The 57671-nt window shown below is 38.2% G+C and carries 47 protein-coding genes, 1 pseudogene and 2 riboswitches (1 of these 50 running past the window's edge); of the genes and pseudogenes, 12 read left to right on the forward strand and 36 right to left on the reverse strand.

The window, feature by feature from the left end:
- A pseudogene (locus tag BN985_RS18015) lies at positions 1 to 1067 on the forward strand (collagen-like protein); the annotation flags it as partial.
- 135 nt (positions 1068 to 1202) lie between these two features.
- Positions 1203 to 2423, forward strand: a complete 1221-nt coding sequence (locus BN985_RS18020; RefSeq protein WP_332257517.1) for an EAL domain-containing protein — start codon at positions 1203 to 1205, stop codon at positions 2421 to 2423.
- A gap of 71 nt (positions 2424 to 2494) precedes the next feature.
- On the opposite strand, the gene BN985_RS18025 is transcribed toward BN985_RS18020, so the two are convergent.
- The 3 genes from BN985_RS18025 to BN985_RS18035 are packed head-to-tail and all read right to left on the reverse strand — an operon-like array spanning position 2495 to position 3964.
- Complete coding sequence (locus BN985_RS18025) at positions 2495 to 3166, reverse strand: uracil-DNA glycosylase (RefSeq protein WP_042225352.1); 672 nt, start codon at positions 3164 to 3166, stop codon at positions 2495 to 2497.
- 46 nt (positions 3167 to 3212) lie between these two features.
- Positions 3213 to 3563: a DMT family transporter gene (locus tag BN985_RS18030; protein ID WP_042225353.1), complete on the reverse strand. Its 351-nt coding sequence runs from the start codon at positions 3561 to 3563 to the stop codon at positions 3213 to 3215.
- Between the two features lie 17 nt (positions 3564 to 3580).
- Complete coding sequence (locus BN985_RS18035) at positions 3581 to 3964, reverse strand: DMT family transporter (protein WP_332257519.1); 384 nt, start codon at positions 3962 to 3964, stop codon at positions 3581 to 3583.
- A 156-nt stretch (positions 3965 to 4120) separates the two neighbouring features.
- Here BN985_RS18035 and BN985_RS18040 point away from each other — a divergent pair, with 156 nt between their 5' ends.
- Both BN985_RS18040 and BN985_RS18045 read left to right on the forward strand, forming a co-directional pair.
- The gene (locus BN985_RS18040) at positions 4121 to 4294 is read left to right on the forward strand and encodes a hypothetical protein (protein WP_036577212.1); all 174 of its coding nucleotides are present in this window, start codon (positions 4121 to 4123) and stop codon (positions 4292 to 4294) included.
- A gap of 173 nt (positions 4295 to 4467) precedes the next feature.
- Positions 4468 to 5295 (forward strand): methyl-accepting chemotaxis protein, encoded by an 828-nt coding sequence (locus BN985_RS18045; protein WP_042225356.1) that lies wholly within the window; start codon positions 4468 to 4470, stop codon positions 5293 to 5295.
- A 594-nt stretch (positions 5296 to 5889) separates the two neighbouring features.
- On the opposite strand, the gene hxlB is transcribed toward BN985_RS18045, so the two are convergent.
- Together hxlB and hxlA are read right to left on the reverse strand one after the other, a co-directional pair.
- Positions 5890 to 6447 (reverse strand): 6-phospho-3-hexuloisomerase, encoded by a 558-nt coding sequence (gene hxlB / locus BN985_RS18050; RefSeq protein WP_042225357.1) that lies wholly within the window; start codon positions 6445 to 6447, stop codon positions 5890 to 5892.
- A gap of 6 nt (positions 6448 to 6453) precedes the next feature.
- The gene (gene hxlA / locus BN985_RS18055; protein WP_042225359.1) at positions 6454 to 7086 is read right to left on the reverse strand and encodes a 3-hexulose-6-phosphate synthase; all 633 of its coding nucleotides are present in this window, start codon (positions 7084 to 7086) and stop codon (positions 6454 to 6456) included.
- 195 nt (positions 7087 to 7281) lie between these two features.
- Between hxlA and BN985_RS18060 the strand changes: the two genes are divergently transcribed.
- Positions 7282 to 7635 (forward strand): winged helix-turn-helix transcriptional regulator, encoded by a 354-nt coding sequence (locus BN985_RS18060; protein WP_042225361.1) that lies wholly within the window; start codon positions 7282 to 7284, stop codon positions 7633 to 7635.
- A 45-nt stretch (positions 7636 to 7680) separates the two neighbouring features.
- On the opposite strand, the gene BN985_RS18065 is transcribed toward BN985_RS18060, so the two are convergent.
- The 7 genes from BN985_RS18065 to BN985_RS18095 all read right to left on the reverse strand — a co-directional run bounded on the left by BN985_RS18065 (position 7681) and on the right by BN985_RS18095 (position 19045).
- Entirely contained in the window at positions 7681 to 8586 is a 906-nt protein-coding gene (locus BN985_RS18065) for a hypothetical protein (RefSeq protein ID WP_042225362.1), read from the reverse strand.
- Between the two features lie 173 nt (positions 8587 to 8759).
- Positions 8760 to 11819: an efflux RND transporter permease subunit gene (locus BN985_RS18070; RefSeq protein ID WP_042225363.1), complete on the reverse strand. Its 3060-nt coding sequence runs from the start codon at positions 11817 to 11819 to the stop codon at positions 8760 to 8762.
- 597 nt (positions 11820 to 12416) lie between these two features.
- Complete coding sequence (ltrA, locus tag BN985_RS18075) at positions 12417 to 13685, reverse strand: group II intron reverse transcriptase/maturase (protein WP_198029994.1); 1269 nt, start codon at positions 13683 to 13685, stop codon at positions 12417 to 12419.
- Positions 13686 to 14323: 638 nt separating this feature from the next.
- On the reverse strand, positions 14324 to 14605 hold the full coding sequence (locus tag BN985_RS18080; protein WP_042225364.1) for a hypothetical protein: 282 nt from the start codon (positions 14603 to 14605) through the stop codon (positions 14324 to 14326).
- Between the two features lie 260 nt (positions 14606 to 14865).
- Positions 14866 to 16155 carry a hypothetical protein gene (locus BN985_RS18085; protein WP_042225366.1) on the reverse strand — a complete coding sequence of 430 codons (1290 nt, stop codon included), beginning with the start codon at positions 16153 to 16155 and terminating at the stop codon, positions 14866 to 14868.
- A gap of 4 nt (positions 16156 to 16159) precedes the next feature.
- Positions 16160 to 17764, reverse strand: coding sequence for a hypothetical protein (locus tag BN985_RS18090; RefSeq protein ID WP_042225368.1), 1605 nt, complete (start codon positions 17762 to 17764; stop codon positions 16160 to 16162).
- Positions 17765 to 18187: 423 nt separating this feature from the next.
- Complete coding sequence (locus tag BN985_RS18095; RefSeq protein WP_042225370.1) at positions 18188 to 19045, reverse strand: formate/nitrite transporter family protein; 858 nt, start codon at positions 19043 to 19045, stop codon at positions 18188 to 18190.
- 193 nt (positions 19046 to 19238) lie between these two features.
- Positions 19239 to 19336: riboswitch (SAM riboswitch) on the forward strand.
- Positions 19337 to 19473: 137 nt separating this feature from the next.
- Here BN985_RS18095 and BN985_RS18100 point away from each other — a divergent pair.
- From BN985_RS18100 to BN985_RS18110, 3 genes are all read left to right on the forward strand, one after another.
- Positions 19474 to 20583 carry a 5-methyltetrahydropteroyltriglutamate--homocysteine S-methyltransferase gene (locus BN985_RS18100; protein ID WP_042225372.1) on the forward strand — a complete coding sequence of 370 codons (1110 nt, stop codon included), beginning with the start codon at positions 19474 to 19476 and terminating at the stop codon, positions 20581 to 20583.
- Positions 20584 to 20667: 84 nt separating this feature from the next.
- Positions 20668 to 21777 (forward strand): methionine biosynthesis PLP-dependent protein, encoded by a 1110-nt coding sequence (locus BN985_RS18105; protein ID WP_042225373.1) that lies wholly within the window; start codon positions 20668 to 20670, stop codon positions 21775 to 21777.
- Between the two features lie 329 nt (positions 21778 to 22106).
- A complete protein-coding gene (locus BN985_RS18110) occupies positions 22107 to 22943 on the forward strand; it encodes a sulfite exporter TauE/SafE family protein (protein WP_232225620.1) in 837 nt (278 codons plus the stop codon).
- A gap of 90 nt (positions 22944 to 23033) precedes the next feature.
- Here BN985_RS18110 and BN985_RS18115 read toward each other — a convergent pair whose 3' ends face one another.
- The 4 genes from BN985_RS18115 to BN985_RS18130 all read right to left on the reverse strand — a co-directional run bounded on the left by BN985_RS18115 (position 23034) and on the right by BN985_RS18130 (position 28874).
- Positions 23034 to 23921 carry a LysR family transcriptional regulator gene (locus BN985_RS18115; protein ID WP_042225375.1) on the reverse strand — a complete coding sequence of 296 codons (888 nt, stop codon included), beginning with the start codon at positions 23919 to 23921 and terminating at the stop codon, positions 23034 to 23036.
- A 378-nt stretch (positions 23922 to 24299) separates the two neighbouring features.
- A complete protein-coding gene (locus tag BN985_RS18120) occupies positions 24300 to 24746 on the reverse strand; it encodes a DUF4385 domain-containing protein (protein ID WP_042225376.1) in 447 nt (148 codons plus the stop codon).
- Between the two features lie 178 nt (positions 24747 to 24924).
- Positions 24925 to 28188 carry an ABC transporter permease gene (locus tag BN985_RS18125; protein WP_052360753.1) on the reverse strand — a complete coding sequence of 1088 codons (3264 nt, stop codon included), beginning with the start codon at positions 28186 to 28188 and terminating at the stop codon, positions 24925 to 24927.
- The gene (locus tag BN985_RS18130; RefSeq protein WP_042225377.1) at positions 28185 to 28874 is read right to left on the reverse strand and encodes an ABC transporter ATP-binding protein; all 690 of its coding nucleotides are present in this window, start codon (positions 28872 to 28874) and stop codon (positions 28185 to 28187) included. Before BN985_RS18130 ends, BN985_RS18125 begins: the two co-directional genes overlap by 4 nt.
- Before the next feature lie 471 nt (positions 28875 to 29345).
- Here BN985_RS18130 and BN985_RS18135 point away from each other — a divergent pair, with 471 nt between their 5' ends.
- On the forward strand, positions 29346 to 29714 hold the full coding sequence (locus BN985_RS18135; protein WP_042225378.1) for a thiol-disulfide oxidoreductase DCC family protein: 369 nt from the start codon (positions 29346 to 29348) through the stop codon (positions 29712 to 29714).
- A gap of 271 nt (positions 29715 to 29985) precedes the next feature.
- Here BN985_RS18135 and BN985_RS18140 read toward each other — a convergent pair whose 3' ends face one another.
- Positions 29986 to 31470: a methyl-accepting chemotaxis protein gene (locus BN985_RS18140; protein ID WP_042225379.1), complete on the reverse strand. Its 1485-nt coding sequence runs from the start codon at positions 31468 to 31470 to the stop codon at positions 29986 to 29988.
- 145 nt (positions 31471 to 31615) lie between these two features.
- On the opposite strand from BN985_RS18140, the gene BN985_RS18145 reads away from it, so the two are divergent.
- Positions 31616 to 32641, forward strand: coding sequence for a ketopantoate reductase family protein (locus BN985_RS18145; RefSeq protein WP_042225380.1), 1026 nt, complete (start codon positions 31616 to 31618; stop codon positions 32639 to 32641).
- Between the two features lie 140 nt (positions 32642 to 32781).
- Positions 32782 to 34254 (forward strand): methyl-accepting chemotaxis protein, encoded by a 1473-nt coding sequence (locus tag BN985_RS18150; RefSeq protein ID WP_042225382.1) that lies wholly within the window; start codon positions 32782 to 32784, stop codon positions 34252 to 34254.
- A 419-nt stretch (positions 34255 to 34673) separates the two neighbouring features.
- On the opposite strand, the gene BN985_RS18155 is transcribed toward BN985_RS18150, so the two are convergent.
- The 19 genes from BN985_RS18155 to BN985_RS18240 form a co-directional block, all read right to left on the reverse strand.
- Positions 34674 to 35102, reverse strand: a complete 429-nt coding sequence (locus BN985_RS18155; protein ID WP_042225383.1) for a hypothetical protein — start codon at positions 35100 to 35102, stop codon at positions 34674 to 34676.
- A gap of 173 nt (positions 35103 to 35275) precedes the next feature.
- Positions 35276 to 36280: an ABC transporter ATP-binding protein gene (locus tag BN985_RS18160; RefSeq protein WP_042225384.1), complete on the reverse strand. Its 1005-nt coding sequence runs from the start codon at positions 36278 to 36280 to the stop codon at positions 35276 to 35278.
- Position 36281: 1 nt separating this feature from the next.
- Positions 36282 to 37298, reverse strand: coding sequence for an ABC transporter ATP-binding protein (locus tag BN985_RS18165; protein ID WP_042225386.1), 1017 nt, complete (start codon positions 37296 to 37298; stop codon positions 36282 to 36284).
- A gap of 34 nt (positions 37299 to 37332) precedes the next feature.
- Positions 37333 to 38187: an ABC transporter permease gene (locus BN985_RS18170; RefSeq protein ID WP_052360754.1), complete on the reverse strand. Its 855-nt coding sequence runs from the start codon at positions 38185 to 38187 to the stop codon at positions 37333 to 37335.
- Positions 38188 to 38311: 124 nt separating this feature from the next.
- Positions 38312 to 39256, reverse strand: a complete 945-nt coding sequence (locus BN985_RS18175; RefSeq protein WP_042225389.1) for an ABC transporter permease — start codon at positions 39254 to 39256, stop codon at positions 38312 to 38314.
- A gap of 84 nt (positions 39257 to 39340) precedes the next feature.
- The gene (locus BN985_RS18180) at positions 39341 to 40939 is read right to left on the reverse strand and encodes an ABC transporter substrate-binding protein (protein ID WP_042225390.1); all 1599 of its coding nucleotides are present in this window, start codon (positions 40937 to 40939) and stop codon (positions 39341 to 39343) included.
- 34 nt (positions 40940 to 40973) lie between these two features.
- Complete coding sequence (locus BN985_RS18185; RefSeq protein WP_042225429.1) at positions 40974 to 42101, reverse strand: M20 metallopeptidase family protein; 1128 nt, start codon at positions 42099 to 42101, stop codon at positions 40974 to 40976.
- A 148-nt stretch (positions 42102 to 42249) separates the two neighbouring features.
- Positions 42250 to 42357: riboswitch (SAM riboswitch) on the reverse strand.
- 279 nt (positions 42358 to 42636) lie between these two features.
- A complete protein-coding gene (gene rhaS, locus BN985_RS18190) occupies positions 42637 to 43698 on the reverse strand; it encodes a rhamnose ABC transporter substrate-binding protein (protein ID WP_042225391.1) in 1062 nt (353 codons plus the stop codon).
- 92 nt (positions 43699 to 43790) lie between these two features.
- Positions 43791 to 44807 (reverse strand): ABC transporter permease, encoded by a 1017-nt coding sequence (locus tag BN985_RS18195; protein ID WP_042225392.1) that lies wholly within the window; start codon positions 44805 to 44807, stop codon positions 43791 to 43793.
- A gap of 3 nt (positions 44808 to 44810) precedes the next feature.
- Positions 44811 to 45818: an ABC transporter permease gene (locus tag BN985_RS18200; RefSeq protein ID WP_042225393.1), complete on the reverse strand. Its 1008-nt coding sequence runs from the start codon at positions 45816 to 45818 to the stop codon at positions 44811 to 44813.
- Positions 45819 to 45837: 19 nt separating this feature from the next.
- Positions 45838 to 47352: a sugar ABC transporter ATP-binding protein gene (locus tag BN985_RS18205; protein WP_042225394.1), complete on the reverse strand. Its 1515-nt coding sequence runs from the start codon at positions 47350 to 47352 to the stop codon at positions 45838 to 45840.
- 500 nt (positions 47353 to 47852) lie between these two features.
- Positions 47853 to 49484: a response regulator transcription factor gene (locus BN985_RS18210; protein WP_198030038.1), complete on the reverse strand. Its 1632-nt coding sequence runs from the start codon at positions 49482 to 49484 to the stop codon at positions 47853 to 47855.
- Positions 49477 to 51243: a cache domain-containing sensor histidine kinase gene (locus BN985_RS18215; RefSeq protein WP_176463606.1), complete on the reverse strand. Its 1767-nt coding sequence runs from the start codon at positions 51241 to 51243 to the stop codon at positions 49477 to 49479. Before BN985_RS18215 ends, BN985_RS18210 begins: the two co-directional genes overlap by 8 nt.
- Before the next feature lie 28 nt (positions 51244 to 51271).
- Complete coding sequence (locus tag BN985_RS18220; RefSeq protein WP_232225621.1) at positions 51272 to 52258, reverse strand: autoinducer 2 ABC transporter substrate-binding protein; 987 nt, start codon at positions 52256 to 52258, stop codon at positions 51272 to 51274.
- Between the two features lie 307 nt (positions 52259 to 52565).
- A complete protein-coding gene (gene rhaM / locus BN985_RS18225) occupies positions 52566 to 52880 on the reverse strand; it encodes an L-rhamnose mutarotase (protein ID WP_042225401.1) in 315 nt (104 codons plus the stop codon).
- 609 nt (positions 52881 to 53489) lie between these two features.
- The gene (locus BN985_RS18230) at positions 53490 to 53873 is read right to left on the reverse strand and encodes an alpha-L-rhamnosidase C-terminal domain-containing protein (protein ID WP_042225402.1); all 384 of its coding nucleotides are present in this window, start codon (positions 53871 to 53873) and stop codon (positions 53490 to 53492) included.
- Complete coding sequence (locus BN985_RS19630) at positions 53842 to 53931, reverse strand: alpha-L-rhamnosidase-related protein (protein WP_176463605.1); 90 nt, start codon at positions 53929 to 53931, stop codon at positions 53842 to 53844. Before BN985_RS19630 ends, BN985_RS18230 begins: the two co-directional genes overlap by 32 nt.
- Before the next feature lie 5 nt (positions 53932 to 53936).
- On the reverse strand, positions 53937 to 55421 hold the full coding sequence (locus tag BN985_RS18235) for a sulfatase (protein WP_042225404.1): 1485 nt from the start codon (positions 55419 to 55421) through the stop codon (positions 53937 to 53939).
- A gap of 60 nt (positions 55422 to 55481) precedes the next feature.
- On the reverse strand, positions 55482 to 56837 hold the full coding sequence (locus BN985_RS18240) for an MFS transporter (protein WP_042225405.1): 1356 nt from the start codon (positions 56835 to 56837) through the stop codon (positions 55482 to 55484).
- 463 nt (positions 56838 to 57300) lie between these two features.
- On the opposite strand from BN985_RS18240, the gene BN985_RS18245 reads away from it, so the two are divergent.
- A protein-coding gene (locus tag BN985_RS18245; RefSeq protein ID WP_052360755.1) for a sulfatase-like hydrolase/transferase crosses the window boundary here: on the forward strand, positions 57301 to 57671 show its start. Its footprint extends 1267 nt past the window's final position; the window shows 371 of its 1638 coding nt (coding positions 1-371); it begins with the start codon at positions 57301 to 57303; its stop codon lies off the right edge, out of view.

The following is a 57671-nucleotide window of genomic DNA, read 5'->3' on the forward strand; positions in this document are numbered from 1 at the left end:
CCGGCGTTACTGGACCTACCGGCATTACTGGGCCGACCGGCGTAACCGGGCCAACGGGTATTACTGGACCCACTGGCATCACTGGAACTACCGGCATTACTGGACCAACTGGTATTACTGGACCGACCGGCGTCACGGGGCCGACTGGTATTACTGGACCTACTGGCATCACGGGGCCTACTGGCGTCACTGGTGCTACCGGCGTTACAGGAGCTACGGGAATCACTGGGCCGACCGGCATCACTGGACCTACTGGTGTTACTGGAGCTACCGGCGTTACTGGAACTACCGGCATCACGGGGCCTACTGGCGTAACAGGGCCGACCGGAACCACAGGACCTACCGGCATTACTGGGCCGACGGGCATCATTGGACCTACCGGCATCACGGGGCCTACTGGCATTACTGGAGCTACGGGTGTCACAGGACCTACTGGCGTTACGGGGCCGACGGGCATCACTGGACCTACCGGGATTACTGGACCTACTGGCGTCACAGGGCCTACGGGGATTACTGGGACGACTGGCACAACAGGACCTACTGGTGTTATAGGACCAACAGGGGTAGCAGGACCTACCTTAGCTGCTACTGGTTTTTCCGCTAGGAGAGTAGCTCCAGCTGCAGTTACCGGTTCCACACAACTTGGTAACTGGATCGTAACTGCACCAAACTATACTGGGCCAGGCTTTAACGCTACTACAGGAAGCTACACAGTACCTGCCACAGGGAGATACTCCCTTAAGGCAACAGTCAGCTACCAAACTTTAGCAACTATTTCGGCACAAATAGGAGCAGGCGTCAATCCTGCCTTCTCCATTCGTCGTATTTCTCCAACCCCCACAGAATTAGTTTCAGGTTTGTTCCCTGTCCTAAACGTAAATATAGCTCTGCTACTAAATTTACGAGTAATACTAGGTAACGGCACCGTTACGTTAACAGGAGACGTGACACTAAATGCTGGCGATGTTATTGGCTTATTTTATGAAGCAAGCGGATTAACCATTGGTCTTAATATTGGCAGCTCTTCTCCATCAGGTACAGTATTCTCTGTTTTCAGAATCACGTAAAATATTTCATTATAACACAAACTGGCATTTACAAAATGTCAGTTTGTGTACATTGATTTCCTAAGCCGCACCAAGTGAAATTAAAGAAATCATCTTTCTCACATGCTATAATACATATAACAAGAGACGGAGGTGATGGATTTGGATCCTTTAGATATCATGATGAATCAAGATCAAGTAGTTCCTTATTTTTCTCCAATTATTAGTGCGGAAAATCAATTAATAATTGGCTATGAGTTGAAACCATATTACAAGGATTCCGACATGCTCAGCCTAGACTGGTTTTTTAAGGATGACTCCATTCCAAGTGAATTTCGCTTAGAGTTAAATACGATTATCCAGCAAAAAGCCTTAGATCTCTTCTTCAACACAGAGCAGTCAACGCTATTATTTATAAATTATAATGCCAAGTTATTACTAAATGACAACGGGGAAACATTGCTAAATTTATTGCAAAACTACGCCGATCGAGGTCTAAACTTAAACAGGCTTGTATTAGAGATTTCTGCTGACTATGTAATCCAACACATTGATTCTTACAAGCACCTACTAGCTTATATTCAAACACTTGGCATACGTCTCGCAATTGATGATGCAGGAAACCAAAATGGAAACTTGGAACGATTGGCGATGATTAAACCAAATATTTTAAAAGTAGATACCTCTTTTTTAGAAGAGGATGCATTACCACATCTCTATCAAGACGTGCATCATTTACTCTCTATGTTCTCAAGGAAAATTGGTGCTACACTGCTGTTTAAAGGCATAGCAACATTCCAACAGTTAAATTATGCTTGGCGAAATGGCGGGCGTTACTATCAAGGAAACTACTTCGCGAAAGAAGTACCTGAATTTGTTGCAACAGATTGTTATAAGAAGAAAATAAAAAAGGATTTTCACCATTTCATAACTTTTGAGCAGAAAAAAATGAAAGCGCAGCTTGATTTGACTGAATCAATAAACAACCAAATAAGTAAAAGCCTGAAAAAATTAAATACGGAAGACCATTATGATAAAACGATACTTACCATTGCAAATGATTGTGATCCTATTACATTCCGTGTTTACATATGTGATCAGGCAGGCTATCAACTTTCTTCTAACGCAGAGAAAAATAGTGGTGGCGAGTGGAAATTACACTATGAAGGAAGACAAAAGAACTGGAGCTGGCGTCCTTACTTTTTTGAAAATATTATGCGCATGAACATTGAAAAAAAAGGCATACTTTCCGACTTATATACAGATATAGAACGAGACGAACGTATAAGAACATACTCTTTCCCTATCTCAGATGATGTATTTATTTTTATCGATATCCCATATGACTTTTTATATGAACAGGAAGGTCTTCTATAAATATCTTTTCCAGTAGTAATATTAAAAAAAGGAGCTGTTTTAAACAGCCCTTTCCCGCTACATTATACTTTTTACAATGACCAATCAATCCCTTTTATTCCATGCTTCTCTAGTATTTCGCTTGTACGAGAGAATGGTTTACTTCCAAAGAAACCACGATAAGCAGATAACGGACTAGGGTGAGGCCCTTTTATAATATAGTGCCTATTTGTATCAATTAGTGACTCTTTTTTCTGAGCTGCTGAGCCCCACAGAATGTATACTACTGGGGTCTCTTTATTATTCAGTATTTCAATCACCCGATTTGTAAACCGCTCCCAACCCATACCTCTATGTGAATGTGCCTCTCCCTTTCTTACCGTCAAAACATTATTCAGGAGCAACACGCCCTGCTCTGCCCAATCAATCAAGTACCCATGATTTGGTATAGGTACATCTAAATCATCCTGCAGCTCTTTAAATATATTTCGCAAAGATGGTGGAACACTTACCTGAGGATTCACGGAAAAACTTAGGCCGTGTGCCTGGTTAGGACCATGGTATGGATCCTGCCCTAGAATGACTACTTTTACTTTTTCATAAGGAGTGAAGTGAAGCGCATTAAAAATGTCTTCCTTATCCGGATAAACGATGTGCTTTGCATACTCCTCTTTCAAAATTGTGCGCAGCTCTTGATAGTATTCTTTTGAGAATTCATCTTGCAGCAATGGAGCCCAGTCATTTTTTAGAATGTCTTTTCCCATGTTAGGCTTCTCCCCCTTTGTGATGTTTATTGATTTCCGTCAAGTACTAGCGAGAAGGTTCTGTTTCTTGTTCTTTCCCTGTTGAAGCGTTCATTAAAACGACACCACCAACAATTAGGGCAAGACCAACAAACGTAATCGCATTAAAAGGATCCTGCCAAATTGCAATACCGAGAATAGCCGTTAATGCCGTACCTACCCCGGACCAAATCGCATAAGCTAAGCTCAGAGGAAGTTCCTTAAGAGAGACAGATAAAAAGTAAAACGCTGATCCAAACCCTGCCACTACTCCAAATAGTGGAAGCAATTCTGTAAATCCGTTAGATAATTTGATCATCGTCGTACCAAACACTTCACTAATAATCGCAATAGATAAAGCCATATAACCCTTATTCATTATTTATCTCCTCTATTCTAGTGACTAGGATTAGCAAGTCTAAGTAAGATCACGCCTGCAATGATACATATAATGCCAGCAGCCTTTTTTGTATTCAATTTCTCGCGCCAAAAAATAATCCCTACTAAGGTAATCAAAGCCGTACCAACACCAGCCCATATCGCATAAGCATTACCGAGGGGAAGAGTTTTTAAGGCAATGGATAAACAATAAAAGGCGAATCCAAAACCGACAATAACCCCTATTGACGGAACTAATCTTTTAAATCCATTAGAAACTTTAAGCATGGAACTACCAAAAACTTCAAATAAAATAGCCATCGTTAACCAAATGTACGCATTCACTTTTCCACCACCGACTTCTTTTTTCTTAAACTTTGATTGAAAAACTGTTAAATAAATGGCCTTTCATTACTTCCAGTTACCCGTTTCTTTTCTTCCAACATCTTTTCCATCATACCGTTAGGACTGTTTTTTTAGCAAGCATCCTATCTGCTTAAATGGTGATACTACTTACTGGTACCTCACGTACCATAACTCGATGTAGGAGGAGATTGAATGGAAATTCGCGAAGGATTTATTCCAACCACACTAGGAACCGCCGTCACAACAACAGGCTATATTCTTAAAAAGCAAAAGAACGCCAATGACATGTTAGCAAACACCATTTTCGGCTTTGGATTAGCCCATGTGGTCTTAGGAACAATTGACCTCATACAACATCGACGTTAAATATTTGGAGGAGACCTTCTCTATAAGGTCCTCCTCCTCTTTTTCTACATTATCTTCTTATTACCTATCTCTCCAGTCCTCTTCTATTATCATAAATTACGAAAAAAATAATTATTAAAGATTAAATACTCTTCTGTCGATATACTAGGGGAACACCAAGAGGAGGTTATATTATGAATAAAGTAGAGGCATTTATCTCGTCCATACCGTATATGAAAATAGTATCTAGAGAAGAGATCATGATAACCGTTTTTGATCATGAAAAATATCTCCACTACGAACCTAGTTCAGAACTGGATTTCAAGCATAAACCCGGTGACTCTTTACCAGAGGCATATCTAAACTACGCTATGGTAAACAAAACAGGAACGACAGTAGTTAAAGTACCAAAAGAGGAATTTGGTGTACCATTTGATAGTATTTCATTTGCGATAAAGGATGAAGCTGGTGAAATTCTTGCGGGAGTTAATGTTGCTGTTAGTAAAACTAAAGAGGAAACATTTAATCGGATCATTCAAACGGTTGATTCAATCTCAGAATCCCTTCTGGCAAAAGTTCAACATATAGCAGCACACGCTGAGGAGCTTTCTGCAACATCTGACCAAATTTCGGATAATACAAAAAACACTGTGGAATATTCCTCCAACATTACAAGTGTAACTGGGACCATTAAAGGAATTAGTGAACAAATTAACCTCCTCGGTCTAAATGCGGCGATTGAGGCGGCTAGAGTCGGAAGTGCTGGAGCTGGCTTCGGAGTCGTGGCAGAGGAAGTAAGAAAATTAGCAGCAGAATCTAAAAATGCTACAGCTAGTATAGAAGAAACACTTCAACAAATTCAAAACTCTATTAACCAAATGCAAGGAGACTTTAACGATATAGCAAGTTCTTCTCAAGAAGAAGCAAAGCTTGTCTCTGAATTCATGAGCGAGATAGAAAATCTTACAACTGCGTCGGGAGAGTTAAAAGCGTACATGCAAGAAAATATTGAAACGAAATAGAAAAATGTTCTCCTCTTCTTAAACTATAAAAAGAAGAGGATTTTTTATGAAACAAAATCCTTTGGTAAGGTCCTACTCATTACCCTTATGACGTGTATTTTTCTAGAAATTCTTCCTCTTTTGCACGTCATCACCTTTATGAAGTGCATTGTGACAGGATTACTTCAGCTTTTTGCACGTCATAACCTCTATGAAGTGCATTGTGACAGGATTACTTCAGCTTTTTGCACGTCATAACCTTTATGAAGTGCATTTTGACAGGATTGCTTTTGCTTTTTGCACGTCATAATCTCTATGAAGTGCATTTTGCCAGGATTTCTTTCGCCTTTTGCACATCATCACCTTTATGAAGTGCATTTTGCCAGGATTTCTTTCGCCTTTTGCACGTCATAACTACCGAACACTCAAACATATAAATTATAAAGCTGCTCTATCCAGAAGCGTCTGAACTTACCTCCCTCTTGGCGAATGTATAATCAGGGTACGGTTGTGCGTCTCGCTATATGGTCAGCAAAAAGCTTCTAACCAAGTTAGACATTTACTGGACTCATCTTCAACTCAAATAAAACTGCACCCAATAATAGGGTGCAGTTTCTATTCTAAATTAGCATGTTTGCCATACATCTGTTTTGAGTAAAGCTCTTTCTTCTCCATAAAACGCAGAATTACAGCATCATAAAAGAGTAAGGAGGTTTGTTCAAAGAGAGATCCCATCGGTTGGATGGTTTCATATTGACCTTTTTCCTGATCTTTCGGTGCACCTGGTAGAATAACCTTAAGATCAGCAAGCCGTCCAATCGTTGACTGTGGTGATAACGTTACGGCTGCTACTTTACCACCTAAGCTCTTAGCTTTTTCCACAATGGGCACCAACGTTTTCGTTTCACCGGATCCTGTCCCTACAATTAGTAAATCACCTTCTTGTAGGTTGGCCGTTACCGTTTCTCCAACTGCATAGGCATCAATCCCCATATGCATCATGCGCATAACAAAGGATTTCCCCATAAAACCAGACCGTCCTGCGCCAGCTATAAATACTTTATTAGCTGCAACGATAGCCTCGACTAATTTCTCAGACTCTTCTTCTGAGATAGATTGCGTTGTACTTTCTAGTTCACGGATAATCTCTTCAAAGTATTGCGTCGTTTTCATCTTCCATTACCCTTTGTTAATTAGTTCTTTAATCTCGGCTGCTGTCGCTTTTTTATCTTCTTTTGAAGTGATACCGCCACCTACAATAACAAGGTCTGGCTGAGCTTTAACTACTTCCGGAAGTGTCTCAAGCTTAATACCACCAGCAATCGCTGTTTTCGCATTTTTAACAACACCTTTAATCGTACGTAGATCCTCAAAAGAATCCTTGCCTTCAGCTTGCAGGTCATACCCAGTGTGGACACATATATAATCTGCACCAAGATGGTCAAGTTCTTTAGCACGTGTTTCGATATCTTTCACTGCAATCATGTCTACAAGAATTTCTTTCCCTGCTTCTTTTGCTGCTTCCACCGCTCCACGAATAGAGCTATCTTCTGCTGCACCAAGGATCGTAACAATATCGGCACCCGCGTTTGAAGCTTGCTCTACTTCATAACCAGCTGCGTCCATAATTTTCACATCAGCAAGCACCGTTAAGCTTGGATAAGCTTCTTTTATTTTTCGAACAGCCTCATGGCCAAATTTGTTAATAATAGGTGTTCCAATTTCTACAATATCAATAGAATCTTGAACTTCAGATACAAGTTCAATCGCTTCTGGTATGTTTACTAGATCTAACGCTAACTGTAATTTCATCTTTTTATTTCCCCTTTACATCATAATATTTCACAGCAAGAATAGAATGCTCAAAAACGAATTGATTTACTCAGCTGCTTAAAAAGGATTATACTTTCTATAAAATGAATTGAGAAGTACGCACTTTCATTACAGATAGTGCAAAAAAGTATACTGTCCAACTCCATTTAAATAAAAAGAAAGGGATTGATAAACTTGCCTAATTTCGCTGAAAAAACCTTTAACTGTGAAAAGGAATTAACTCTTTCTGTCATAGGTGGTAAATGGAAAATGCTAATCATTTGGCATTTAGGAAAAAAAGGAACGAAACGCTTCGGTGAGTTAAAAACCCTTATGCCTGGGATCACCCAACGAATGTTGACGAATCAACTACGCGAACTTGAAGCGCATTATATTATACACCGCGAAGTCTATCCTGTTGTTCCACCAAAAGTAGAATACTCGCTAACAGCGTATGGAACCAGACTAATGCCTATTTTGGATGCAATGTATGAATGGGGAAAAGATTACATGGAAGAAGTGTTACACGAAGACAAAATGATTAAATAATAACACAAAACCACTACTTGTCTTGAAGTGTAGTGGTTTTGCTTCTTAAAGCGAAATATTAATCGACGTTCCAGTTCCAACGCTTTCTTCTGTTTCTATATTTATAGGAGATGAAGTAATATCAATCGTTACATTGCTGATTTGTTCTGAAGGTGAGTGGGTTTCATTTAACATGTATACCAACGTGGCATTCTTTGGTGTCGTACTGGTGTAATCTCCGTCTGTCCTGCCACTGAACATATCATGAGCGGTTAACTGATGGCCATTCATACCAATTGTGGTGCTTGCAAAAAAGAAACGAATGGGAAGATCACTTGTGTTCTGCAAAACTGCGTCCACTTGCAAAAACCTCACCTCATCACCTGAAATACCAGCTATCGACGCTTCTGTTACTTCTCCACTGACAAGACTGACATTTTTAATTTGTATGTTTATAGGCCCGACCTTGACATTGCCTGCTTCTGTTGCTTTTTCTATTGTAAAAACACCAGTCGCATTTTCCACTGTCTGACCCGGATTGCCATCCACCGCAAATTGCCCTCGTGGATAGTGATTAAACATATCAGCTGGCTTTTCAATTTCTTTCTCTGTAGCTACTGCCCCCTCTGCCTCCGTCTTTTCTTCCGGCGCTGTTTCAGTTTTCGACTCCTCTTCACTTTTAGTCTCTTCCTCAGCTTCAGGTCCAGGTTCTTCGGTTTCTGGTTCGCTCGCTCTCTCTGCATTTTCTGCCTTTTCTTTGGCATTTTGGTCTTTGCCCTCAGAGTCAGAACTGGCGGGTTCTGCTTTATCACTTACTTCATCTTTATCGAGAACTATTTCTTCTTTCTTCAATTCTTCCTGCTGGCTAAGCTCAGCCATTGAAACCTCTTTTATGTTTTCCTGCTGATTTAAGTCACAACCTACTAACGTTATAGTAGCCATAATCCCTATAGCTACAAAAGATTTGTACAACCTATTTCCCCCTAATATCTTATGTATTCTTTTCAGAATAACAGACTCACAAGTATGGAAACAAGGGCACTACTAGTTTTGTATTATAGCGTTATATTTAAAAGGAAATTCCATTTAAAAAGAAAGGGCCCTAGCAGCCCTTTCTTTTTGTGTTTCAGTATGCTTTCGTTATCTTATACCATGTTACTGTCTGTTTTCTTTCTTCTAAAACGATAGAACACGAGGTAAAGCATTGGTACCATTATCAGGGTTAAGATCGCCGAGAAGAGAATACCAGATATAATCGTAACAGCAAGTGGTGTAAAGAGAGCATCTCCACTTACAGCTACTGGAATTAAGGCAACAATCGACGTAATGGCGGTTAAAAGAATTGGTCGTAGTCGCACACGACCAGACTCAATCACTGCTTCTTTTACATCCATTCCTTTTTTCAAGGATTGTTCAATAAATTCGATTAACACAATCGAGTTTCTCACCACAATACCTGTGAGGGATACCATTCCCATGACACCTAGGAAACTAATTGGTGTTTGGGTAACAAATAAGCCCAGAATAGCGCCCGATATTGCAAGGTATACTGCAACAAGAACAAGAAACGGTAAAGAAAGGGAATTAAATTGAAAAGCAATTAATAGATACACTAGGAAAAGCACGATAATAAAGAGTACGGTAATTTCCATAAAGAAATCACTTTGCTCTTCGTTCTCTCCACCCAATGTAATGCTATAATCAGAATCATCAAGCTGCTCCCTTTGTTTTTCTACAATTTCACTTACGTTTGCTTCATAATTATCCTCATTTTCTGGAAAGGCTCGAAGCGTAATGGAGCGTTCGCCATCAATGTGCGGAATGATTTGCAGTTTCTCTCCCTCTTCTGGGCTCACAAGCTCATCCAACGAAATAAGTTCCGGTGGTCCATTTGTCGAGGCAGCAGGAACTTCTAGCGTAGACAGATCAATCGTATCCTCACCTTCAAGCAGGATCTTCATGTCTCGTTTAACTACACCATCATCAAGTGAGCTCAGCGGAATCCCCTCTGTCGCTAGTCGTATTTGCTGACTAATTTGATTAACGCTAATGCCATTCTCTTCAAGCTCTTCACGATTCGGGACATATTCTATAGATGGTTCAAATTCCCCTACATTATCAACAACAATATCAGTCTCTAATCCTTCAATGTCTTTCGTTAGTTCATCTCTTAGTTCAATTAATTGCTCCATCTCTGGGCCACTCACCGTAACGGTGACAGGAGCACCGGCTGGCGGTCCCTGCTGAATGGTATCCATAAATATCTCAGCGTCAGGGTATTCGCTACGAAGTTTGTCTGTCCAGTCATCTATCAGCCCTTGAGTTGTTTGATTTTTCCGATCTACTCTGGCTACAATCTGACCAGTATTCTCACCAGTCCTCGATAGTGAACTATTAAAGAGACCAGGAGTCCCTGTTCCGGTAAAGACACTCGTTTCATATACACCATCATCCGTTTTTAATCTTTCTTCCATTTCTTGAAGCACATTGTGTGTCTCTTCAATCGGTGTACCGATTGGCAATGTTATATCTACCGTTACTTCTTCCTTATCTGCTGGTGGGAAGAATTCAAATGGCGTCAAGAAGACTAATCCGAAGATTGCGGTTGTAAGAAAGAGCCCAATAATAGAAACAATAAGCGGCTTCTTGGAAAACTTGTTTAAAAGCTTATCGGCATACAAATCAGCAAGTTTATTTAAAGGCTTTCCAATAAGACCTGGTGCGTCTGACATAGTTTTTTTCGATCGACGGTTAAGTAAATAACGAAAAATCGGTACAAAGATAAGCGCTACCAACGTTGAGGCTATAATAGTTGATATCAGAACTGTCGGTAGGGCACGGATAAATGCACCATTTCCCCCGGATAGAAAAATAAGTGGTAGGAAAGTAAAAACAATGGCAAAAGAAGAAGTTACGATGGATACCCAAATCTCTTTCACACCATTGACTGCCCCCATTAATCCTTTATCCCCAAGTTTGTACCTTCGTTGAATATTATCATTAATAACAATGGAGTCATCCACGATAATACCAAGTGCAATAATAATTCCAATAACAGAGATTTGATTAAGATCAACGTTCGTGAATTGTAATGGAATTAACCCAGTCAATACAGATATTGGTACAGCAAGTGCTACTACCAATGCACCAGAAGCAGACAGTCCAAGAGCTGCTGCAACAATAACGGCTAATACTGATATCGCAAGCGATTGGAATAATCCATCGAAAATATTTGTTACAATGGATGCCTGCGAATAATATGACTCTAGTTGTACATTAGAAGGTAGACCATCTTCAAGTTCATTCACTTTGTTATCTACTCGTTCATCAACAGTGGGGATATCCTCGCCTTTTTTCACATAAGCCGTGAAGGAAATAGAAGGCTTCCCTTCAAATGTAATAAGATCTTCAAGCTCTTTTGAACTAACCTCCACATTTGCAATGTCTTTTAAGTAAACAGAATCGCCCGCTGGATTTTTTCCAACGTACACTTCTTCCATCTGCTCCAAGGTATCATAGTTATCTACCGAAAGCTGTACCACTTCCTCCTCCACATCTTGCTTACCTAAAGGTGTAGGAGAATACTCATTATTAATAGCAGTTTGCAAGTCACCCGGATTAAGCCCTGCTTCTTTCAACTCCTCCTGGTTTACGCTAATCAGGATTTGTTTCTCAGGTAATCCCTTGATGGTAACACCTGCAACCCCTGGTAATGCTTCTACTTCATCTTTCCATTTGTTCAATTCATTACCTAAAGGTAGCAGGTTGTCACGTGTATCACTTGTGAGATGGTAGGAGACAACGGGTGATTGAGACATCGATTCATTAATTTCTGGTTCAAGTGCCTCATCCGGGAAGGAAGTTGACGCACTGGAAACAGCTTGATTTATGTCTGCGAATACCTCACTTCTACTCGCCCCCTCTTCCACTTCTACCACTACATTAGAAAAGCCAGCTGACGAAGTCGAGTTCAATTCTGCAATACCATCTACAGAACGTAATGCGTCTTCAATTGGGTTTGTAATGGATCGCTCTACTGTATTTACCGTGGCACCAGGATAGACCGTGTTAATGGTGCCCACATTCGGTGTCGTTTCAGGAATTTCCCTTTGTGGCAGCTGAAAGAAAGTAAACACACCTACTATAACAAACAATAAAATAAATAGTATAAAGAGCTTAGAACGCCTTAAAATCCAATTCAACATTTTAGAGTCTCCTTTTTTCGTTTTGACTCTTATTTTATAACACAACGCACTCACACTTATCAATTGATAAGTTGTTTGATTATAACATGTGGTAAAAGAAATATGGGAAGATTGTTGAGTTATTTTTCTATACTAACAACGTTAGAAAACCGAACGACTTCGAATGTTGTCAATTCGAATGCTCGTTCGGTTCCTCCTTCCTCGCTTCACTACTAACAAGGTTTTCTTTAGATTTTTTTGCATTCAGCTAGCTTTACTTAATATCTTTTTTACAAATTCAATTTCACTTCGTATTTCTCCAGACCTTTTGCTCTCATTACACTTAAGCAACAAATAAGTTAAATATGTTAGGTCCCTCCGAAAGTAAAATGTTTCATATTCATTTAACAACATATACCTCCTTCCGTTTCAAATCACTTCTATAATCATTTTTCCGATAATGAAAAAAATAAACGGTTTATTTTTCTGCACGTTAAATAAGTAGGGATGTATCTGAACCATACTAGGAGCAGGGCGGTGAAATCGAGTAGGAGACTAATCATTAATTGATTAGTCGACCTCTCACACCACCGTACGTACGGTTCCGTATACGGCGGTTCAATAGTTTGAGTATGTGCGCTCATATAAATGGTTAAGGTCTTTCAGACCCCATTGTATGAGCGTTTTAAGTTTAATCGCTTTATGGAGAGTTTCGCTATGCGAAACTCTCCAGTAACCTTTTCGGGTATTGGCAACTTTCCAAGCTTCCTCTTCCGTTATTCCTAACTGTTTCAATCGGATGAATCGGGTTTTGATTTTCTTCCAACGTTTCCAAACAAGCTGTCTTAGTCGGTGGTTTAACCACTGGGCCGTTTTCTTTATAAAACTTTTCATAAAGCTGATTCCATAATAGTTAATCCACCCAACGGTGACTTGGTTAATTTCTTTGGCGATTTCTTCGAACTCTCCTGGGCGGTTCCGTCTAGTTAGAGTCTTCAGCTTTGATTTAAATTTCTTCTTTGCAGATTTATCGGGACGGCATCTTACTTCTTTGGCTGTACGGTGTATACAGAACCCCAAGAACTTGATTTTTGTGGGAGAACCGACCTTGCTTTTCTTACGGTTAACCGTTAGTTTCAAGTCTGTTTCAAGGTATTTTGTAACACTCTCTAGCACCCGAAAACCCGCTCTATTGCTATTAACGTATATGCAAAAGTCGTCCGCATAGCGTACGAATTTGTGCCCACGTTTCTCTAACTCTTTATCAAGCTGATCCAAGTAGACATTGCTCAAAATCGGTGATAGATTTCCACCTTGAGGTGCCCCCATATCCGAGGAGGAAATGAGTCCCTTCTCCATAATGCCGCTTTTAAGAAATTTCCATATCAACTTTAATACCACTTTGTCCTGTACGAATACCTTCAGGTATTCCATCAGTTTTTGGTGTTGGATTGTATCGAAATAGCTTTTCAAATCACAGTCAACTACCACACGGTAACCTTTTTCGTAGTATTTTGCGGCTTGTTTTATTGCTTGTTTGGCGTTTCTCTTTGGTCGAAACCCGTAACTGTATTGGGAAAAATGGGGATTTATCCTTCCTTCAATGACTTGATAGATAGCTTGTTGAACTACTCGATCGAGTACACAAGGAATGCCCAATTTCCGTTTAGATCCATCGGGTTTAGGAATCTCCACCCGTTTTACAGGTTGAGGCTGATAAGAGCCATCTCTTAATTTCCTTTTAAGTGGCTTGTAGTATTTCTGCATGTGACCAAAAAGCTCGTCTACCGTTATACCATCAATGCCAGGGGCTCCTTTGTTCGCTCTAACTTTCTTGTAAGCTAGATAGAGGTTGTTATCCTCTACTACTTGATCAATTAAACGCATACCATCTCGTTGATTTATTTCTGTGTGGATTGTACTACACACTTCTACATACTCTTCGGTTTCCAACCTATCCCTTTGTAGATAGCCATCTTTCGATGTATTCGGTGGTCTATGCATGATCCACACCTCCATATTTCTTCAAGATTACTATTGTTCAGCCCTTCATCCTTTAGGATTACTATGGCCTCTGCTGACTTCTTACAATTCATCTAGACATCACTGTCTACATTGTTCCTGTGGGAAGTTCCTTCCCTCTTGTCGGGAACCCTTGTAAGACCTCCCCGGGTAAGAGCTATAACCTTCCTCCCATGTAACTGCTGTATTTACTGTATGGAATTCGTGCAGTATTGGACTTCGTTTTGAATTGCAAACTTATCCGTTCCAATTCAGCCTTGTATACAGTTTCTGTTCGTCAGTTCGGGATTTTGCCTCCGGCTTCCTTCAGATTCTACCTCACGGTAGACACCCTTGCCTTCAGCTAACAGTTCCTACTGCCAAGCCTGTAGTGGACTTTCACCACCAAGTTATAGCCCATGCCGGGCACACAACATAAAAACGGCTACTATTATAGTAACCGTTAAATCTATATTATTTTCCGAGATTATCTCAGTCCAATTATCATAATTAATGTCTCAACTTCATACAAGGCCATATAATTCAAGAGACAAATTCTCTGTTGCTTGGACGACTGCTTTCGAAATGTTGTCGTTAAACTTATATGGATCTTCTATCTCTGCCCCATCAATTTTCACATTTACTACTCTCATATCTTTCTTTCTGAAGCCAATCCTTTCTCTAGTTAACTGGCTATTAAATGCAAGGATATTCCGCCCGATTTTTTGTAGCTCCGCTTGAAATTCATTTTCAAAATTATAGTCGGTATAAGTGCTACTATTAAAAATTTTGATTTCTATCTCCATGTCACCGCTCCTTTTTCTTATTTAAAGAAATACTATCAAAATAATCTTTATATAATAACTTATATAGCGGAAGCAAGATGTACTTGGCAGAAATAAAAAGCACCTCTTATAAGATGCCTTTCATAAATTTTATTATATCACCTAAAAACCCTAAAAATTATGCCAAGTGAGTGTATAATTCTATTAATACTAGAATGTTCCACTTAACATCTTCCATTTTTCAAATGTTAATCCAACTATTTATTAATGTGGATCATTTGTTATACTTTATTCATATATTGATCTGTTTCTATTTGTACTTTTCTTATCTCACTTTGAAAATGAGAAGGATGTACGCCGGATTTCGCGATTGTAGCCATCACTGCAGGAAGAATGTCTATGACAAATGTCGTGCCATTTTGAATCGATTTATTAATAGTTATTAATTCTTCTTGCTTGTTAAGTAGATACGCTACTTCTTCTTTATGACGCCGCTCAATATCCTGCCAAATAGAATTGTTTGCTTCTGAGTACTCCATTTCTTCTCTTAATCTAGCTAATTTACGTTTCTTGATTTCTAGCTTCTCATCGATTTGAAAAACAACTTTTTCTATTAAAGCGTCCATTGCTTCCATTACTTCATTTTCTTGTTTTTTTGAGATAAATTTCTTAACCCCAGTAGATAGTCTTCCTCCCTGGCTTGCTCCAGCATACGCTCCAAACATGGCGCCTGTAATACCTCCAGCGGGGCCAAACAACATCGTTCCCATCACAATGCCCGCTTTTTTCCCTATTGCTCCTAAAGCAACCCTTGATGATGTATCACTTACTATATTAAACACCGCTTGATTGATTGCCACCTCATCTTTCCAAACTCGCTTAATATTATGGATAGAACTCACTCCTGCTGCGATCCATGGGAGTTCAAAGTCTAATAAGCCGTCAGCATGTGTAATGGCTGTAGAGGTTGCTTCCAGAACCTCGTCTCGGGAAATGGAAGATACGTAGACATTTGAATTCCCTTCAAAATAGGGGGCAAGCTCTTCATTCACATAAACTGGGATATCGGGATATGTCTCAAGGTGTTCTCTGACACCATCTGGACTCGCCAAGTTCTTCACTTGGAAAGCTTGGCCATCAACTAAAATATCCCACCCCGGATTATTCGATTCCTCAGGAAACTCAATATCATACCCTTTTGCTTGTAACTCAGCAGCTAGCATTTGTTCGGCAACATAGCCTTGCAGCTGAGCCATGTCACCAGTTAAAACCGTTGGATCAATTTGACTAGAGAATTGGTTTAAAGTAAATAGAGATGATAGGTCTTCCGTTCTCGCAAAATCAAGACCTTCCACTACAGTTGGATTAATCATCACAAGGTCATAAATAAACTCCCCAACACTTACCGTAGTAATGGCGCCGGTCTGCTTGAGTTGATCTGGTGTACCAAATAGCATTGATTGCAATCTGCTTTGTTTGTGAGACTTTTCCTCTTCTACTGCGCAACGAAGTGCTTCCTCGTACATTCCTTTATGCCAAAAACCCCAGAAACGTTTATTCCCTATTGCCATGGTGCTACCTCTTTTCACTGACCAATTGTAATTCTTGAGAGGACGTATTTATGTGTTCTAGTCCATAATTTTGTTTTGCCATCGTTTTAATTTCCTGCTTTAATCTGCGCTGGTCTTGATTAACTTGCCCTAACGCAGACACAAGGCTGTTCTTATAATTCATTTTTTCATCTTTGGATTGGCGTAACTCTATAAGTTGCATCATGCCAGCTTCTATTTTCTCCCGTTCCTTTTGTTTAAAAGAACTTGTTGAATCTAATACATCTTGCACCATTTTATTTAAACAAACAGCTACTTTTTTCTCTTCTTCTTTAATATCAAGCGATGATGCAAAATTAGAAAATGTATTACCTATTTTTTTGAAAATACCATCATTTACACAATTTACTTTCTTCCCATGCTGTAGGTTGTGTAACCTGTTTTTAATAGACTTGTATTCCTCCCTATTTTTTCTAAAAGCGTCATTTATCTCTAGTTCTTCTAAATTAATAGTCTTTAAGGCAAAATAAATCTGTTGCTTCTCTTCACCTATTTGTTGTTCCACGTTATTGATTTGAGATTGTAGATTACTTATTTGTTCATACGTCTTACTGATATTGCCCTTTAGTTTCTGTTCAGCAACATCTGCAATTTCTAGTTCAGCATGCAGCTTGTTATACTTTTGGAAACGCTGATTCCACTCAGCTTTAAAGAACTCGAAAGATACTTCATCGCCTCTCTGACTCATAAATGGGAGTGTTATTTGCATGACAATAATAGGCAGAAGCTTTCTCTTTAGTGACTTATTTTGATGGTTGAAAAGCAATGCTCCACCACCTAAAAGTATTGGAGCAATAAATAATGGATTAGCCAAAACTGCTATCGTGGACGTTAACCCTGTATAAACCCCAAATGGTAGTGTAATACCGAAAAACCCAGAAAAAGAAGCGATAATTGAGGTAGCTGTTGTGTAGAATGCAAACCCGCTAATCTCCACAATAATAGCAAATACAATACTCGTTCCACTAGTCGCAATAGCTTTGCTCACCATTTCATCTGTTAGGTCATCAATCCCCAGTTTTTCTTTAATTTTCGCTTGCTGTTCTTCAGGTAAGCTTTGTAAATAGTCATTTACTTGTGAGGCAAACTTCATTTGATCTTTCGTATCGAAATCATGGATACTGTAATCAAGTTCATTAAATACTTTGCTCATTTGGTATTTAACCATCTGCTGTAGTTCTGAGGAATGCAACTCTTTATCTACAAAGACTTTAAACTCTTTGTCCTGTTTTAATAGTTGCTGATAGACTTCACGTGTGATTACGTAGCATTGATCTTCCATTTCTTTAGCTAAAGTATATTTGGTTCCTCTTAATTTTAACAATTTTGTTATCTCAAGGAATAAATCAACTTGAAGTACGTGGTCTTCTACATTGTTGAGTTTCTTGACTTCTTGCTCTAAATGATATGTAAAGTTATCACTTTCTTCCTTTGACAACCTAGATAAAACATCTTTTGTCTTTGATGACAATAAATGACCAATATTGGTTTTTAGGAATAATGCATAAACCATTCGAAGTTCTGTTCCTTTTAAAGTGACGAGACTTTGAGCTAATATCTGACCATCCAAAAATAACACCCCCTACAAATATAATGTAGTGCAATTGTACTATACTTTTTAGAGTGTTGGAGATTTTCTTTCGCAAACATAGATGGACAAAAAGTAGCTTATGGTATCCTCGTTCAGCTTCTGCTAGCAGATCGAACAGAAGAAGTGAAAGGTATGCTCCCGTTTTACAAAAGCTTAGGATTTCCGGTAGATGTTAAAGATTTTTATACATTACCTAAGAATTAGAAGAACTTTCAAATTAGCTGATTAGATAACAAAAAGCCACTTGCATAGATAGCAAGTGGCTTTTTGTTATGAAATAAACTTTATAGCCATCAGGTTTCCTTTCAGATTTAAGTTTAGAAACACAAATTATCTTCTGCAACACGTGCTCAATCCAAAACCAAACGATCTCTATGTCGATGGTATTCAGGAGATCCTATCTTAACTACTTCGCATCTCTTTCCGAAATGCATATAAGAACAATAACGAAATAAATATGGCCCCGCCAATAATATTTCCAATACTTGCAGGGATTAGATTAAGTAATATATATTCGTGCCATGCATAGTTGTCAGATGTAAAAATCCCTAAACTGAAGTATCCCATATTGGCGGCACTGTGTTGGAAATTACCAGCGACAAACAGAATGACAGGTAGAGCTGTACCTAAAATTTTTCCAACCACGTCTCTAGCCGCTGTCGTTAAAAATGTAGCCATGCCAATAAGCCAATTGGCAAGAATACCTGACAGCAATACTTGAAACCAGCCTACCCAACCATTTTCAGCAAATTGCATTTTATGAGACAGCACAGTTTCAATTTCTTTCGAGAATTCAGGTGTCAAAGAGTTTGACATAATGACTAATAGAGCAACAAACAACGCACCAACAAGGTTTCCAACATAAGCTACGGCCCAAAATTTTACGAATTTATGTTTTTGCCAATATGACCTTTGTAAATATGATGTTGGTAAAAGGACGTTTACTTCAGTAAACAATACAGACTGTGACATAAATACCATAAGATATCCTGCTGTAAAACCGAGACCCTGCAGAATATAAGTCAGCCCTTTCGCATCAACACCGATAGCAAGCAATATAGAAAAAACAGCACCAAAGGTCATAAACGACCCTGCCTTTAAAGAGAGCACGAACCTGGAGGGTGTATTTGTATCAAGGTGTTCTTTTCCTTTATCACTAAACGATTGCATAATTTGAGTAGGAAATAAAAATTGTCTTTCTGGAATCTCTTGGGTATTACTTGTCTGGTTTGACGATTCCTGGTTACCATTATCCGCCATCAATATCCTCCTATTTGTATAAGTTCTTTGTTGAAGCATAGAGTTATGTAACCCACTACTTTAGTAGGTACCCGAATGAAGTAGTGTTTAAGCCATTTTTGTAACGCCTTTTACTTATAAATGTTTAAAACCTCTTGACATTTTAATTCTACAGCTGTAGTATATTGACTAATCAAAAAATTTCATACGATTTTTCTTATCCAGAGAGGTGGAGGGACTGGCCCATTGAAACCTCAGCAACAGACATTTGTACTGTGCTAATTCCAGAAGCGTTAAGCTTGGAGATAAGAAGAGAAAATTTTTTACGTATCCAACCCTCTTCTTATTTGTTAAGAAGGGGGTTTTTTGTTGGTTACATAAAATTGGTACTTTCATTACTAATTTAGTTGATTAAGTTTATAAAACAAAACGAAAGTAGGAGATTTAACATGTCAATTACCTTAACAAAAGCACCTTTTAAAGCCGATCAAGTAGGAAGTTTACTACGCCCAGAGAGTATACACAAAGCAAGAAAATCATTTAAAGATGGGGAAATTACGGCTGCTCAATTGCGTGAAATAGAAACAAAAGAAATTAAACGTATTGTTGATAAGCAAATTGAAATTGGCTTAAATGCCGTGACGGATGGCGAGTTTAGACGCAGATTTTGGCACACTGATTTCTTAGAGCACCTGAACGGGATAGAGGGATATGTTCCAGAGGTAGGATATGTTTTTAACGGTAATGAGGAAACAGAAAGATATAATGTTCGTAATAATGGTAAGGTTTCCTTTAATCCCGATCATCCATTCATTAAAGATTTCATTGAATTTAATGAAATTGTCGACGGGCGCGCAGTTGCGAAACAAACAATCCCTAGCCCTAACCAACTCTTTAATCAGGGAATAATTAACGAAGAAATTTATCCCGACATTGATGAATATGCCAATGATGTCATCCAAACATACCGTGATGCATTACAAGCTTTTTACGAAGCTGGGGTTCGCTATCTACAATTTGATGATGTTTATATTGCTGGACTTTCTTCACCAGATATTCCATTTAATGAGGGGAAATATTCAAGGGAAAAACTTATTAATCTCGCACTACGCGTTGTTAATGAAGTATTGGAAGGCAAACCAGAGGATTTAGTGGTGACCACTCATTTATGTCGTGGAAACTATCGATCCAATTGGGCATTTGAAGGAAGCTATGAATTAATCTCCTCCACCTTGTTTGCCAAGGAGAAAGTGGACGGATTCTTCTTGGAATATGATGATGAACGTTCCGGTGATTTCAAACCACTTGACCATATTCCAAACGGCGGACCCCAGGTTATTCTTGGTCTTATCACCTCCAAAAGTGGTGAGCTAGAGGACAGAGAATCAATTAAAGCACGTATCAAAGAGGCATCCCAATATGTTCCATTAGATCAACTATGCTTGAGCACCCAATGTGGATTTGCGTCAACTCACCATGGCAATAAATTAACGGAAGAAGATCAGTGGAATAAGCTTAAATATATCGTTGAGATCAGTAAAGAGGTTTGGGGCTCGTAATTTAAATAGGAGAAGAGGAATGTATTAAATTCCTCTTCTTCCATCCATTCAGACTTCTACTTATCTCGATGAAAGGACGATTACATGACTAGGAGACACGTTGAGACACAACTGGTGCAGCTTGGCAATCATAGCGACCCAAAAACCGGAGCAGTAAACCCGCCAATTTATTTATCAACAGCATATCAGCATCAAGGGCTGAACATGACCACTGGATATGACTATACGCGTACAAAAAATCCAACTCGAACCATTCTTGAAGAAGGCATTGCAGAGTTGGAAGCTGGAGAGAGCGGGTATGCGTGCAGTTCTGGCATGGCTGCCATCCAATTAGTCTTATCTCTTTTCCGTTCAGGGGATGAATTAATTGCACCAGAAGATATTTATGGAGGGACATACCGTTTATTGCAGCATTATGCCGATGCCTATCATATCCGAACTACTTACTCAGAGTTTAATAATCCTGATGAAACTGCCCAATTTATAACAGAAAATACAAAGGCATTATTTATCGAAACACCAACAAATCCGCTCATGCAAAAAATCGACATTAAAGAATACGCGGCACTTGCCAAGAAACACAACCTATTATTAATTGTCGATAATACGTTTTTAACTCCTTATCTACAGCGACCGTTAGAATTGGGTGCTGACATCGTTGTCCATAGTGCAACCAAATACATTGGCGGGCACAATGATGTCCTGGCTGGGTTGGTTGTTGCAAAAGGAGCTACGATTTGTGAAAAACTGTCCGAGTTACATAATGCCTCTGGTGCTGTCCTGTCTCCATTTGACTCATGGTTATTGATCAGAGGTTTAAAAACCCTAGCATTAAGGATGAAACAGCATGAGAAAAACGCTAAAAAAGTTGCCAATTATTTGTCAAACGAACCAAAGGTAACGGATGTACTCTACCCAGGTAATGGGGGGATGCTTTCATTTCGCCTGAAAGAAAGTAAATGGATTGGTACTTTTTTGGAAAATTTGGAGTTAATCACCTTTGCCGAAAGTTTAGGTGGAATTGAAAGCTTTATAACCTATCCAGCTACACAGACCCATGCTGACATTCCAGTTGAAGAACGAACACGCAGGGGCATTTGTGATCGCCTATTGCGATTTTCGGTAGGTATTGAAGAGGCGGAAGATATAATTGGAGATTTAAAGCAGGTGTTTTCTACTTTAGTAGAGACTTAAAATAAAAGCCCTTAAACAATTCATTGAACTGTTTAGAGGGCTTTTTTAATAGTTTGTTTTATACAGTACAGAAAAGTGGAAGGTGTGCTAATGTCACTTTGCTTATCGGTCCTTCTCCACCTGCAGGAATCCTTCAATGTTTTCCGTTCCCATTCAAAACTCTAAAATAAAACGAGGAGATAACCGCAAATTTAGTGAAATATGATATTTCGTTTGAACTCTTTCATTTATTTAACTTGTAAGAAAAATAAACCTTCATAACCTTTTGCTATACCCTATAAAAAATAGTTATTATTTTTATAAGGGAATTATTGATAAGATGAAATCTAATGGAAATATACTTTTTTTCTAGATTAGATTATACATCGGAGATGATTATTATTTTTATTCTGTATTTTGCAATTGGTATTATTGCTTCAACTCTGGGTGCCATTGCTGGCCTTGGTGGTGGAGTAATCATAAAGCCCGTTTTAGACTTGGTTGGCCACTTTGATTTACCTACAATTGGCGTATTATCCGCCGCAACTGTGTTATCAATGGCAACTATCTCTTTACTAAAAGCAAGAAAAAAAGAAATTAAGGTCGATAAAGCAACCAGTTTAACCATTGCATGTGGGTCTATATTTGGAGGTATTGTTGGAAAAGCAATATTTAACATCATTGCCATTTCATTAAACATCCCTAAAACAACAGCAATTATCCAATCGACAATACTGGCTATTCTACTTTCATTTATATATATTTACTTTAAAAGAAAGCACAAATTAAAATCACACGTAATTAAAAATAAGATGATTATCTTTGCAGTTGGATTTTCACTCGGATTTCTTTCTGCATTTCTTGGAATTGGGGGCGGCCCTCTAAATGTCGCTGTTTTATGTCTGTTTTTCTCCATGACAGCAAAAAATGCCGGTATAAATTCAATTTTTATAATATTTTTCTCCCAATTATCTGCTCTCTTACTTATAGCATTTACTACCGGATTTGCAGATTACGACTTGTTTATGCTTTTCTTTATGATACCTGGTGGAATAATAGGTGGATTAATTGGTTCACACTACGTTACTAAGCTAACAAATTTACAAGTAGAAAAAGTATTTAATATAACTGTGCTTATTATCATTTTTATAAATTTATATAATATTATTAGATTTTTGATTTCATAATCCACTTATTATCTGCATGAATATTTATAATCTTCATGCAGATCCCCCTCTAATTACTACTCACTTTAGATTCTATAGATATCAACTGGCTTAAGCTTTATCTTGTAAAAATGAATAAAAATGTGACTGAGCACTCTTCTTAAACCTACGTTCCTTTTGGACAATCCAAAGATCCCTTATAAGGCTGAAATTCTTTATTTTTACCTCTTTTAACACATTGAATTTTAATTCTTTAGTAACCACTATTCTTGGCAAAATACTTATACCTAAATCCGCTTCCACTGCACTTTTAATAGATTGCATACTACCAAGTTCCATCGCATTTTCGATTTGCTCAATGCTAATATACTTACTTAATTCATTTTCTACTAATAGCCTCGTACCAGAGTCCTTCTCTCTCCAAATCATTTTCTCTTGTAACAAATCTTTAATATCAATCTCATGCTTACTCCCCAAGCGATGATTAAAGGATGTCACCAAAATTAATTCATCCGTACCAAATTTTTGAATTTTATACTTTGAACTAGTTACTTCGCTCTCGACTAAAGCAATATCGATCTCGTTTTCAGCCAATTTCGATAACATATATGGTGTATTCCCAATTGATAAACTAAATTTAATATCTTTATGAGCATTTTTAAAGTTTCTCAGTAGACCTGGCAACAAATATTCTCCAATTGTTTGGCTGGCCCCTACATTTAATACATTGTCATTTATGCCCATTAACTCTTGGATAGCGTCAAAAGACGTATTGTCACTCTCCACAATTTCTTTGGCATAAGGGTATAGGATTTTACCGGCTTCGGATAAAATCAGCTTGCCATCTAATCGATGAAATAAAACTGTATTATATCTATTTTCTAGTTGGCGAATTTGCCTTGTAACTGCTGGTTGAGAAACAAACCCTATACGTGCAGCCTCACTTACACTTCCCTCGTCGACAACACGACAAAACATTCGTAGACTTTCTATGTTCATCTCTCTAATCCTTTCCGGAGCATTCTCTTAACTTACTATATTGTAATTATATTCAAAAACCAAATATAATTGAAGGCTATAACAGTATTGGGAACCGTTTTCAACATTTGGGATAAATAAAGAGAGCTTTTAAGTAAATTCTTTGGCAGTAAAGTCAGTAGTTGACTTCTTTAATAATACATAGTAAACATTGTGCTTCTGGTTTAGAATTTGAAGACTTTAACACATATTTAACCTGAGTTACTGTTTAGTGAATCGCGTTAGAAAAGGTTAGGTTTGAGCTGACCACATAATAGTGACAATCCATAATTTGCAATCTCCTATTTATCCACAACTTGAGCAGTCTTTCCTGAGAGAGTTGAAATTCATGCCTTGCCTTTACCCATATTTCTTCTGGTGTTCTTTTTTTAACTTGAGATAATCCCTGTCCTCTCGCACTAGCTTCCATTTTTCCTGAAAAATGGCGGCCGACTCTGCCTTCTCAGGGTCAATCTGTCTCTCGTTTACGTTGCCATTTTCGTCATATTTCTTCCCGCCTTTATAATTTGTGTACCGGCGGGCACGTGTATATCCCATCTGGAGAAATTTCCTTGCCATATCCATACCGACTAAATCTTCTTTATCTTTATAATCAAGAAACATCTGATAGATTTTATTGGAAGACGCCTTCGCAATCTCAGGTGTCTTAAACCGCCAATGCTTTAGTATTTCGCTCTTATAAGGCTCCACCAGCAGCACACCTTGTTCTCCCCTACCAACCCTATACAATTCAGGATTCTTACGAAAATCTATTTTATCAAAGTCTAAATCATAGTCGAAAGCCATATATGTCACCCTTTTTTCTTAGGGTTTACCCATGGGTAGCTTTTTGTATGCATACTTCATAACAATAATGAATGGTATATCTCTTAGGTCAAAATTCAACATCTATATTTCCCAGTTATTCATCATCCGTGCACCCCATTGAGGAAGAGTGCATCTAAGTAAAATGATTCACTATTATTCAATCAAACCTAACCATAATCCCATTTCCTACTGTCCCATTTTTTAATAGTAATCCGTAATCTTCAACACTATCAGGAACTGTAAATTCTATAACTGCATGTAATTTCCCGTCATGTATACCATGTAGCAATCTTTCATTTTCCCATCCTTCTGCCTCAATTACTCTTAAGCTAACTGGTTTATATGGTTCTTCTCCATCGAGAATTGAAAAATGGATCTTAGGTCTCATATCATAAGTCATTGTATCACGTACCTCAAATGTAAACTCTATCGCAATATTCTTCATCCCTGCTTCAGGTTTAGGCAAACTACTTTCCACTTCTTTTGCTTCATAAAATAGGATTCCGCCATAGCCTGTGCTTTCACTTGTTTCTTCTGTATTAAACTCAAACAAATAATCACTTGGTTCCTCATGAGCGTTTTCTAGTTCATCTCCATCAGTTGTTGGATTTGAATTATCAATCTTCTCCACATTTCCTTCCGTTGGATTAAAAGCTTGTTCTACTTCTACATCTGATTTTGCATTTTCAATATTAGGTGCAACCTGTACCATTGTAAATATGAACGATCCTACTAATAACACTGATATTGAAATTACCGCCCATTTTAATCGTTTATCGACAGCTTCCCGATTCGAGATATTCCCTCCAATACCTTGGTTTGGCACCATTCGCACTGCTCTTTCTGCTGGAAAAATTGTACCGATTACACCAATAAGAATTGGAATTAATCCAGTTGCTAATATAAACCCTATTTCCTCTACAGGAAAGGCAGCATATAATGTCCAAATTATAATCAATGCAATGATTAGTCCAATTAGCGCAGCAAATAAACCACTAAAGACTCCTTCTACTAGTATCAACCTGCGAATACTCCACCTTTTCCATCCTAATGATTGGAGCAAAGAAATCTCTTCTCTTCGTTCTGAAATGTTCTGCCACATAATCTCAGCAGTAGTTAAAATAGCTATAATTAAGGAAACAACAATTGCAACATAATGTGCTGGTCCTATCTCTAAAGCGACATATTCCCCAAGCAGTGAAGTGTACATAATTCCTCTTAATCTAAAGGTGATGTATAGGAATACGGCTAAGAGGGCGGTTGGTAAAGAAATCGAGATAACAGATAGAAGGCTCCTCTTCCATTTCCCAATAAAATGATTAAATGCCATCCGATTAATTCCTTTAGCTTGGAACAGTCGCTTACTACTGGCGGATATTTCTCCTGAACGCATCGCCTCATAAGGTAAAATATTTCTAGTCATTATCATTGGAATAATGGAACCAAGCAAATAGACAATTAGTCCAAATAAACCAGTCCACAAAAAACGATCAAAAGATATCATTGCCGCACTCGATACATACACAAATCCGAGCATTGTCCAAGAAATGAATGCTACAAAAAGCCCAATGATACTAGATTCTAAGAATAATAACTTGTTCAGTTGACTTGGTCGCCACCCAATTGATAAGAGAACAGCAAATTCTTTCCGCCTTGCTAACAAATTAACAATTCCTGAAGCCCAAACATATATAATGGCTACCGCGATAACACTAGCTACAATACCAGAGAAACCTATTTTTGTTTCTTTAAAAATAGAAATAGAGGAACCAATATTCACCCAAGGCTGCTGAATCCAACCGATACTACTTTTATCGTTTAATCCGGGAATATATGTCAATGCTAACTGTGGCGAGGAGCCTAATGTAATATCCGTAATGAGTCCCGTTCTATTCTCAATCTCACCTGCTACTTGCTCTAATATATCTTGACTCTCTTCACTTAAGTCGGCAACTCCGGATACCTTAATTCGAATTGCTGAAATAGGGTCATCTCCTAATATCTTTTCAGCTGCTTCAATAGTTGTTAACATTCCAGGGGGATCAGTTAAAAAGCTGTAGGGGTCACCTGTTGGCTTCATCTGTTTAGATGGATTCATGGGGTTGCCATCTGAATCCATAACCAACTCAGCAGCAGCGGGGCGGTATGTTTCCATTGGCAATTCGCTTGTCGGATCTTTTGATATTTGTAGTTTGCTTGCATCATAAAATCCAATCCAATCTGGTTTAATACGCACCCGATCAATAAACTCTTCTTCGAGATATATCGGTTGTCTATAGGATTCTTGATTCCTGTATGCAATAGCAACTTCGTCTCCATTTTGAACGGGAACAACCTGATAAGAATACGGCCACCTATCAGCAAATGGACTAGCTACTTCTTGATATTCTATTGGACTTTGTTGAAAGAATATACTTGTTACCTTGTCTTGCTCTAGATTATCGGTTTGTTCTACTTTCTCCTCATTTTCCTCTTCTTCACTTAAAACAACTTTTCCCGTCTCCCAATCTACACCGGTCATTTCACTAATAAACTCGTGAAAGGTTTCTTCTCCAGTAACGGAGAATGTATATATGATTTCACCTTCAACCGTATCTAAATATTCTTCCCCTCCATTTTCTTTTACTTTTTCCATAACTTCATTTGCATTATCTTCTGTAATATCAATATTGAGACGCTCAAAATTAATCGCGTCTATTTTATCTACATATGATTGTTGGTTTACAATAATCGGAAATTCATGATGCCCACCATTGATTTCATTATAAAAATACCCATCTGAATCCTCAAAATATCTACTGGATCCTAGTGATAAGATGGCTTCGTCAACTCCGACTAGTTTTGCTTCTTGTTCTGGATTTACCCCAGCCAACAACGAAAAAGAATTAACCGTCAAATCCGGGTTTGGACTTCCAACACCATATTCAGGTCCTTTATTCATGTTATTCCAGATATCCGTTACAAAATAAGTAGAACCACTAACTGTTTCTTCACCTATTCCGTTGTCAACGGAAGTCTCCATCACCTTTCTATAAATACCATCCTTAGGCAATTGGGCATCTCCGAAGTTCACGCTATAGTCAGCATAGCCAATCATCGCAATTGGGGCTGCTATTTCAACACCAGGTATATTCTTAATCGCTTCATACTGTTCAAGGCTAATACCTCCGCTCAGACCACTTAAATAATTCGGTTCTAATAACTTCTTATCCTCCGTTATGCTGCGACTTCCTTCTGGACGTACAACTATGTCATAAGAAGCTGACCAGCGCTGTTGCAAGTTATCTACGATTGTACCTTTATTCGTTTCAGAAAGTCCTATTAAATACGTCAGACCAGCACTCACTATAAAGGCACCAATAAGAAGCAAAATAAACCGATCTTTCCGTCTCCACCAATTTTGCCAAATAAAGCGAATCATGGTGCTAAACTCACCTTATCAGAAAGTACGACGCTGTCCTTCATTGAAATAATACGATTTGCTTTTGAGGCCAATGCTGGATCATGGGTTACGAATAAAATCCCACAACCTTCCACTTCATTTAACTCTTTTAATAAACTGTATATCCTTTCACCCGTTTCGGTATCGAGGTTTCCGGTAGGTTCATCCGCTAGTAACCAGCTCGGTTTATGTATGATTGCGCGGGCAATGGCAACTCGTTGTTGTTGGCCTCCAGATAATTGCGATGGAAGCGCACCCATTTTATCAGAGAGTCCAACTTGTTTAAGTACTTCTTTCGCCCGCTCTAATTTATTGTACGGAACTTTTCGGGAAAACAATGGGGTAAGGACATTTTCTAATGAGGTCAATGTGGGAAGAAGATGAAATTGTTGAAAGATAAAACCGATCTCTTGGAAGCGAAAATCTGCAATTTTATTCTTACTTTTACTTAATATTTCTTCAGTATCATATGTTATAGTTCCCTTACTCGGCTTATCGAGTGTTCCAATAAGACTTAATAAGGTAGATTTCCCAGAACCTGATGAACCAATAATAGCAGTGAATTCTCCTTTGTTAAATGACAAATTAACGTTATTTATTGCTACGGTTTTTGTTCCATCACCTTCAAACTCCTTCGTAAGGTTCTCGCACGCTATAACGTTCATACAATCATCCCCCCGATTAAATTGATGACACATTTCTAATAATAATAGAATGGCAACTTGCAGGTTTTTTAAGTGCATACAGTCACAATTGACAATTATATTCAACTATGTAAAACAGCTACACGTGAAAGCGTTTTACAATGTATATTCTATATTATGTAATGAAAATTGTAAATAATAGGAATATTACTATAAGGGTATTTCCTTGTTGGGATTCATTCAAAATATTATAAAGTGAAATATAATTAAGAAGGTGTTATCAGGGGAATATACAAATCAACAGATCGAATAATTCACATTCAGATAGCACTTTATTTACTCTAGTAAAAAGAGGATTATGATATGATGGGGGCATTAAAGCAAAGGGAATATTAATGAGAGATGGATTCAGTAAAACTAGGAATTTTTTATGATCTCTGTACTACAATTTAAAATAGAAAAAACATATTAAACAGAAGGGAGAAAAATCGTTTGAATAAACATATTGTATTTTTCGATGCTGAATGCCCTTTATGCCGTACAGCGAAGGAGGTGCTGAAAAGACTGGACTGGAATGACACCATTTTCTGGTACCCTGTTCAGGAAGTAAGTGAATCAATAAAAGAGAGAGTCAATAACTATAAAAATATGTATGATGAAATCTATATGTATACAAAAGACAAACGGGTTCTGACAGGATTTAATACTGTCCGCAAGATTCTTTCTGTACTGCCAGCCACTACCCCATTAGCTTTATTACTCTATCTACCGTTCGCCCAAAATATTGGTAATCCTGCGTACCGTTTTATTTCAACTCGTCGTTATAAATGGTTTGGGAGAGTACCATATAAGAAGCCGTGACTGGCATTCGGAGCAAAACGAGGCAATGTTAGAATACGTGAAAAAGACCTGGTTATCCCAAACCTTCACCAATATCTTTCCCAGTTACTATTAATAATTTCCCCTCATAATCTGTTAAGTTAATTAACTCCTATTTTTTGTTTTCGAGCTTTATACATAGAACGGCATTTAAAAAAACGAAGCGCTCTAGCTATAATTAATGTATTTCTACATATACAAAGGGACGGCTTTGCTTTTTGTAAAATAAGAAGCTACCGTCCCCATGTTGTATTTAATTCGTAGTAATTATTTTCTTTAGTTCACTACTTAGCTTATTAATTTCTGCAATTGCTGTATTGATATCTGAAATTAATTCATGTTCACTTTCAAGCGTTGCAGCTATTTCTTGTGTAGAAGAAGTATTCTCTTCTGCAATGTTTGCTACTGTTTCAATTTCCATTTGTATGTCCTTAAAATTGTTCGTTGATGATTGAATTTCATTCATTCCCATCGATAGCTCATCATTTGTGTATTGAAAGGAATCTTTTATTTCTTTGAAGTAAGAAGCAATCTCATCTAATACTTTCTGTCCTTCCATAAAAGCTGTTTCCCCTTTGTTTGACTTCTCTTGGGCATTTTTTGATTTATGGAATAAATCTTGTGTTACATTTTCAATATCTAATGTTATATTTGCACTTTGTTCCGCTAACTTACGAACTTCGTCTGCTACTACTGCAAAACCTTTTCCATGCTCTCCTGCACGCGCAGATTCAATAGCAGCATTCAATGCTAATAGATTCGTTTGCTCTGCAATATCCTTAATTCCTTTTAAAAGGGAATTTACTGTTTCCAAGCTCGTTTGTAAATCATTCACTGTGGTGGCAGTGGTACTTATGGCAGTATTTACAGTAGACATATAATTATTTACTTGATTAAATTTCTCCCAGCCTTCTTGGACCCTTTTATTCATGGCACCCGATTTGTCCACAATATCTTGTGATATGGAAATGGATTTATTCGCTCGATCTACCGAATCTCCCATTGATTCACTAACCGAACTAATGCTATTAGCCTCTTCTTGTATTCCAGTCGCCATTTGCTCAACTGATTCTCTGATCAGATGACTAGAATCATAGATTGTAGAAATATTGTTGTTTAAATGATCGATGTTATTATCTAGTGTATTCGTATTTTTTTCGATTTCTTGAAGTGTTTCTTTTAATTGCTTTGTTAAAAGCTGTGCTTCTGTTTCCTTCTGATACGATTCATCAATTAGTTCTCTTCCCCATTTGGTTAATAAGTACAAAGCAACCAATATCCCATTAATTAATGCAATTACCGTAATAAAACCTTTGAAGTTATGATCCATACCAAATATTTCTTCGGGTACAATCAAGTACGTGACAATGATCGCTAGATTAACAAAAACACCAAATATAAGTATTAGTTTTTCTTTAAAATAAAGAGCAATCATAGCAATAGACAATAATATAATATAATGCTTATTTAATGCAAAACCATCCAAATAAAACAGAGCGGTAGTAACTAAAAATGGTAATAAAGCGAAGAATAAACCTTTTACATATGGAGGTATTGGTAAGTAATAATTAATTACAGATAGAATAATTACCAACGAACCCGCAATCACAATACCTACACTGTCACCAAAACCTCTCGAAAATACTATTGGTATAACTAAAAGTAAAACAATTGAAATCAATAAAAATAAATTAACCTTATGTACCCTTTGTGTATTGTACGTATCTTGTATCCCCATCACAATCCCCTTACTATCATAATCTCTTCTACTATCTTATATCGGCTGTGAAATGGAAATGTTTAGTTGATATTCAATATATATGCATTAAATTTGGATATAGAGTATACTTTATACTGCCATTACAACTTAGAGGAGGAATTATATGAGAATAGCAATCATGGGAGCTGGTTCATTGGGCACCATTATCGGTGCATATCTTTCAAAAGGGAACGAGAATGTTGAACTTATTGATGTCAACAAAGAACATGTTGACGCTTTAAATCAATCTGGTGCAACAATTACAGGAACTGTAACGGAAACAATTGCAGTAAAAGCAATTACTCCAGAACAAATGGAAGGGACTTATGATTTAGTCCTTTTATTAACGAAGCAACTATATAATGGGGAAGTTCTATCTAATCTTCAACCTTATTTAAGTGAGGATAGTACCATTCTTTCCTTACAAAACGGTGTTCCGGAAGAGTCGCTTGCTTCTATTTTAGGCAAGGATAAAGTGATCGGTGGATCCGTTGAATTTGGTGCAACATGGGTTAAACCTGGTGTATCTGAATTAACAACAGCTGTAGATGCTTTCAGAGCAAACGCTTTTCAAATCGGTGAATTAGATGGAACCATTACGGATCGCATTAACCAAATAAAAGAAGTTCTTGATTTAGTAGGTAATACAACTATATCTTCTAATCTTGTAGGAACGAAGTGGGCAAAACTCCTAGTAAATGTTGCTATGAGTGGGTTGTCTACTGCTTTAGGTTGTACATATGGAGATGTTCTTAATAATGAAGATGCTGTAACAAGCGCAGTAATGTTAGCAGATGAAACACTTAAAGTTGGGGTCGCATCAGGTGTTGAATTTGAAGAACTTGCTGGATTTAATTTAGCTATCTTTAAACTAGAGGAAAACAAGATCAATCTAGGCCAAGCAATCGATTTTGCAAAGAAAGCATTTGGACCACAAGCCTTACTCAAAGCAAGTATGTTACAAGACCTAGAAAAGAAACGGAAAACCGAGATAGACTATATTAATGGGGTTATATCATCCAAAGGAAAAGAAACCGATATCGACACACCATTTAACGATTTAGTAGTACGTTTAGTGAAGAAAGCTGAAACCGAAAAGGTTATTCCGAACTTTGAAGAAAACCTTTCCTATTTCAAAGAGTTGCTGTAAAAACATATAACTCTACAAGCAGAACACTAGTCTATGCTAGTGTTCTTTTTTCTTAGTTTCGTAATCATATATTTATACTTTTCCATTACTATGCCGATATAATAAAAGGAATTTTTTACAGACTGAAGGAGTGAATGTTCATGACGATTGATGAATTACAACAGAAAACATTACAAAGGAAAAATAGAATTATTTTAATCATGTTGATCATAACAGTAGTTTTAGGTGTAGTAGTAGAAATAAGCATGAATAAACCGCTTGAACTCATTTTAGCGATCGCAATAGGTGGGCTTGTTTTATGTGGTACCATTGCCTATTTGCTCAAAACAAAGAAATTTACGAAACAAATAGGGTATCTCGCGATAATCGGACTAGCAGCTATTTTAGGAAGTATTATTTTTATCAGCCCATCTGAAAATAATCTATCTCTTCTCTATTTCCTACTAATTAGTTCCGCCTTTTATATGAATCTAGTAATTTTTATTATCGGCACGTTTCTAGCGGTTAGTTTATTACTTTTCGCCTTTTCTATAAATGGAGCTATTTATTCTTCGGATCTCACCACCTATCTATTCTTGTTTTCTCTATCTGTTCTCGTTCTTGTCTTCCAAACGAAAGTTATGGGCAGATTGGAGAAAGATCTTGGTAGCATGAAGGCTGAGGCTGAAGAACAGTTACAGAAAGAAACGCAGCAACGGATTGTTATTGAAGATAATTCCCGAGTGATTGCGGACAACATGGAACAAGTAAAGTCACAGTCCGAATTGGAAAAACAAACAATCGAAGAAGTAAATATTTCAATACAAGAAATTGTTGCTGGAACACAATCACAAGGAAATTCGATCAATGATATTATGACTGCAATGGAAAGTACTGCAAAACAAGTTGTCTCCATGAATAAACGGGTCCAAGAAACGAATCGTTTTACGAGTAATATAACGGGACGAATTGATGAAGGTAGTTCACAGTCAGTATTGTTAAATAATAATATGCAAGACTTCAAGGAATTCATTGAAATTTTGAAGAAAGATATGAATCAATTAAGTAAAAATATTGAATCCTCGTTAACAGCAATTGAGGCCATACAAGGAATATCCGATCAAACAAACCTCCTTGCTCTAAATGCCTCTATCGAAGCAGCCAGAGCTGGAGAAGCAGGTAGAGGTTTTTCCGTTGTTGCTGATGAAATTCGTAAACTAGCAGAAGGATCCAAACAAACTACTGAGCAAATTTCTACCATGTTAAATCAAGTACACGACAACAATCAGGAAACGCAAAAACAAATGGATGTTGTATCAAGTAGAATGGATGAAAATATTGAAGAAACCGTACGGAATAGATCTATTTTCCAATCGATCCAAGATTCCATTAATCATCTTCAACAAGAAATTCAAAGTTTCACATCTGTAGCGGGAAATATTGATCAAGATACTCGGAACATTGAATCATCAGTAAACGAATTTGCTTCTGTTCTAGAACAAACCTCCGCTTCTTTGGAAGAGATTTCCGCAAGTATTCAGATGCAAACGGAAAATAAAGAACAACTCACGCATCTAGTGAAAGAAACAAATGATGCTACCAAAAATCTTTCCAATCTTTTTAATAGAGAGTAGGGAGAGGTTTGCAATTTGATAAAGTTGAGTCTGGGACATAACTAAATTATTAACGCTTAAATACGAATAATACTTTTAGCGTCGCTTCGACAGAACACTTCGCTTTCCACGGGCACGGCCTCAGCCTCCTCGCGGAAAGGGCATCACTGCGGGGTCTTCGGACTCGTGCTGTTCCCGTTGGACAAGAAAGACTACGTCAGCTACGCATCGCACGCAGAAAATGCTATAGCATTTTCAAGGAGTCTCCGCGTTCTGTCTACGCTATAATAAGAAAACCCGAACTAGTCAAACCGTTTTTCAAGGAGTTGCATGATAGTTCGGGTTTTAAAATGTTAAGAGAACTTTTGTCCCAAGCTCTTCTGTTTTTTAGTAATTAGTACCTTTTTTAAAAAATATAGTTTCTCAAGCTATTACTCGATTTACGACAGCTCAATATTCACCACCAAATTATTAGTATCAGCCTGCTCTTCAACCATCCAATTTCCGGACAGCATCCGCTTTAAATCCACTAATTGCTCACTATCTAAATTCAGGTTCCGAATTCCTGTTTCCGTCAATTCATAGTCCGTTTCTTTCTCTTTTCCAAATCGGAGCCGTAATAAATTTTTCAATCCATTAAACGTAATAAATTTCACCCGATAACCTTGTGAAAGGGCCTTTTTAAACCCTTCCATATCTTTCTCAGCAAAGTTAATCAGTTCCTGAAAATCAAAGTTGCTATTCAGTTCCTGCCAGGATTCGATTTTCCCCTGCTCTATTTGGGTAAGAATTTCCTTATCTGATATGCCGTTACTTCTCAATGTTTCAATCATATAAGCGTCCATTAATGAAATCTTATGTAACTCCAATCGTATTCCTCCTCTATTGATTGTTTTCTATAAAGTGAAACTTCCATCAGTGGGTGGTTCATTTATCCCTCCACTGATTGTTAGTTGAACGAATCGGGGTGTTAGCTTCCGTTTACTTCCACTTATACATCACTGTTTCACTTCATGTTAGAAAGTGGGAATCTTACGGACGGTTACTCCAGGATAAGTTGTTTCTTTTCGGTATTTATTGGATAAAAGCAAGAGACAAGATGACCATCGTTTCCATCCTTCGCTTCCAATAATGGAGTGTTTGTTTTACAATTTTCTTGCGCGAATGGACATCTAGTGTGAAAGACACAACCTGTTGGTGGATTGGCTGGTGAGGGTAATTCACCACTTAACACAATTCGTTTGCGCATTTTTTCTTTTTCCGGATCTGGCAACGGAATAGCCGACAATAACGCATTGGTATACGGATGACTTGCATCGTTGTAAAAAGATTCACTATCGGAGATTTCCATTACTTTCCCTAAATACATAACCCCAACTTTGTCTGCAATATGCTTGATAACCGATAAATCATGGGCTATAAAAACATACGTCAAATTAAGCTCTTTTTGCAGATCTTCCAGCAAATTAATAACCTGTGCCTGTACGGAGACATCCAATGCACTAACTGGTTCATCCAAAATTAATAATTTCGGATTCAAAGCAATTGCACGAGCTATCCCAATTCGCTGCCGCTGACCACCAGAAAACTGGTGAGGTAATTTATGATAATCATCAGCTTTTAATCCGACAAGATCCATTAATTCCTTAACTCGGCGCTCCAAATCATTGGTCATACGATAGGCTTTTAATGGCGCGCCTATAATATCGCCTGCTTTCATTCTTGGGTTGAGACTTGTATATGGATCCTGATACACCATTTGAATATTCCGTCTGAGCTGATGCATCTCTTTATGAGAGTAATGAAGTATACTTTTACCTTCAAATAAAATATCTCCAGATGTGGGCTTTTGCAGTCCAACGATTGTTCGAGCAAGTGTACTCTTTCCACAACCTGACTCCCCCACGATTCCAAGGGTTTCCCCTTTATTAACTGATAAATCAACACCATTAACAGCCTTTACGTGTTTTTTCGTTTTTTGGAATACTCCACCTTTAATTGGAAAATGCATATGTAAATCACGAATCTCAAGCAAGGCTTCTGACATCTTAGAGCACCCCTTCCCTATCTGCAGATTCAAGTCGCTCTTTCTCTGCCTCAAATTCCTGTTCTGTCAAGATACAAGCCACCCAATGCCCTTCCTTCCTTGGCATTAATTCGGGATCTATTTCCAGACATTTTTCTGTCGCAAAGGGACATCTTGGATGAAAATTACACCCTTTTGGTGGGGACACGAGATTTGGTGGCTGTCCTTCAATACTAATCAATCGCTCATGTGCTACTCCGTCCAAACGTGGCAAGGAACGCAGCAGTGACCAGGTGTAAGGCATAGACGTACGATAGAATATATCGTTCACAGATCCTTTTTCCACAATTCGTCCAGAATACATAACTAAAACCTTTTCAGCCATTTGTGAAATGACACCTAAGTCGTGACTAATGAGTATAATTGCTGTACCGTACTTCTCTTGAATTCCCTTCATTAATTCTAATATTTGTGCTTGAATCGTTACATCTAGTGCAGTTGTAGGTTCATCTGCAATTAATAGTTTCGGATTACCAGCCAAGGCGATCGCAATTAACACCCGTTGCCTCATCCCGCCAGAGAAGTGGTGCGGATAATCATCCATTCTACTTTCAGCGTCAGGAATCCCCACATCTTTTAACAATTCAATAGCCCGGGCTTTTGCATTCTTACGCGACATTTTTTGATGGGTCAAAATGGCCTCTACCAGCTGTGCACCGACTTTAAAAACTGGATTTAGGCTGGACATCGGGTCCTGAAATATCATCCCAATTTCATTTCCGCGAATCTTACGGAGCTGCTTTTCTGAAAGCTTTAGCAGATTGCTTCCTTCAAACAAAATTTCCCCTTCAGGGTAAAAAGTAGGTGGATTTGGGTTCAGCTGCATGATGGAATTAGCTAACACACTTTTTCCGCTTCCAGATTCACCAACGATTCCGAGGGTTTCGCCAGCCCTCACCGTAAAGGAAACTCCATCTACCGCTTGGACAATTCCCTCGCTGGTGTCAATCTGTGTTTTAAGGTTTTTTACCTCCAGCACTGTCTACTCCTCCTTTTATTTAAAAATAAAATCTTTATGCTACATTTATTTGTTTTTTTAACCTTCCTTTTTTCCTATTTACCTTACCTTTTGCATGAGGATCAAAGGAATCACGTAAACCATCTCCAAGAATATTTAGGGTAAGGACCGTTATAACAATGGCGATCCCTGGAAAAATAGAAAACCAAGGTGCAATGGAGATATAGATCTGTGCTTCTTGAAGCATATTACCCCATGTCGGTGTTGATGGTTCCACCCCAACTCCTAAAAAGCTTAATGCCGCTTCTGCCAAAATAGCTTTGGCAAAAATAAAGGTTCCCTGCACAATAATTGGGGATAGTACATTCGGTAAAACATAGCGGAATAATATAACTAGATCGCCGATACCCGATGTTTTCGCAGCTTCAACGTACTGAATTGAATTAATTTGCAGAACAGCCGAACGGACAATCCTCGTCATAACTGGCCAAAAAGAGAAAGACAGTGCAATGATGATATTTGATACACTGCCACCCAGCGCGGCCACTAAAGCTAGTGCTAGCAGTAAAGATGGAAAAGCCAGCATTCCATCAATAATTCGCATAATAACGAAATCAGCTCTTTTATAATATCCTGCAATTAAGCCGGTAATCGTTCCTAATACAGTGGAAATCAGTGCAACCGATAAACCGACTACTAAAGAAACACGCGCAGCAACCACTGTTTGTGCTAAAATATCTCTACCAAAATGATCCGTACCAAACCAATGATCAGCAGAGGGTCCAATCAACCTTTTTGCCGAATCCATTTCGGATGGTAAAACTGGCAACCACCATGATGCCGTTATAGTCGCAACAGTAAACAAAAGCAATAGACTTGCTGAAATTAGATTTCGTTTTTTCTTAAACATATAGAGCCCCCCTTTTTCAATTGAAAGAAAGTATACACATCAGCAGCGATATTTCTCGAAAGGCTGAGCCATGAACGGCTCCAGCGCCAGTAAGCTTCCTGCACATCCGTCCACTAAAAAAGGATTAGTCGTACCTGATTCTAGGGTCCAGAAATGCATATAACAGGTCGATTAGCAGATTCACAAAGACATAGACTACAGCGATGAAAAGAACAACACCTTGAATCACCGGATAATCTCTTCGATGAATAGAGTCAATCAATAGCTGCCCTATGCCCGGAATGGTGAAAATAGTTTCTATAATAACCGTACCACCAAGTAAACCGGCTATCATTACACCGATAACCGTAGTGGTTGGGATAAGTGCATTGGAAAGTACATGTTTCATCAAAACTACGCTTTCCCTTACGCCCTTTGCACGGGCCGTTTTTGTATAATCTTGATTCACTGACTCTAGCATCCCGTCTCGAAGCATCCTAGCAATAAGGCCAATTTCCACACTGGCCAGGACAAATGCTGGTAAGATCAAATGATAGATCCAGTCACCTAATCCAACATCAATTGGAACATATCCTGCTACAGGGAATATTGGAACAGCTACACCTAATCCCAAGACAAGCAGCATGGCAAACCAAAATTCCGGAATCGACGCTCCCAAAAGCGAAGCAGAGGTAAACAGAGGGTCCAGTATGGTATTTCTGCGCCAAACGATAAAAACTGCAGTTGGGATAGCAATAATTAATGTTAAGCTCATTGCTGTAATCATCAAACTGAATGTAGGACCAACCCGCTCCATAATCACTTGTATAACAGGCTCAGAGGAATAAATAGATTGGCCAAGGTCCCCCACTAATATATTTTTGATCCAGTCAACAAACTGTATAGCCATTGATTTATCCAATCCTAATTGTTCCTCAAGCTGCGCAATCGCTTCTGGTGAACCGTCTTCTCCAAGAATGAGATAGGCGGGATTGCCTGGTGTCAAATGGACAATTAGAAAGACAATGACACTTACAATTAGCATAACTGGTATGATTGAAAACAATCTGCGTATCGTGTATTGCAGCAACGTATTTCCTCCTTTAGCTCAATATATATGTAAAGGGAAGTCACGTCATTTTCACTTCCTGACATGACTTCCCACCAATTAAAATTATTCACTCTTCCACGTATTCCAGAATCGCTGACCAACCCAACTATCATATGCTGGGATTTTCTCACTCTTAATATCCAATTTAGTCTCATTTGCAATCTTCAAGAAAGGAAGTTCATCATTTACCGTTTGGTTCATGTCAGCTAAGATTTCTTCTCTTTCCTCTGGGGACTCTGCAACACTCCATGCATCTAGCAGACTTCCCCATTTCTCACTGTTATACCAACCACTGCTTGAGGTGTCTTGAATCAGCATTCCTAATTCACTAGGCGAGAATCGGGTAGACCATCCTACAACAACTAAATCCCAGTTCGCAGGGTCGCTCCATTTTTCCAGGTAGGTCGCCCATTCATATGGCACCAGTTCCACTAGAAAACCTACCTCTTCCATTTGTTGTTTCATAATTTGTGAGATTCGTTTATATGTTTCTGAGTCATTGGAATACATAATCTTGATTGGTTTTCCATTATAATCAGATTCTTCCAGCAGTTGTTTTGCTTTTTCTTTATCATATGCTAAATAATCTTCTGTTCCCTTATCGCTGTATAGTACTTTCTGTTCTGGATCAAACAGTGCTCCGTCCATACTGTAAAAATCTTTGTTACCATACGTTGACTCAGCAATAACTTCTTTATTCAGTGCATAATTCAATGCCTGTCGAACTTTTAGGTCATCAAAAGGGGCTTCCGTTTTATCTGGTGTAGTAACGGAATATCCGTTAATATAGGTTACCGGATCTATGCTAGGTTCACTTTCCACGACTTCATACAGATCCGGTGGAATAGACTGTGCATAATCATAGATTCCTGTTTTCAGACCATTAATCATCACCTGGGGATCCTTTACAATAAGGAACTTGATTTCATCAAAGTATGCAATTTTTTCACCTGTTAAACCACCCCAGTCTCCTTCCTCACGTGCTGAATAATCTTCAAAGCGAGTCAGTACAATTTCATTGCCTCGTTCCCAATTTTCAAACTCAAACGGCCCTGTACCAATGTACTGTTCTGCTGTCAATGGTCTTTCACCAGCAGCTTCAGCAATTTCTTTTGGTATAATCATCAATGCTGATTTTGGAGCCGCCATATCTGACATGAATGAGTTGTATACTTCGTTTAATGTAATTTCTACAGTTAACTCATCAACAGCTTCGACTGATTCAATATAATCATTTGCTATTGTTCCAACAGACGAAACTTTGCGCCAGCGCTCAATTGATGCCACAACATCTTCAGCGGTAACCGAAGAATTATTATGGAAATTAACACCTTCACGAATTGTTATAGAATATACCTTTTGGTCATCACTTACTTTATAATCTTGTGCAATCATTGGTTTTATTTGATAATCTTTATCCAAAGTAAATAAAGTTTCAAAAATATGCCAGCCGACATCTCTAGTTGCCGTTGCGCCTGTAGACATCCAGTCAAGTGTATCTGGGTCAGAGGAAAATGCGACATTCAGCGCGCCACCTTCAATTGGTTCCCCAGCAGCTTGTTCTCCAGAGTTAGATTCACCACCTGAATCATCCTGACTTGCACAGCCAAATAAAACAAATATAAATAATATTGCTATTGTTAACAGATAACTTCTTTTCATCTAACTATTTCCTCCTTCGCTTACTTCATTCATCCTAGAAAAGGTAGTGTGACACTATCTTTGCAAAAGATTTACTGATATTTACCAAAGCCCTTTCATCAAAATCAAATTTCGGATGATGATGTGGATAATGGGTAGCTTCATCTTCATTCTGTGAGCCAACTTTAAAATACGTTCCTGGTTTTTGTTCTAAGAAATAGGCAAAATCCTCTGCCCCCATCGTTGGTTCCAGTTCGACAATTTCTTCTTCCGTAAAAGTTTCCGATAATAGTCCGTGCACCGTCTTAGTTTCTTCTTTATGGTTGTATAGTGCTGGGTAACCCCGGAGATAATCAATTTCATAATCAGCATGAAATCCGCTCGTAATCCCTTTCACAATAGCGTTTATTTCCGATTCGACCTGGTCACGAACTTCTCCATCAAACGTTCGGACTGTCCCTTCAATTTTCGCCGTATCTGGAATGACATTAAAAGCATTTCCTGCATGGAAGACACCAATGGACACAACCGCAGATTTCAGCGGATCGACACTACGACTGACAATTTTTTGCAATCCTTCCACTACACTTGTTCCAATAACTAGCGAATCTATGGTGTGATGTGGTCTTGCTCCATGTCCACCACGTCCTTGAATAGTAATCTCGAATTTATCAACAGCTGCCATCTGATAACCTTCCCCGAACCCTATTTTCCCTAATGGGATATCAGAAGCCAAATGGGCACCAAATACATAATCTACATCTCCCAGAATTCCTTCTTCTATCATAAACTTCGCACCACCAGGCGGCTTCTCTTCTGCAGGTTGGAAAACAAAAAGAATGCTTCCTTTTAAATTTTCCCGATAATTACTAAGTGCCCGTGCGGTACCCAACAAAGCAGAGGTATGACCGTCATGTCCACAAGCATGCATGACACCCGGATTGGTGGATTTATACGGAACATCTTTCTCATCCTTGATCGGGAGAGCATCAAAATCAGCCCTCAGTACGATCGTTTTCCCGGGTTCTTCTCCCTTAAGAATTCCAATTAACCCATTTCCTCCAATTTGCGTCTTTACTTCTAATCCAAATTCGGTTAGTTTATCTTCTATATACTTTGCTGTATGTACTTCTTCAAACGAAAGTTCCGGATACTGGTGCATGTACCTTCTCCAGTTCTTCATATCTTCCAAACTATTATCTAATTCAACAAAAATGGATGCTAGGTTCTCCTTCTGTTGTACTTTACTCACCTTAATCCCCCTTTTTCCCAATAAAAAAATGACCACTTTTCTTAGAGGTCATTTACTTAAATTCAAGCTTAAGTACAACCTCTTATCTTTCAGACGTAAAGTCTGCTGGATTTAGCACCTTATGACTGTTAATCAAAGGTTGCCGAGGTTTCAGCGGGCCAGTTCCCTCAACCTCTCTAAATAAGAGTTTCATATTAAATTGATGAATCTTATTCTATCCCGATAATCCCTAGTTGTCAACTAGGTTTAGTAGTGTTTTTAAAAAGTTTCATTCGTTCATTTTCTAAAACTTTTAAATAATACAAGGAGAGGTAATTCAAGTACATAAAGTAAACCTAATGGGACCATAAGCTGCAGAGGGATTAAAACAAGAGGGGGGTGGGAAGGCAGTAACTCATATCAGAGTTATAAATGGTCAAAGGCTTTCGCTCATAAAAGAAGCGAAAGCCTTTGTTGTTTTTCTATATTAATATACGTCTTTCCACTCATCAATGTTGTCTATATCAAAGCGGAATGGATCTCCTAATAACACTTCTGTTCCATCTTCTGTTTCGGTCACTTCATAAGAACCAAGGTCACCGGCTTCAAATGTATCCCCCACATCACCAGTGATCTCACCATCGGATAACGCAACTGCTGTGTACCCTGCCAGGTAGCCTAATTCAATTGGGTTCCACAGATACATCCAAGGGCTTACCTCATTCTGAATATATTCAGCCATTTCACTAGGCAATCCTAGTCCTGTTACAACTACTTCCCCTTGCAAGCCTTTATCCGTAATTACTTTCGAAGCAGCAGCAATTCCTACAGTTGTTGGTGCAATGATTGCTTTCAAATCTGGATATGATTGCAGCAATGCCTCTGTTTCCGATACACTCTTATCACGTAAGTCATCTCCATATGTTACTTCTACTAGTTCCATATTTTCATAATCGGCATTTTCCAATTCTTTCTTCATCCATTCAATCCACAAGTTTTGATTAGATGCTTGTGAGGTCGCACTTAAAACCGCTATCTCTCCCTCATAATCAATCATTTCTGCGACTGCTTCAATTTGAATTCTTCCAATTGCTTCCGGATCAGCCTGGTTGACGTGCACCATACGGCTATTCTCATTTACTGCGGAGTCAGTGGAAAGAACTTCAATACCTCTGTCCATTGCTTTTGTTAAAACAGGTTCTAAACCATCATAATCATTCCCGACAATGGTAAGACTATCGATTTGTTGGGAGATGAGCTCTTCGATGATTTGAATTTGCCCTTCTACTGTCGGCTGCTCTGGAGCTCTAAGAATTGCTTCTCCACCTGCCTCCTGAACAGCATCCTCAAATCCTTCCATAAGTTTTTCTCCGAATGGGTTACCAGTACTCTTGAAGACAATCGCATGTCTTTTATCTCCATCGTCTCCACCACCCGTATCTCCACCGCTTCCTTCCTCACTTCCTCCAGCTGCTCCTTGGTCGCCACAAGCAACAAGAAGTGCAAGAATTGCTGTTAAAACTATACCTAAAATACCAAACTTTTTCATTTCCAATTCCTCCCCTTTGTGATTTTATTAATCAACAACCTAGAAGTCTTTACAGTTTTACCTTCAATAGGTGGTTGTTTTAACAAAGATAATTATGAAGCTTTTTGTACACTTTTCCTCGACTTCTTTTTCTGGAACTTCCCTTTCCCTCTTAGGTTCGTCACAGTAACAGAAGCAATCAATAATACTCCAATAACAATGAGCAACACTTGTGCCGGGATATTAATTAGCCCCAGTCCATACTGCAGATAGCCGATGACAAACACTGCTAAAATGGCACCAAGCATTTTACCTTTTCCTCCAGCAGTGCTAATTCCGCCTAAAGCGACCATTGCGATGACATCGAGCTCATACATATTGGCTACATTTGGTCTGGTACTCCCCATTCTTGACGTGAGAAAAATCGCCGTTATTGCTGCCATTAAACCTGCTAAGGTAAAAACGATTAACTTCATTCTATCGACTTTTATACCTGAGTATCTGCTAGCTACAGGATTGCTTCCAATCGCATAAACACGTCTTCCAAAGGTGGTTTTTTGTAACAGAAGAACAGCTCCGATAGCAAAGATAATAAACAAGATTAAGATAAATGGAACAGGGCCGACGTATCCCCATCCAAGAAAGGAAAACCATGTTGGAAATCCGCCTGCAGATTGGTCTTCCAGAATCATATAGGCAATCCCTCGATATAAAATCATCGTCGACAGTGTTACGATTACCGCTGATAATGTCCGGTACTTAACAAGTAAGTATCCGTTAAAAAAACCGCATAACGCGCCTACTAATAAACAGGCACCCATCGCTGCAATCATTGGAACCCCTGCATTGTACAAACTTGCCATAACAACAGATGAAAGAGCAACTGTCGAACCGACTGAGATATCAATCTCTCTCATAATCATGATCATCACCATCGGAAAGACAATGAATGCCTTATCTAAAAACGTCATCGTTGCATCTGATATGCCAGTGTAGTTGAGAAAATAAGGAGATATAGAGCTATTCATCATAAAAATAATGACTAGTAAACCAACGAGCATCCATTCCCATTGAAGGAAAAAATGCTTCCAACTAAACACTTTGGTATTACTTATTATCCTGGTATTCATAGGTTAAATCACCCTCCTTAATCGATGGCTCTTTTCAACCGTTTGCTTGACGATGGTATTGAATAGTACCGCTATGAGAATAATCGCACCTTCAATCCCCATTTGCCAAAAAGGTGATACATCGATAAGTGGCAGTCCATTATCCAGTACTCCTAACAGAACCGCTCCAAGTAAAACTCCGGTCACTTTGCCAATTCCGCCATTAATGCTGACCCCGCCAAGAATACATGCAGCGATAACAGTAAGTTCATAACCACTGGCTGTATTTCCTTGTGCAGAGGCGAATTTTGACACCCACAAGACACCTGCTAAACCTGATAATCCTCCCATCATCGTGTAAACAAGCATATAAACCTTATGGCTGTTAATACCACTGATTTTTGCTGAATCTGGATTACTTCCTAAAGCATAGATTTGTCTCCCTGTAATCGTGTTATTAACAAAGTAATAGAAAAATAGGAAGATCATAATGGCAATAAATACGAGGGTATTGATTCCAAGGATCGAACTTGTTGCAATATCTTTAAAAGAAGCAGGCATTTGGTACGCGCTAACCCATTCTCTTCCACTTATCCAATAGGTCAAGCCCCGATAAGCATTCATTAATCCCAAGGAAGCAATAATTGGTAAAATGCCAACCTTGGAGACTAAAAACCCTAGGACAACACCGCATATAACCCCCACCACAATACCGATCAGAATAGCCAGCAGTGGAGATAGACCTGGAAATTCACGCACCGTTAAGGCTGCGATCATTCCTGAAAGTGCGAGCGTGGCACCGATAGACAAATCAATCCCCCTCGTAATCAGGACAAGCATCATTCCTAGTGCGAGGATACTTAAAATAGCTGTATTCTTGGTTAAGTCGGCAAGATTGCCAAATGTTAAGAAAGCTGGATTTAGTATTTGGAATACGATGGCTAGTAACACAATGAATCCCAATAAACCAAATTCCCGGAACTTTGAAATGTTCGCCAGATTAATATGTTTGAGCAAGTTCTTTTCTGTCACGTTCTTCACCTCTTTCCGTTTAACCTACTTTCGATTTCGTTACTTTCTTTGACATAGCCGCCTCCAATATTGCTTCCTGGGTCGCCTGGCCTTTGTCAAAGAATTTCGTTATTCTGCCTTCACACATGACAGCAATCCGGTCACTCAAGCCTATAACCTCCGGCATTTCCGAGGAAATCATAATGATACCGTAACCAGATGCCGCTAAATCAACGATAATTTGATAAATAGCTGATTTCGCTCCGATGTCGACCCCTTTTGTTGGCTCATCAAATATTAGTACTTTCAAATCAGTTGTAAGGAGCTTGGCGACGGAAACCTTCTGTTGGTTCCCGCCCGATAAAGAACTGGCTGGGTTAAAAATACTCTTTGTTTTCACATCTACTTTTTCGGCTAATTCCTTGGCTAATTGTCTTTCCTTCTGTAAATGCAACCAGCCATTTTTAGAAATCTTGTCTAGTGCTGACAAAGAGATATTTTGTGAGATTTCCCACTGCAAAATTAGACTTTGCTCTTGACGATCTTCCGGCAAATAACCGATTCCTAAATGGATAGCATCTGCAGGCGTCTTGATTTCACGTTTTTTCCCTTCAAAGTAAACCTTTCCTTCATCGTACGGTTCAATACCAAAAAGCGCCTGGCATAGTTCACTTCTTCCGGCCCCCACAAGACCGGTAATACCTAGTATTTCACCTTTTCGAAGCGAGAGGGATATATCTTTGAATCTCCCCATTTGGCCTAAGCCTTCCAATCGAAGCACTTCTTCTTTAAGCTCATTGCTCTTTTCCGGGAAGAGCTGCTTGATTTCCCTGCCAACCATTGCCACAATTAAATCTTCATTGGAAATCTGATCAACGTCCCATGTCCCGATATATTGGGAATCTCGCAAAACAGTCACACAATCCGCAAGTCGGTACATATCTTCAAATCGGTGAGAGATGAAAATAATGGCCACTCCTTCATCACGTAGAGCCTCCGTTATCTTATACAGCTCTTCACTTTCTCTGTGTGTTAATGCCGCTGTTGGTTCATCCATGATAATAATTTTCGCATTGGATGATAATGCCTTTGCGATCTCAACAATTTGTTGTTTTGCTACACTTAGAGAACCCATCTCTGTTTTCGGATCTAAATCCGAACCAAGGCTTTCCAAGAGCGCTTTTGCTTCGGCATGCATCTCTTTCCATTTAATCCTGCGAGTCCATTTATTAATTTTTTCATGGCCAAGGAAAATATTTTCGGTGATATTTAGATCTGGATAGTTTGTCACATGCTGGTAAATAGCAGCAATCCCCATCTTGTGAGCATCCTTGGGATTATGAAATACTACTTGCTCACCGTTCAAATATATCTCGCCGCTTGTTGCGGAATGTACTCCAGTTATCACCTTAATAAATGTTGATTTGCCGGCACCGTTTTCCCCCATTAATGCGTGGATCTCTCCCGATTTCAGTTTAAAATGAACATTGTCAAGTGCCTTTACACCAGGAAACTCTTTTGTAATCCCTTCAAGTTCCAGAACATATTCAGACATGCGTCACCCCTCCTGACGTATATATAAAGATTATTAAAATCCGCTATTGGTTGCGCTTACATAAATATTAGTATATTTTACCCAGACCGTGTAGGAGTCATTTTTCGGTTTGGGGTGTCTTCTTTCTGTTATTTTTAAAATTGCACAAAAAAAGCCCCCTTATGAAGTAAGGGGCGCTGGGTATGATTTATAACGTCTTTAGTTAAAAAGAGCCCACGATTTTCTAGCACCACTTCGGCAGAACACTCCGCTTTCCACGGGCACGACCTCGGGCCAACAGGATGTTGGTCACAAAGGCATTGCCACAGGACGTGGCGCTCTTAGCCTTTGTTCCTTCCCTATCTTGCGGGGTCTTCGACTCGTGCTGTTCCCGTCGGAGTCTCCGTTTTCTGCCTACGCTTAAATAAAAGATAACCCGAACTAAGCAATCCTTTATTCAAGGATTTACATAATGGTTCGAGTGGTTTTCATGTAGCTAAAGTACTTTTGACCACCTCAAGTTAACTTCGCTCAAGTATGATCTTTTCTTTATAAGTTGAAGGGGTTTCTCCATAGTGTTTCTTAAATAGCTTACTAAAATATTTTGCATCTGCATATCCAACCATTTTGGCAACATCGTAAACTTTCAAGTCTTTACGCGTCAAAAGCTCCCTTGCTGTTTCCAATCGAAGCCGTGTCACATAATCGAGAACTGTTTCGTCTGTTTCATTTTTAAACAATTCGCAAAAGTAGGTAGGGTTCATATAAACATAATCCGCAATCTTTTTAATCGTAATATTTTGGGCAAGATTTTGGCTGATCCATTGTTTTGCCGCATATACGGGGTTGTGGGTATGTTCCTCTTTCTTTCGTTCGAGAACGTTGAGCACTTTTTTCATCCATTCGAACACTTTAATCCTTAATTCAAATAAATTAGCCGTCCTAGTTGTAAAAGAGGACAACTCATCCATAAGGGACATCCCTTCTTTTATCTGCGTATGGTTCATCATATAATGAATAACCTTTATCCCTAATAGTTGTAAACTTTCTTTTATTTCGCTAGGAGATTCTAACGACTCCATCATGTTTAAGAAAATTGTTAGTTGAGATTTCGTATGTTCTTTGCTCTCATTATCCAAGGAAAAAATAATTTTTTTCATTTGATAAAGAACCTTTTCGCTGACCATATCCTTTTGATTGCCATTCCATTTTTCCACTAGTTCACTGGAAAAAATCTGATTACCTCCATAAATTAGTCTAAATTGAATATATGTAAATAATTCATCTTTTAGATTGGATAGAATCGTAAGATCTTTCACCTCCCTGCTAATTGCAACGGAGCAGGTAAATGGCGTAAATCGTTTAATGTTTGCTTTTAATTCGTTTGCAAACTCGACTGCGTCAAATGGAAGATCACCTCTTTCCTCTTCCGTATGAAGTAATACCCAAAAGGACAAATCCTCTCCAGACCACTGCCATGACGTTAGCGGTAACTGACCTTCCATCTCTTTTGAAATATTGTTTAAGGCAAACTTCCATAAGGCCCAGTCCTCTTTATAAAAGGTCTCCATTTTTTGGGAGATATTATCAATGCTAAAATACAGTAATCGATAATTTCCATTTGGAAAATCTCTTGTCCATTCTAGAAGAGAAAGATCGATATCTTGCTGCCAGATAAATTCGCTTAACTTTTGTTGCTGCTTGACGTGAGTTAACTCAAATACTTTAGATTCCATATCCTTTATCATGGCAACTTTTTGCCTATGTGAAATAATTTCCTTTTTAATTTCCGTCAATTGAATCCTAAACTCGTCACGATCAATCGGTTTAATCATATAATCACTGGCACCTTCCCGGATTGCCGTCTGCAAAAAGGTAAAGGTATCGTAACCGCTTATAACGATAGCATGAAAATTAGTTGTTTCTTTTAATGTGCGGATTAGTGTTAACCCATCCATTCCGGGCATCTTTACATCGGTGATGAGTAAGTCAAAGGACATTTCTTGGTTTCGGAAAGCCTCTAAGCATTCGACAGCACTGTTATAGCTTCCAATAACCTCCCATTCTTCTCCGCAAGATAAAATCAGTTTTTCTACGCCCCTTCGAAGTCTAGGTTCATCATCCACGACCATTACTCTTATTCTCCTATGCACTTTCCTCGCCCCCAGACAGATTTCTAATTTCATGATCTCTTACAACTGGTAATTTGACGATAACTTCGGTCCCCTTGTTTACTTCACTATGAATCTCTAAACCATATTGTTCTCCAAAAATCATGGCTATTCTTGTATGAACATTTATCAACCCAAAACTGGAATCCCTGCCAGCTATTGCATCATTGTTTAAAGAGCTCTTCAGTTTAACTAACGTATTTTCGTCTATACCCGGCCCATTATCCTTTATTTTTATACAAATCTGATCGGCTTCTTGATAAATATAAATCCCAATATGACACTCAAACAACTCTTCTAACCCATACTTGATCGCATTTTCAATTATAGGCTGTAAGATAAATTTTGGAGAGTAATATTGATACATATCAACGTCTTCCTGTATGGTGAAATGAATCCGGTCTTCAAACCGAAATTTTTGGATGGTTAAATAATCTTTCATATTTTTCACTTCTGAAGCGATCGGTACCAATTTGTCTTTATTATTTAATGAATACCGCAGCATCCTGCCTAAGATCGTAACCATCCTTATCACAACTTCTTTTTCTTCATCGTCCACTGCATATCCAATTGTTTCAAGGGTGTTATACATAAAGTGAGGATTGATCTGTGACTGTAGTGCGTATAACTCTGCATCTTTCTGACGCAGTTCAATTTGATAATTTTGTTTGATAAGCTTGTCGATTTCCTGAATCATCGAGGTGAAGCTTTTGGCCAACATGCCAACTTCATCCATCTTATTTACAGGCAGGTCCACATTGAAATTCCCCTTTTCCACTTCCTTCATTAGCCTTGTTAACTTCTTCAATGGATTGGATACGTTCCACGCAAGAATGATCGAAATAATAACACTTAACACCACTATAATAGCGAAGGCGATAACAGATCCCGTTCGTACGGCATTTGTCTCTTTTGTTAAGTTGCTTAAGGCTATGCTATGGAAAAGTTTCCAATTGGTGAGTTGAGAAGATTCCACACTAATGAGTTGATTGTCGTGCGTTGTTCGGAAGCTTCCATTTATATCAGGATAATTTGAAAGGTTATGATCAACTTCCCCAATCAATGCCGGATCTGTATGGTAGGTAATTCGCCCGCCCTCGTCGGTAATCCAAATGGTTGAATCGTTTTCTTCCTTCAAAGTATTTAACGTGTTATCGAAGATGGACAAATCGATTGCAATTAATATGGTTCCTAAGTTTTCCTGGTTTTCATAATCTCTAAGCTGTCTCATAAATAAAATGTATGGTGGGTTTCCTTCAAATTCAAGACTTGTTTGATAAGGCAGAATGGTTTGTGTCTGTCCTTTTAAATCAAGATCTTGTCCATAGGGGAGGGAAGATGGCTCTAACCTTAATCCACTGTAGGGTATCTTGGTACTGCTGAACAATCTGTTTTTGGATTGGATGAAGACTCCTAATATCCCTGAATACCCACCGTTTAAAAAGGAACTTGACAGATAACTGTTCACGTTGAATGTATCCTTTAATAAATTGGACTTACTTTGATAGGAGTCCTTCCTCAACACCTCGATAATCTGGGATGAATTATATAAAGAGTCGGGCAGTTGTTTTATTTCGTTTAATTGATTATCAATATTTTGATTTGCTTGCTCCAAGAGCTTAGGAATATATTCACCAACTTGTTCTTCAATGGAGTGTGTGTACTGAGAATATAAAATGTAACCCAATAGCGATATGGGAATAACGGTTAAGATTATATAACCAATCATTAACTTCGTCATTAATCTATAGTTCCTAAAATTCCACTTTTTAGAAATCATATTGATCCACATTTTCTTTATTGAAATCAATGGGTTCGCCCATGATAACAGAATCACCGACTACACGTATTTTACCTGCTCCCGGTATATACTGACCATCGTAAGGATATATACCTTCTATGATGTTTTCACTAAGGGCAACCGTTAAATAGCCAAGCTTTTTCGGACTCCACAATGTAATAACTTGGGCTGCACCGCTTTTTAAGTGTTCGTTCATTGGATTTGGTGGTGATAAACCCACTACTGCAATGTTACCAGCCTCCCCAGCTTCTTTAACAGCTTGGGCAGCTGCAGGGGGCCCTACTGAAGAATTACCAATTATGCCTTGTAAATCCGTATGATCTTTTATTAATCGTTTAGCAGTTAAATATGCTTTATTGGGGTCATCACCTGTTGCAGCGATTTCTACTAACTTCATATCAGGATAATACTCTTCTTGCTGGATTTTAATCCACTTTATCCATTCATTTAGGTTTGCAGCATCCCTTGCTCCGGTCATAATAGCGTATTTTCCTTGTTCATCCACATTCCAGGCAAGTGTATCCATTAAATGTCTGCCTAATGTTTCAGGGTCTACCATGTCAATAAAGAATTCTCTTCCTTCAGCGAGTGTATCCGCATCCCACGTTATTACGTGAATATCTTGATCTCGTACTTCTTTTAAAACAGGTATTAACGATTCAGGATCATTTGCCGAAACTGCGATCACATCTACTGATAGTTCTTCGTTATGTATTAATTCTTCAATGATTTTGATTTGTTCTTGAGAATCTGCAACTGTCGGACCTGTATAAATGACCTCTACTCCAAAGTCCTTACCTGCTTTCATCGCTCCTTCTTCTACTGCATTAAAATAGGGGATGTTTACTACCTTAGGAATAATCGCGATGGTATGATCTGATTCTTCCTGCCTTGTAGCCGATTGATTAGTGGATTTATTTGTATAGATTACTTCATAACCATCACCATTCGACAATATACTGCAACCGCTTACAATCATAAGCATAAAAAAAGAACAGATAAATAAGGTTTTGATTATTCTTACCTCCCCTCAAAAACTAGACTAACGAACTATTTATTTTAAATAAGGTTACCATAAATCAGGGTATTTTAATATATGTTTACCGAATTTTTAAATAAATTAGTTTTTTTATAATTATACTTGATGTTTAGATCAAAAGTTGCAGTGGGATGTTTGAACTCGATTCCATATGGTTTGCCATAGAAACTGCAAAATACCTTTCCTTATCCTTTTATGTCTTCTTTCATTATATTGGACTTCCTTATTCCATATGAAAGACTTCCTTTAATTCAACTGATACAGGGCTATTATCGGGATGTGTTTCCATCACAGGTGCCATAAATTTCCACCATTTTTGATTAATATCCGTTTTAGCAAAGTCACTCCATTTTTCCTCATCTTCAATTTCAACGTAGCCAAACAACTTATTCGTGTCCTTATCTAAGAAAATGGAATAATTACTAGCTCCAAATTTATGCATTTCCTTTACCATTTGTGGCCAAATCTCATTATGTCTTTTTTTGTATTCATCATGTTTGTCAGGATGAACTGTCATTACAAAAGCCTTTCTTATCATTTATAAACCCTCCTCAAGTTTTCAGAGTCCTATATTTATTATCGTTTGTATCTAACTTAAAAACTATATTATTACCAATAACAACATAAGTCAACATAAGTAAAATAAAACAAATGTAAAATTTCTTCGTTTTATTTGTTTCTAAAGCAACTATAGGTTTGACTAACATTAAGTAGGCGATTATCATCCTGACATTTTCCAGTACGGTTCGCCTTTAGGTGATATTCCTTACTATCGAGCAGATTTTTTCCTGATAACAGATAGTCCAGATTTCCGCCCCTGTTACAATCCTTCAAAACTCTTAAAAGTTATACTCCGCACTTCATTGTGTTCCACGTTTGACCCTTTTATTACCTTTGGAGTTCGGAACTTTCATCCTAAAGGCTGCACCCATGCTGGACGCACGAAAAAAGGTATAGCCTGCGGAAACAGACTATACCTATACATACCTAGGAATTTTTAGTGCTTTTTGTTTTTCCCTTTATTTTTTTAATTCTCAACAAAGCCTTTAATTAGTTCAACACTTACTTTATCATCATTCACACTGAATTTGAAACCACCAGACTGCAATTCGAATTATGCTACCTTATTACCATAACGGTCAACGGTTTAGATATACTCTATCCCCGGAATATTCTTTGCTACCGTTGCACCTTCCTCTACTGGTAAATAAAGTGTTGCTGTAGTATTTGCCGGCACAACTGCTTCATAAGTGTTAAGCTTTCCTTCGGTTGCGGTCCAATTGGATTCTATTGTTCCATAGTAAGAATCAAACTGTGATTTGACAGTATTGATACGTTCCTGGTCATTATATTTAGCGCCGGTATCCATTGTCGGCTGTAATATAATGTGCTTAAAGCCAGGATTCTGTTCATCCTTCTGAATCCCTGCCATATATTCGACCATCCACTCAACTACTGAACCATACGCATAATGATTAAACGAATTCATACCGGCGTCGTCAAAGCCGTAATCCATCCGAAGTATATGCATTCCAACGCTCCCATGTTGTTGTGGCACCTAGTTTTACAGTATTCAACCATGAAGGCATCTCATCTAACTCTTATCTTTATTCACTAACCCTAAACGAACGTACTGTTCTGCTGGAGCATTAAACCGTTTCATAGCGTTAATTAAACGATTAGAGTATTCTCTGTTTAACTCTTTATCTTCAATAGGGTACTTTTGAAGATAATCATCGTTTATATTATACAAAAGGGATTCCTGGTCATGCATTGCTAATGTAAAAGGTAGCCCCTCTTCGCTAAATGGAATTTTAAAAACTGGGTAATTAGTATGCTTTAGAAAACGTCCAGCTTCAATTCTCTCTGGTGACTGAGTACCGTGAAAATGTCGGAAAGAGGTAGGTATAGCTGTATATACATTACATGGGTGATTATCCTCTCGAACTGGAGCTCTTAAATAAGTGTATTTACCATCTGTAATATTTACAGTCATTCCGAACACACCATATATGGCCTCATCGCGAATTTGCTCTTTTTCTTCCTTAATTAAATCTAGCAAGCTATTTCCCTGAACTTTGGAGGGAACTTGCAGATTAAAGTAATCTAATATCGTCGGCATTAAATCTATATTCTGTGTAATCGCAGAAATTCGTTTCTTCCCATCTTCCAGACCGGGCACATGAACCATTAATGGTAAGTGAGAAACTTCATTATAGGCATGCATAAAGTTTTTTCCTGTCCAATTATGTTCTCCAAGTAAGAATCCATGGTCTGTTGTAAATATAACCATTGTATCTTCCCATAACTCTTGTCTATCCATTTCATCTAAAAGTTTTCCTAACCAGTGGTCTATCATTGTCAGATTACCATCGTATCTTTTTTGTAGATGAGCCATTGCTTCTGGTTGTTCGGTTACCTTTCCATACTTTGGCCACTCAAACCTGGGTCCATCATACTCATCATTATATAAGTCTAAATAATGGGTAGGACAATCAAAAGGTTCGTGGGGATCAAACGCTTCTACCATAAGAAAATAGTCATCTGCACCTTCGTTATCCTTTAACCATTGACAGGCTGCTTCCATTGTACGTGGGCCAGGATAATCTGCTTCTTCCTTAAATTTACTTCTATTTTTCTCATACTGTTCTTGAACCCTCCCAAGATATTCTTCAGGGAGATCTGGCGATTTAATTCTTGATACCCAAGGATCTCCTTCCTGCCCTCGATGAAGATCCCAAGATCCAAAGGCTTGACAATAGTTCTCTCCGCCAGTAGAAAAATAGTGGTAGTGATCCGTTACTATATGCGAGAAAATATTATTTTTTCTCAATTCTTCTGGCAGAGTTACGTCAAAGGGCTCGATGCCACCCCAGCCTCGCTCCAAAAAGTCAAGCCTTCCAGTCATTAGGTCTCTACGGGCCGGCATACATGGGAGGGAACCTGCCCAATGATTATCAAATATAACTGATTTCTCAGCTAACCTGGAGATGTTAGGTGTGTGTAGTTGAGAATTTTGATTATACACATTCAACCTATGGCGGTTAAGTGTGTCAAGTAATATAACGACCGTTTTCATTCTTTTCTCTCCTTCCTCTCATTAATGAAATATAACCTTTAATAATTTTTGTGTATAAATTTATTCAGGAACGCCTTTCTTATTTCTTTCCATTAATTCTTTAACAATTTGCGGATGAATTTTATCTAGTTTATAGAATTGTAATAAAACAAAAACTAATGTCATCGCTAAGATTGGAAACCAGACAAAACTAAACTCAATGGCAAACATAGCAGATGAGGACTGTACAGCTGCATTGGGGTCATAATTACCAAATGCCAATAACCAAGCTCCGGCAGCTCCTCCTATTCCCATTCCAAACTTTCCTGCAAATGCAGAACCAGAGTACAATAAACCGTTTGCACGCACTCCTGATTTCCACTCCCCATAGTCAATTGTATCTGCAACCAGTGAGAATAGTAGACTTGGTACAAAGCCCATTCCTAATCCACTCACACCTACACCTATTAATAACAGTGGTATAGACGTCACGGTTGAGCTTATATAAATCAACACTGAACCAAATATTGCAACTAATATGCCTAACTGCATTGTCTTTTTACCGCCCAATCTTTTTGTAATTATCGGGATAAAAAGTAAGGAGACAATAGTCAAAAAGTTTAGTCCCATAACAATTGGAACTAGGTTCTCTCTGAAAAAAGTATATTTTACATAGTATACAGTCGCTTGATTTCGGATGATATATATAAAGAAGAAAGAGATTTTAGAAATGAATATAATTAACCATGGGATACTAAAAGCCTTCATTCCTTCCCGAAAAGAAACAGGGTCTTTACTATGACTATAATACTCTCGTTCTCTAGTATTTTTAAAGGCAATTAAAAATAAAATACTTCCTACTACCCCAAATACTGTCATCGTGAGCATAAATCCTCTTTCATCATTTCCACTACCTAAATAAGCCACAAGAGGTAAGGTAGCAACTGAAACAACAAAACCACCAGCTTGCCCAAAAATCATACGTATAGAGGTTACTTCGTGCCGTTCTAAAGGGTTATTAGACATACTAGGTAACATAGCAGAAATTGGTAGATTAATAAATGTATAGACAAGTGTTAATACTATATATGTAGTATACGCATACACTATCTTTTCTGTATCACCAAAGTCTGGACTTGAAAAAGCTAAAACTCCTATAAACGCAAATGGGACAGAAAGCCATAGGAAATATGGTCTACATTTCCCCCATCTTGTATTGGTTTTGTCAATTGTGTATCCCGCAATTAAATCTGTAAATCCATCGAGAAATCTTACAAGTAAAAATAAAGTCCCTACAACTCCTGCACCAATACCAAAAACATCAGTATAAAAATAAAGCAGGTACGTTGATACCATAACAAAAATTAAATTTGAAGCAAAAGCTGCTGACCCATAACTAAGTCTTTCTTTCCAAGAAACTTGATCTACTTTAAACATGTAAATTTCTCCTTCAAAATTTTTTTAATGATTTGAACTTTTAACTTCAATAATAGCTATAATGGTAGTTATAAATTTCCTCCTTTTAAATGTATCTACATATCAGAAAACGCTTACCGATAATTCATTATAATTGCAATTAACCGATAAGTTTGGTTTTTATTTAATAATTTTAGTATTTTAATATGTGGAATTACCGGCTGCCCCTTTTTAATTCTAATTGCAAGACCTTTACATTTTGACTTTACTATATAGGTATTCCTTGTACATATACGTGATAATGAAAGCGTGTAAAGTAAGTTATTTTAGAATAATACCAAGGAGAGGAACTAACTACCAAATCTTGCTTTATGATTGTTTTAAAATAATTATTATATACTCTTAACCATGAAAGCTAAGTAATTATCGACAGAGAAGATTTATTCTAAAAGAATTATAGAACAGAAAATGAGGTGCTAAAAATATGTCCACTAAAACAAAAAAACCAAATATTCTATGGATCTCATTAGAAGATACAAGTCCAAGATTTGGTTGTTACGGGGATACATTGGCAAGAACTCCTAATATTGATAAATTAGCGGAGGAAGGAACAATATTTAATAACGCTTTTTCAACTTCTGGTGTATGCGCTCCTAGCAGATCAGCTATTATTACGGGTATGTATCAAACCTCGATTGGCACTCACCATATGCGAACAGAGCATACAGACCCAAACACACCAGAGTTGCCAACACCTTATTACGCAGTCCCGCAGGCACACGTAAAGACGTTTACCGAATACCTTCGTGCAGATGGATATTTCTGCACAAATAATTTTAAAACAGATTATCAATT

The sequence above is a fragment of the Oceanobacillus manasiensis genome, assembly GCF_000724085.1.
In the GTDB taxonomy this organism is placed as follows: domain Bacteria; phylum Bacillota; class Bacilli; order Bacillales; family Amphibacillaceae; genus Oceanobacillus_B; species Oceanobacillus_B manasiensis.

What these genes read in the sequence shown, in the direction of transcription:
- BN985_RS18150 (WP_042225382.1), top strand. Translation starts at nt 32,782, where the DNA reads ATGACGATTGATGAATTACAACAGAAAACATTACAAAGGAAAAATAGA.
- ltrA (WP_198029994.1), bottom strand. Translation starts at nt 13,685, where the DNA reads ATGCGTTTAATTGATCAAGTAGTAGAGGATAACAACCTCTATCTAGCT.
- BN985_RS18070 (WP_042225363.1), bottom strand. Translation starts at nt 11,819, where the DNA reads ATGTTGAATTGGATTTTAAGGCGTTCTAAGCTCTTTATACTATTTATT.
- BN985_RS18195 (WP_042225392.1), bottom strand. Translation starts at nt 44,807, where the DNA reads ATGAATACCAGGATAATAAGTAATACCAAAGTGTTTAGTTGGAAGCAT.
- BN985_RS18205 (WP_042225394.1), bottom strand. Translation starts at nt 47,352, where the DNA reads ATGTCTGAATATGTTCTGGAACTTGAAGGGATTACAAAAGAGTTTCCT.
- BN985_RS18125 (WP_052360753.1), bottom strand. Translation starts at nt 28,188, where the DNA reads ATGATTCGCTTTATTTGGCAAAATTGGTGGAGACGGAAAGATCGGTTT.
- BN985_RS19630 (WP_176463605.1), bottom strand. Translation starts at nt 53,931, where the DNA reads ATGCCTTCATGGTTGAATACTGTAAAACTAGGTGCCACAACAACATGG.
- BN985_RS18240 (WP_042225405.1), bottom strand. Translation starts at nt 56,837, where the DNA reads ATGTTTAAAGTAGATCAAGTTTCTTGGAAAGAAAGACTTAGTTATGGG.
- rhaM (WP_042225401.1), bottom strand. Translation starts at nt 52,880, where the DNA reads ATGATAAGAAAGGCTTTTGTAATGACAGTTCATCCTGACAAACATGAT.
- BN985_RS18215 (WP_176463606.1), bottom strand. Translation starts at nt 51,243, where the DNA reads ATGACGAAGTTAATGATTGGTTATATAATCTTAACCGTTATTCCCATA.
- BN985_RS18020 (WP_332257517.1), top strand. Translation starts at nt 1,203, where the DNA reads ATGGATTTGGATCCTTTAGATATCATGATGAATCAAGATCAAGTAGTT.
- hxlA (WP_042225359.1), bottom strand. Translation starts at nt 7,086, where the DNA reads ATGAAATTACAGTTAGCGTTAGATCTAGTAAACATACCAGAAGCGATT.
- BN985_RS18105 (WP_042225373.1), top strand. Translation starts at nt 20,668, where the DNA reads ATGACTAGGAGACACGTTGAGACACAACTGGTGCAGCTTGGCAATCAT.
- BN985_RS18080 (WP_042225364.1), bottom strand. Translation starts at nt 14,605, where the DNA reads ATGGAGATAGAAATCAAAATTTTTAATAGTAGCACTTATACCGACTAT.
- BN985_RS18170 (WP_052360754.1), bottom strand. Translation starts at nt 38,187, where the DNA reads ATGTTTAAGAAAAAACGAAATCTAATTTCAGCAAGTCTATTGCTTTTG.
- BN985_RS18130 (WP_042225377.1), bottom strand. Translation starts at nt 28,874, where the DNA reads ATGAACGTTATAGCGTGCGAGAACCTTACGAAGGAGTTTGAAGGTGAT.
- BN985_RS18230 (WP_042225402.1), bottom strand. Translation starts at nt 53,873, where the DNA reads ATGCATATACTTCGGATGGATTACGGCTTTGACGACGCCGGTATGAAT.
- hxlB (WP_042225357.1), bottom strand. Translation starts at nt 6,447, where the DNA reads ATGAAAACGACGCAATACTTTGAAGAGATTATCCGTGAACTAGAAAGT.
- BN985_RS18085 (WP_042225366.1), bottom strand. Translation starts at nt 16,155, where the DNA reads ATGGCAATAGGGAATAAACGTTTCTGGGGTTTTTGGCATAAAGGAATG.
- BN985_RS18030 (WP_042225353.1), bottom strand. Translation starts at nt 3,563, where the DNA reads ATGAATAAGGGTTATATGGCTTTATCTATTGCGATTATTAGTGAAGTG.
- BN985_RS18180 (WP_042225390.1), bottom strand. Translation starts at nt 40,939, where the DNA reads ATGAAAAGAAGTTATCTGTTAACAATAGCAATATTATTTATATTTGTT.
- BN985_RS18095 (WP_042225370.1), bottom strand. Translation starts at nt 19,045, where the DNA reads ATGGCGGATAATGGTAACCAGGAATCGTCAAACCAGACAAGTAATACC.
- BN985_RS18025 (WP_042225352.1), bottom strand. Translation starts at nt 3,166, where the DNA reads ATGGGAAAAGACATTCTAAAAAATGACTGGGCTCCATTGCTGCAAGAT.
- BN985_RS18140 (WP_042225379.1), bottom strand. Translation starts at nt 31,470, where the DNA reads ATGGGGATACAAGATACGTACAATACACAAAGGGTACATAAGGTTAAT.
- BN985_RS18040 (WP_036577212.1), top strand. Translation starts at nt 4,121, where the DNA reads ATGGAAATTCGCGAAGGATTTATTCCAACCACACTAGGAACCGCCGTC.
- BN985_RS18115 (WP_042225375.1), bottom strand. Translation starts at nt 23,921, where the DNA reads ATGAACATAGAAAGTCTACGAATGTTTTGTCGTGTTGTCGACGAGGGA.
- BN985_RS18120 (WP_042225376.1), bottom strand. Translation starts at nt 24,746, where the DNA reads ATGGCTTTCGACTATGATTTAGACTTTGATAAAATAGATTTTCGTAAG.
- BN985_RS18100 (WP_042225372.1), top strand. Translation starts at nt 19,474, where the DNA reads ATGTCAATTACCTTAACAAAAGCACCTTTTAAAGCCGATCAAGTAGGA.
- BN985_RS18145 (WP_042225380.1), top strand. Translation starts at nt 31,616, where the DNA reads ATGAGAATAGCAATCATGGGAGCTGGTTCATTGGGCACCATTATCGGT.
- BN985_RS18160 (WP_042225384.1), bottom strand. Translation starts at nt 36,280, where the DNA reads ATGTCAGAAGCCTTGCTTGAGATTCGTGATTTACATATGCATTTTCCA.
- BN985_RS18045 (WP_042225356.1), top strand. Translation starts at nt 4,468, where the DNA reads ATGAATAAAGTAGAGGCATTTATCTCGTCCATACCGTATATGAAAATA.
- BN985_RS18110 (WP_232225620.1), top strand. Translation starts at nt 22,107, where the DNA reads ATGGAAATATACTTTTTTTCTAGATTAGATTATACATCGGAGATGATT.
- rhaS (WP_042225391.1), bottom strand. Translation starts at nt 43,698, where the DNA reads ATGAAAAAGTTTGGTATTTTAGGTATAGTTTTAACAGCAATTCTTGCA.
- BN985_RS18185 (WP_042225429.1), bottom strand. Translation starts at nt 42,101, where the DNA reads ATGAAGAACTGGAGAAGGTACATGCACCAGTATCCGGAACTTTCGTTT.
- BN985_RS18235 (WP_042225404.1), bottom strand. Translation starts at nt 55,421, where the DNA reads ATGAAAACGGTCGTTATATTACTTGACACACTTAACCGCCATAGGTTG.